46 protein-coding genes and 9 pseudogenes are annotated in these 49,814 nt (G+C 60.7%); 16 read left to right on the top strand and 39 right to left on the bottom strand.

Features of this window, described 5'->3' with window-relative positions:
• Positions 1-491 precede the first annotated feature (491 nt).
• The 7 genes and pseudogenes from ACYP5B_RS50970 to ACYP5B_RS50940 form a co-directional block, all read right to left on the bottom strand.
• Positions 492-1,310: pseudogene (locus ACYP5B_RS50970) on the bottom strand (IS5 family transposase).
• Positions 1,291-1,599: a GNAT family N-acetyltransferase gene (locus ACYP5B_RS50965; RefSeq protein ID WP_459575109.1), complete on the bottom strand. Its 309-nt coding sequence runs from the start codon at positions 1,597-1,599 to the stop codon at positions 1,291-1,293. Before ACYP5B_RS50965 ends, ACYP5B_RS50970 begins: the two are co-directional and overlap by 20 nt.
• Before the next feature lie 531 nt (positions 1,600-2,130).
• Positions 2,131-2,401, bottom strand: a pseudogene (locus ACYP5B_RS50960) (DUF1259 domain-containing protein); the annotation flags it as partial.
• 2 nt (positions 2,402-2,403) lie between these two features.
• Positions 2,404-2,530 (bottom strand): annotated as a pseudogene (locus ACYP5B_RS50955) (DnaJ domain-containing protein); the annotation flags it as partial.
• An 89-nt stretch (positions 2,531-2,619) separates the two neighbouring features.
• Entirely contained in the window at positions 2,620-4,164 is a 1,545-nt protein-coding gene (locus ACYP5B_RS50950) for an FAD-dependent oxidoreductase (RefSeq protein ID WP_459575106.1), read from the bottom strand.
• 75 nt (positions 4,165-4,239) lie between these two features.
• Positions 4,240-4,455, bottom strand: a complete 216-nt coding sequence (locus ACYP5B_RS50945; RefSeq protein WP_459575104.1) for a DUF2231 domain-containing protein — start codon at positions 4,453-4,455, stop codon at positions 4,240-4,242.
• A gap of 455 nt (positions 4,456-4,910) precedes the next feature.
• Positions 4,911-5,126 (bottom strand): hypervirulence associated TUDOR domain-containing protein, encoded by a 216-nt coding sequence (locus tag ACYP5B_RS50940; RefSeq protein ID WP_459575103.1) that lies wholly within the window; start codon positions 5,124-5,126, stop codon positions 4,911-4,913.
• Between the two features lie 324 nt (positions 5,127-5,450).
• On the opposite strand from ACYP5B_RS50940, the gene ACYP5B_RS50935 reads away from it, so the two are divergent.
• Positions 5,451-5,816, top strand: a complete 366-nt coding sequence (locus ACYP5B_RS50935; protein WP_459575102.1) for a carboxymuconolactone decarboxylase family protein — start codon at positions 5,451-5,453, stop codon at positions 5,814-5,816.
• Positions 5,817-6,052: 236 nt separating this feature from the next.
• Here ACYP5B_RS50935 and ACYP5B_RS50930 read toward each other — a convergent pair whose 3' ends face one another.
• A complete protein-coding gene (locus ACYP5B_RS50930; protein ID WP_459575100.1) occupies positions 6,053-6,301 on the bottom strand; it encodes a hypothetical protein in 249 nt (82 codons plus the stop codon).
• Positions 6,302-6,899: 598 nt separating this feature from the next.
• Positions 6,900-7,343 (bottom strand): annotated as a pseudogene (locus ACYP5B_RS50925) (transposase); the annotation flags it as partial.
• 36 nt (positions 7,344-7,379) lie between these two features.
• Here ACYP5B_RS50925 and ACYP5B_RS50920 point away from each other — a divergent pair.
• A pseudogene (locus ACYP5B_RS50920) lies at positions 7,380-7,643 on the top strand (carboxymuconolactone decarboxylase family protein); the annotation flags it as partial.
• A 168-nt stretch (positions 7,644-7,811) separates the two neighbouring features.
• On the opposite strand, the gene ACYP5B_RS50915 reads toward ACYP5B_RS50920, so the two are convergent.
• From ACYP5B_RS50915 to ACYP5B_RS50895, 5 genes are read right to left on the bottom strand one after another with little or no spacing between them, the layout of a single operon-like run.
• Entirely contained in the window at positions 7,812-8,537 is a 726-nt protein-coding gene (locus ACYP5B_RS50915; protein ID WP_459575099.1) for an ABC transporter ATP-binding protein, read from the bottom strand.
• Positions 8,534-9,265: an ABC transporter ATP-binding protein gene (locus ACYP5B_RS50910; protein ID WP_459575097.1), complete on the bottom strand. Its 732-nt coding sequence runs from the start codon at positions 9,263-9,265 to the stop codon at positions 8,534-8,536. Before ACYP5B_RS50910 ends, ACYP5B_RS50915 begins: the two co-directional genes overlap by 4 nt.
• On the bottom strand, positions 9,262-10,209 hold the full coding sequence (locus tag ACYP5B_RS50905) for a branched-chain amino acid ABC transporter permease (RefSeq protein ID WP_459575096.1): 948 nt from the start codon (positions 10,207-10,209) through the stop codon (positions 9,262-9,264). The genes ACYP5B_RS50910 and ACYP5B_RS50905 overlap by 4 nt, the downstream gene beginning before the upstream one ends.
• A complete protein-coding gene (locus tag ACYP5B_RS50900; RefSeq protein ID WP_459575094.1) occupies positions 10,206-11,069 on the bottom strand; it encodes a branched-chain amino acid ABC transporter permease in 864 nt (287 codons plus the stop codon). The genes ACYP5B_RS50905 and ACYP5B_RS50900 overlap by 4 nt, the downstream gene beginning before the upstream one ends.
• Positions 11,070-11,093: 24 nt before the next feature.
• On the bottom strand, positions 11,094-12,248 hold the full coding sequence (locus ACYP5B_RS50895) for an amino acid ABC transporter substrate-binding protein (protein WP_459575107.1): 1,155 nt from the start codon (positions 12,246-12,248) through the stop codon (positions 11,094-11,096).
• Between the two features lie 355 nt (positions 12,249-12,603).
• Here ACYP5B_RS50895 and ACYP5B_RS50890 point away from each other — a divergent pair.
• Positions 12,604-13,271 (top strand): annotated as a pseudogene (locus ACYP5B_RS50890) (cytochrome c oxidase subunit 3).
• Positions 13,272-13,398: 127 nt separating this feature from the next.
• Here ACYP5B_RS50890 and ACYP5B_RS50885 read toward each other — a convergent pair.
• The 3 genes from ACYP5B_RS50885 to ACYP5B_RS50875 all read right to left on the bottom strand — a co-directional run bounded on the left by ACYP5B_RS50885 (position 13,399) and on the right by ACYP5B_RS50875 (position 14,813).
• Positions 13,399-13,638 carry a hypothetical protein gene (locus ACYP5B_RS50885; RefSeq protein WP_459575092.1) on the bottom strand — a complete coding sequence of 80 codons (240 nt, stop codon included), beginning with the start codon at positions 13,636-13,638 and terminating at the stop codon, positions 13,399-13,401.
• A gap of 82 nt (positions 13,639-13,720) precedes the next feature.
• Complete coding sequence (locus ACYP5B_RS50880; RefSeq protein WP_459575091.1) at positions 13,721-14,233, bottom strand: universal stress protein; 513 nt, start codon at positions 14,231-14,233, stop codon at positions 13,721-13,723.
• 166 nt (positions 14,234-14,399) lie between these two features.
• Positions 14,400-14,813, bottom strand: a complete 414-nt coding sequence (locus tag ACYP5B_RS50875; protein ID WP_459575090.1) for a MarR family winged helix-turn-helix transcriptional regulator — start codon at positions 14,811-14,813, stop codon at positions 14,400-14,402.
• Positions 14,814-15,127: 314 nt separating this feature from the next.
• On the opposite strand from ACYP5B_RS50875, the pseudogene ACYP5B_RS50870 reads away from it, so the two are divergent.
• Positions 15,128-15,355: pseudogene (locus ACYP5B_RS50870) on the top strand (poly-beta-hydroxybutyrate polymerase N-terminal domain-containing protein); the annotation flags it as partial.
• A 292-nt stretch (positions 15,356-15,647) separates the two neighbouring features.
• On the opposite strand, the gene ACYP5B_RS50865 reads toward ACYP5B_RS50870, so the two are convergent.
• The 12 genes and pseudogenes from ACYP5B_RS50865 to ACYP5B_RS50810 form a co-directional block, all read right to left on the bottom strand.
• A complete protein-coding gene (locus tag ACYP5B_RS50865; protein WP_459575089.1) occupies positions 15,648-16,229 on the bottom strand; it encodes a DUF488 domain-containing protein in 582 nt (193 codons plus the stop codon).
• A 169-nt stretch (positions 16,230-16,398) separates the two neighbouring features.
• Positions 16,399-16,716: pseudogene (locus ACYP5B_RS50860) on the bottom strand (ferritin-like domain-containing protein); the annotation flags it as partial.
• 56 nt (positions 16,717-16,772) lie between these two features.
• On the bottom strand, positions 16,773-17,465 hold the full coding sequence (locus ACYP5B_RS50855) for an RNA polymerase sigma factor (RefSeq protein WP_459575088.1): 693 nt from the start codon (positions 17,463-17,465) through the stop codon (positions 16,773-16,775).
• 315 nt (positions 17,466-17,780) lie between these two features.
• Entirely contained in the window at positions 17,781-18,215 is a 435-nt protein-coding gene (locus ACYP5B_RS50850) for a universal stress protein (RefSeq protein WP_459575085.1), read from the bottom strand.
• Positions 18,216-19,218: 1,003 nt separating this feature from the next.
• Positions 19,219-19,647: a MarR family winged helix-turn-helix transcriptional regulator gene (locus ACYP5B_RS50845; RefSeq protein WP_459575082.1), complete on the bottom strand. Its 429-nt coding sequence runs from the start codon at positions 19,645-19,647 to the stop codon at positions 19,219-19,221.
• A 104-nt stretch (positions 19,648-19,751) separates the two neighbouring features.
• A complete protein-coding gene (locus tag ACYP5B_RS50840) occupies positions 19,752-20,276 on the bottom strand; it encodes a hypothetical protein (RefSeq protein WP_459575079.1) in 525 nt (174 codons plus the stop codon).
• Positions 20,277-20,554: 278 nt separating this feature from the next.
• Positions 20,555-20,872 carry a carboxypeptidase regulatory-like domain-containing protein gene (locus tag ACYP5B_RS50835; protein ID WP_459575077.1) on the bottom strand — a complete coding sequence of 106 codons (318 nt, stop codon included), beginning with the start codon at positions 20,870-20,872 and terminating at the stop codon, positions 20,555-20,557.
• 530 nt (positions 20,873-21,402) lie between these two features.
• Positions 21,403-22,518: a patatin-like phospholipase family protein gene (locus tag ACYP5B_RS50830; protein WP_459575075.1), complete on the bottom strand. Its 1,116-nt coding sequence runs from the start codon at positions 22,516-22,518 to the stop codon at positions 21,403-21,405.
• 447 nt (positions 22,519-22,965) lie between these two features.
• Entirely contained in the window at positions 22,966-23,709 is a 744-nt protein-coding gene (gene phbB / locus ACYP5B_RS50825) for an acetoacetyl-CoA reductase (protein WP_459575074.1), read from the bottom strand.
• Positions 23,710-24,097: 388 nt separating this feature from the next.
• On the bottom strand, positions 24,098-24,664 hold the full coding sequence (locus ACYP5B_RS50820) for a phasin family protein (RefSeq protein WP_459575071.1): 567 nt from the start codon (positions 24,662-24,664) through the stop codon (positions 24,098-24,100).
• Positions 24,665-24,884: 220 nt separating this feature from the next.
• A complete protein-coding gene (locus ACYP5B_RS50815; protein ID WP_459575070.1) occupies positions 24,885-25,052 on the bottom strand; it encodes a hypothetical protein in 168 nt (55 codons plus the stop codon).
• Positions 25,053-25,147: 95 nt separating this feature from the next.
• Positions 25,148-25,627, bottom strand: a complete 480-nt coding sequence (locus ACYP5B_RS50810) for an RrF2 family transcriptional regulator (RefSeq protein WP_459575069.1) — start codon at positions 25,625-25,627, stop codon at positions 25,148-25,150.
• 391 nt (positions 25,628-26,018) lie between these two features.
• Here ACYP5B_RS50810 and ACYP5B_RS50805 point away from each other — a divergent pair, with 391 nt between their 5' ends.
• Both ACYP5B_RS50805 and ACYP5B_RS50800 read left to right on the top strand, forming a co-directional pair.
• Positions 26,019-26,378: a hypothetical protein gene (locus ACYP5B_RS50805; RefSeq protein ID WP_459575067.1), complete on the top strand. Its 360-nt coding sequence runs from the start codon at positions 26,019-26,021 to the stop codon at positions 26,376-26,378.
• Positions 26,379-26,415: 37 nt separating this feature from the next.
• Positions 26,416-28,221 (top strand): PHA/PHB synthase family protein, encoded by a 1,806-nt coding sequence (locus ACYP5B_RS50800; protein ID WP_459575065.1) that lies wholly within the window; start codon positions 26,416-26,418, stop codon positions 28,219-28,221.
• A gap of 53 nt (positions 28,222-28,274) precedes the next feature.
• Here the strand turns inward: ACYP5B_RS50800 and ACYP5B_RS50795 are convergent.
• Both ACYP5B_RS50795 and phaP read right to left on the bottom strand, forming a co-directional pair.
• A pseudogene (locus tag ACYP5B_RS50795) lies at positions 28,275-28,997 on the bottom strand (SDR family NAD(P)-dependent oxidoreductase).
• 115 nt (positions 28,998-29,112) lie between these two features.
• Positions 29,113-29,679, bottom strand: a complete 567-nt coding sequence (phaP, locus tag ACYP5B_RS50790; protein ID WP_459575064.1) for a TIGR01841 family phasin — start codon at positions 29,677-29,679, stop codon at positions 29,113-29,115.
• Between the two features lie 1,939 nt (positions 29,680-31,618).
• Here phaP and ACYP5B_RS50785 point away from each other — a divergent pair.
• The 4 genes from ACYP5B_RS50785 to ACYP5B_RS50770 all read left to right on the top strand — a co-directional run bounded on the left by ACYP5B_RS50785 (position 31,619) and on the right by ACYP5B_RS50770 (position 35,371).
• The gene (locus ACYP5B_RS50785; RefSeq protein ID WP_459575062.1) at positions 31,619-32,200 is read left to right on the top strand and encodes a ferritin-like domain-containing protein; all 582 of its coding nucleotides are present in this window, start codon (positions 31,619-31,621) and stop codon (positions 32,198-32,200) included.
• On the top strand, positions 32,201-32,596 hold the full coding sequence (locus tag ACYP5B_RS50780) for a c-type cytochrome (RefSeq protein ID WP_459575061.1): 396 nt from the start codon (positions 32,201-32,203) through the stop codon (positions 32,594-32,596).
• Positions 32,597-33,093: 497 nt separating this feature from the next.
• Positions 33,094-35,028 carry an aconitate hydratase gene (locus ACYP5B_RS50775; protein WP_459575060.1) on the top strand — a complete coding sequence of 645 codons (1,935 nt, stop codon included), beginning with the start codon at positions 33,094-33,096 and terminating at the stop codon, positions 35,026-35,028.
• Between the two features lie 163 nt (positions 35,029-35,191).
• The gene (locus ACYP5B_RS50770; protein ID WP_459575059.1) at positions 35,192-35,371 is read left to right on the top strand and encodes a hypothetical protein; all 180 of its coding nucleotides are present in this window, start codon (positions 35,192-35,194) and stop codon (positions 35,369-35,371) included.
• Positions 35,372-35,772: 401 nt separating this feature from the next.
• Here ACYP5B_RS50770 and ACYP5B_RS50765 read toward each other — a convergent pair whose 3' ends face one another.
• Positions 35,773-36,183 carry an MFS transporter gene (locus ACYP5B_RS50765; protein ID WP_459575058.1) on the bottom strand — a complete coding sequence of 137 codons (411 nt, stop codon included), beginning with the start codon at positions 36,181-36,183 and terminating at the stop codon, positions 35,773-35,775.
• 1,204 nt (positions 36,184-37,387) lie between these two features.
• Here ACYP5B_RS50765 and ACYP5B_RS50760 point away from each other — a divergent pair.
• Entirely contained in the window at positions 37,388-38,854 is a 1,467-nt protein-coding gene (locus ACYP5B_RS50760; RefSeq protein WP_459575056.1) for an ATP-binding protein, read from the top strand.
• 723 nt (positions 38,855-39,577) lie between these two features.
• Here ACYP5B_RS50760 and ACYP5B_RS50755 read toward each other — a convergent pair.
• The 3 genes from ACYP5B_RS50755 to ACYP5B_RS50745 form a co-directional block, all read right to left on the bottom strand.
• Positions 39,578-39,961: a hypothetical protein gene (locus tag ACYP5B_RS50755; RefSeq protein ID WP_459575055.1), complete on the bottom strand. Its 384-nt coding sequence runs from the start codon at positions 39,959-39,961 to the stop codon at positions 39,578-39,580.
• Between the two features lie 747 nt (positions 39,962-40,708).
• The gene (locus ACYP5B_RS50750) at positions 40,709-40,978 is read right to left on the bottom strand and encodes a histidine kinase dimerization/phospho-acceptor domain-containing protein (protein WP_459575053.1); all 270 of its coding nucleotides are present in this window, start codon (positions 40,976-40,978) and stop codon (positions 40,709-40,711) included.
• Between the two features lie 294 nt (positions 40,979-41,272).
• Positions 41,273-41,560, bottom strand: a complete 288-nt coding sequence (locus ACYP5B_RS50745) for a helix-turn-helix domain-containing protein (protein ID WP_459575051.1) — start codon at positions 41,558-41,560, stop codon at positions 41,273-41,275.
• Positions 41,561-42,012: 452 nt separating this feature from the next.
• Between ACYP5B_RS50745 and ACYP5B_RS50740 the strand changes: the two genes are divergently transcribed.
• From ACYP5B_RS50740 to ACYP5B_RS50725, 4 genes are all read left to right on the top strand, one after another.
• The gene (locus tag ACYP5B_RS50740; protein ID WP_459575049.1) at positions 42,013-42,771 is read left to right on the top strand and encodes a DUF6884 domain-containing protein; all 759 of its coding nucleotides are present in this window, start codon (positions 42,013-42,015) and stop codon (positions 42,769-42,771) included.
• Positions 42,768-43,073, top strand: coding sequence for a hypothetical protein (locus ACYP5B_RS50735; protein WP_459575046.1), 306 nt, complete (start codon positions 42,768-42,770; stop codon positions 43,071-43,073). The genes ACYP5B_RS50740 and ACYP5B_RS50735 overlap by 4 nt, the downstream gene beginning before the upstream one ends.
• 139 nt (positions 43,074-43,212) lie before the next feature.
• On the top strand, positions 43,213-44,136 hold the full coding sequence (locus tag ACYP5B_RS50730; protein WP_459575044.1) for a tyrosine-type recombinase/integrase: 924 nt from the start codon (positions 43,213-43,215) through the stop codon (positions 44,134-44,136).
• A gap of 98 nt (positions 44,137-44,234) precedes the next feature.
• A complete protein-coding gene (locus ACYP5B_RS50725) occupies positions 44,235-44,675 on the top strand; it encodes an HU family DNA-binding protein (RefSeq protein WP_459575042.1) in 441 nt (146 codons plus the stop codon).
• Positions 44,676-44,920: 245 nt separating this feature from the next.
• Here ACYP5B_RS50725 and ACYP5B_RS50720 read toward each other — a convergent pair whose 3' ends face one another.
• On the bottom strand, positions 44,921-45,055 hold the full coding sequence (locus ACYP5B_RS50720) for a hypothetical protein (RefSeq protein WP_459575041.1): 135 nt from the start codon (positions 45,053-45,055) through the stop codon (positions 44,921-44,923).
• 509 nt (positions 45,056-45,564) lie between these two features.
• On the opposite strand from ACYP5B_RS50720, the gene ACYP5B_RS50715 reads away from it, so the two are divergent.
• Positions 45,565-46,623: a hypothetical protein gene (locus ACYP5B_RS50715; RefSeq protein WP_459575040.1), complete on the top strand. Its 1,059-nt coding sequence runs from the start codon at positions 45,565-45,567 to the stop codon at positions 46,621-46,623.
• A gap of 218 nt (positions 46,624-46,841) precedes the next feature.
• Here the strand turns inward: ACYP5B_RS50715 and ACYP5B_RS50710 are convergent, their stop codons facing one another.
• The 3 genes from ACYP5B_RS50710 to ACYP5B_RS50700 all read right to left on the bottom strand — a co-directional run.
• Positions 46,842-48,620 carry a phosphoadenosine phosphosulfate reductase domain-containing protein gene (locus tag ACYP5B_RS50710; RefSeq protein ID WP_459575038.1) on the bottom strand — a complete coding sequence of 593 codons (1,779 nt, stop codon included), beginning with the start codon at positions 48,618-48,620 and terminating at the stop codon, positions 46,842-46,844.
• A gap of 76 nt (positions 48,621-48,696) precedes the next feature.
• Complete coding sequence (locus ACYP5B_RS50705; protein ID WP_459575036.1) at positions 48,697-48,849, bottom strand: hypothetical protein; 153 nt, start codon at positions 48,847-48,849, stop codon at positions 48,697-48,699.
• A 65-nt stretch (positions 48,850-48,914) separates the two neighbouring features.
• Positions 48,915-49,814 (bottom strand): P-loop NTPase family protein (locus ACYP5B_RS50700; protein ID WP_459575035.1); only part of this gene is annotated, 900 nt, incomplete at its 5' end.

Raw genomic sequence — 49,814 nt, 5'->3', positions numbered from 1 at the left:
AACGAAGTGATGTGCAAGCGTTGCGCAACAGACGCCAACGCTTCCCTGTGGATAACTCCGCTGGAATCCCGCTATATACAATATTGGGCAGTAAACCCCCTTGCAACAGCGAACCCCAAGATACCAACTGTGTGCTTGAGGTTTAGGTTTTTTGTTGTCTAGGCTAGATACGCATTATGTAAAATATGCGGATGGTGTAATACTTGAAAGCAGCAGCGATTTCTGGGCGCGAATCGAAACCTTTGGGGAACCACTCGCTCCGGTGCCCCCCAAAGCTCCAACCGGCTAATCAATCTAATCGGCGACACATGTAGTGCGTGCTCGCACCAAAGCGTCGCCGAAACTCCTTTGATAGCTTCATTTGTTTCGGGATCACGTCCGCCTCTGCGAGCGAGAAGCCCATAGCGCGCGAAGGAACTTGGATGTTCTGCCGTAAGCAGAACCGCCTTCGAGCAACCGCTGGCGCGAGCACGCATCAATAAGAGACCATTTCAAAAAGACTGCTCAGCACGCCTGAAGATGTTCCAGCAGACGAGAGAACAGCCAAGTTTTGGGAATGCTTCGTGAATGTCAGCGCGGGCGCTCGAAGCGAATGCGAAGACGACGGAAATTGTGGAGCCATGCATGAGTGCGTTCGACCACCCAGCGAAACTTGCCGAGACGGCTACCGTGTCCGGTTCGGCGTTTGGCGATCACTGGCTTGATGCCGCGCTCGCGTAGCTTCTGACGATGCAGTTCGGAATCGTAGCCGCGATCGGCGTAGATGACTTTGGGCTTCTGAAGTGGTCTGCCACGCACGCCGCGAATCGGTGGAATCGCGTCGATGAGCGGCAGCAGTTGGGTGACGTCGTTTCGGTTCGCGCCGGTCAGGATCGCGCTGACGGGGATTCCGTTGGCGTCGACGAGGATGTGGTGCTTGGAACCTGGTCGCGCGCTATCCGTGGGGTTCGGACCCGTTTTTCGCCCGCCCCAACAGCTCGCACCGACGATGAATCGAAGGCTGCTCGTGAGAAATCGAGTTCGCCCGCCTCGCGTAGCTTCGCGAGCAGCAACTCGTGCAGTCGGCCCCACACGCCCGCTTTCTGCCAGTCGCGCAGACGCCGCCAGCAGGTCGGGCCTGAACCAAAGCCCAACTTGGCCGACAGGTCGCACCAGCGTATTCCGGTCTTGAACACGAACGGAATGCCGTTCAACACAGCCAGGTCCGAAACCGGCAGGCGGCCCGGATACTTTTTGCGAAGCGGCTTCGGCGCTAGAAGCAGCGGTTCGATCAGTGCCCATAACTCGTCGTCAATGATCGGCGCGCCCATCCCTTTGGTCCCAGTTGTTCAGGTGCTCAAAGGTTAACAGCCGAGGAAGCAGCCCCCTTCGGGGTCTTTTTGAAATGGTCTCTAAGGTCCCAACGAGATGTGTCGCAATTTGCTGCTCTCGATAGCCCTGAAGTACGCCGACAGCTCGGACGACAAATGTGGCATCGAATTGCTCACCACACGCACAACCAATCATAGTTTCGCCAAGTGCTGCGACATTCTGCAACGCGACCGGTGGACCACCCAGTGGCGGTCGTCGAGAGGGCGCGGTCACCAATGCAACCACCATCGCCACGCCCTGAGCTTCCTGATCCGGGCGCTGCCCTACGATCCTCACCTTAACCTTAACCTTAACCTTGACGCTCGAGTTCGGAAGTTGCCGCCCGCCCGGAAACGCATCGCGCAGAAAGATCTGCGCCAAACGATATGACGTCACGTTGGCGTACCGACATTGGAGCCAGCTCCACTGGGGACATACGCGTTGCGGCAACACGTGTGCCAGCGGCGAAAGCGGGCGTTTGTCGCTCGAGCAGAAACCGCATGCACTGCAGTACGAGTAAAAACGCGGGCTTCGCAGCCTCGCCCTGCCGAAAGCCGTACGACTTTATGCCATGTCGCGTTCCGCACGCTCGACAGCGCGCCGCAGCGCCGACGAACGGGTCGACCTGCTCATTCAAGACCCCCGCCTGTAAGTGTTGCAGCAGTTCGTGCGTCGCGGATGAGCAAGCCCAGGCCGGATGCGGGTGCAAAATCGGCTTTGCGCTCTATCATTCCGACCGTGATCACCTTGGTGGGCTGCGTTCCCTCCCCTTCAATGCAGCTGATTGAAGAAGAAGTGATTATGCGTGACTTCGAGGCCAGCATCGAGCGCTGCACTCACGGCGGGATTGATTTCGTCTTCCCAAAGGACGGAATCGCCCATCAGCATGACCTTGAAACCGTGCGCCGGGGTGAACGCCGCCCAGGACGTCAAGCCCATGAACGGCGGCATGGGTCCAGCCGTCTGCCACCACCTTGATGTCGGTGCGCGGATTCGAGACCTTGAAGACGTTCTCCTCCTTGGAGAACGTACCCTTAAGGCCGGTGACCCGTCCTCGCCGTCGGCCTGCTGGCTCACGTCCGGATGATACTTGCGCGAGCTTGCGATAGGCGCGTCGGTCCTCGTCCTGCGTTGCGCTGCCTTGCAGCCCGAGGACCCCGTAGTAGTCCCTGTATTTCATTCCAGAGCCCGCCTGATTTCGAATCGTGCAGCCATCGCGTGTCGCGCCCGCCTGTTGCGCTCCCTTCAGCGCACCGTACCCGCGCCTCGTCAGCCTGTAGCGGCGATCGTCTTCTCAAACTCCACTTCCGCACGCAGTCCCTCCAGATCCCGGTGCACGATGGCCACGGCCAGCTTCTTGCCACCGCGCCGATAGGTGACCGTGCAGTCCTGCGTCTCATCATCGAGCTCGCCGTCGATCTCGGCCTGATCCCACCGCTCAGCGTGACCGACATAAGCTAGGCCGAAATCGTACTGCTCGGTCCAGAAGAACGGTACGGCGTCGAACCGCTCGCGCCGACCGAGCATGTTGCGTGCCGCGGTCTGTCCCTGGCGTTCGGCGACCACCCAGTGCTCAACGCGGATGCGCTCGCCGGTGAGCCGGTCCGGCCAGCGTGCAATGTCGCCAGCCGCGAAGATGCCCGGGACGCTCGTCTCGAGGTATTCGTTGACGGTGATGCCGCGGTCGATGGCGAGGCCCGCCTGCTCCGCGAGCGCGATCATCGGCCGTACGCCGATGCCGATAACGACAAGATCGGCAGGAAGATTCTCCCCATTCTTCAGTTGGACTCCCTTCGGGTCTATGGAAATCGCTGTGGTGCCGAGATGGAACGTTACGCCGTGGCGTTCGTGGAGCCCGCGGATGAAGTTTCCGACGTCCGGTCCGAGGATTTTCCCCATGGGAACGGTGTCCGTTGCAAGCACGTGCACCTCGATATTGCGAGCGCGCAGCGATGCTGCCACCTCGAGACCGATGAAGCTCGCGCCGATCACCACTGCTCGCTTTGCAGTGAGCGCACTGGCGACAAGTGCGCGGCTGTCGGCCAGCGAGCGCAAATAATGCACGTGTCCGAGATTTCCGCCCGGCACCTCCAGCCGCACCGGCTCCGCGCCGGTGGCGAGCAGCAGTGCATCGAAGGCAAAGCGACTGCCGTCCACGAGTTGCAGGTGCCGGCTCATCGTGTCGAGCGAGGCGACGGGCGCATCCAGTTTCAGGTCGATGCGATGTGCCTGGTAGAACGCCAGTGGTCGCAGCGGATTCGACGCTGCGGACGTGGTGCCCGCCAGGAAACCTTTCGAGAGGTTGGGTCGATCACACGGTCTCGCTGCATCGGCGCTCAACAGGGTGATGAGGCCGGAATAACCCTCGCGGCGCAGCGTCTCGGCGGCGGCGTTGCCTGCCGCGCCGCCGCCCACGATAGCGATCGATTGAGGCGTGCCAGCCACCCGCGGCAACTGTTTCTGTTCCGCAGGCACGAGCTTTTCGCGAACATACACGCTGCCGTCCCGCTGCTCGACCCGCCAGCAGGAAACCGGATCAAGCGCAGGGGCGCGGAGCGCTTCACCAGTGCGCAGGCTGAAACAGGCATGATGCCAGGGGCAGCGCATCGTGTCGTCGACCAGCAGCCCGTCGGCCAGTGGAGCGCCGTAGTGCGTGCAATAAGCGCCGATCGCGAACAGCTCGCCTGCGCGCCGCAAAAGCAATACCGGCTCGCCGTGAGCGTGCCCCGCCAGCATCGCGCCGTCGGCAACTTCTGCGAGCGCGATGCCCCTGGCGAGGTCGAGTCCGCTGAGTTTTTTCGCTGGTTCGTTCATTCGATTCTCCTGACGTCGACGATTGCCGACAGGTTCCCACTCGCCACTTCGCAGGACGGCCGCGGCAGCGCGCCGCTATTCACGTCCTTCGACACCAACCCCGTAGACATGCATCATCTGGCCGCCAAGCCACCCTGAAACAAAGAGCAGTGCGACACCGGCGATCGAAAGCAGAACCGGAGTGCTCATACCCGGACCCATGCTCGTGGGGTTCCGGGTGCGTAGCCAGGTATTGATCGCATACACCACGACGACGGTGAGCTTGATCGCCATGTCGGTCAGCGCGATCATCCTGATTGGTGGAGCGCCACCTTTGTGACGGGCAGGCCGATAAATCCTGGTACTGCCGCGCAGACCGCGCCGACAAGGCAGCCGACATGCTGAAAGGCGCGACGGTGGACCACGCGTCTCCTGGGGTGCCGGACAGACGGATGACGTCGCAAACGAGGGAAAAAATCCAGAGACCGATCGGTAAGACAATCAACATCGGGGGGATGAGATGCTTGCAGTTCGCAGGAGTACGCATTGGGTATCCTCCGTCGATCGCCGGACAATGCTCGTGACAGGGCGAAACGCGTTACGGCATCTGATGCCCTGTCACAACCAGCGCCTGTTCTGTTGCGCCCGCCCCTTGTACGCACATGTATGCCTGACGGGAGCGATCCTCGAATGGCCAGCGCGCGGCGTGCAGCGACAGGGATTCACACTCGTCAGCGGCTCGTCTGTACGGTAGCAGTCAACGCCGCTCAGGGATGCATCTTCTTCAGCGCGCCACCTTTGTGCATCGCGATATGGTCGGTCTTGTCACTCCTGATCTCGTACTGCGGATCATCCACACTGGCGTGATGAGTGTGCCCCTTGTAATCGGTGTCTTTCGTATGCACCTTGATGATCTTGCCGCTCACATGACCGGCCTCCGAGTTCCAGGTCACGTGATCGCCAACCTTGAATCTTGTTGTCATGATGGAATTCCCTCCGTTCGGTGCTGAGTGTAGTGATGCCGCGGATCGCGCAGACGTGTCACGCATTCAACAGCAAGTCAGGTGCTCCCATGCATTTCACTATATATCATGTTGTGATATAGTTTAATTAAATTGAATTGCAAAGGTTGACCCGGAATGCGGGCGGATGGTTTCAGGTGATCGCTAGCGTGTTATCCCGGCTCGGCAGACAAGGGCTGGACGCCAGTGGCCAGCCGCTTTCCAGCGTCGCCTGCGTTCGGACACGGTGTGTGTTCGGCGTTCACGTAGTGGCGCCGTCATTGAACCAGCGTTAGGAGCAGTGCCATGGACAAAGCAATGTATCCGCCGTCGGCCCCCGGAATCACGGCAAGGCGCAAGGAACTCGCGCCCGGACCGCTCGCGGCGTTCAAGGCATTCAGCGACAGCGTTTTCGCCGACGGCGCGCTGCCCGCGAAGACGAAACAGTTGATCGCCGTGGCAGTCGCCCATGTCACCCAGTGCCCCTATTGCATACGCGGACATACGGCGGCCGCCCTGAAAAGCGGCGCGACCGGGCAGGAAATCATGGAGGCCATCTGGGTTGCGGCCGAGATGCGGGCGGGCGCTGCGTATGCCCATTCGGCGCTGGCGCTCGACACGATGGTGGCGAATCCGAATTCGGACGAGGTGCCCCATGCCCACGGTCATTGACACCCGCTATAAAGTGGTGGCGGGTGCCGTGTATCTCATATCCTTCGCCAATACCGCCCAAATGGTCCGGGCGAGTTTGTCGGCTACCGCAGCCACCACGACATTCGCTTGAGCAATCCGTCGAACCAGATGGTTCGTTCGCCTACGAGGCCCTACCGACCCCATTCGCTACATTCTCCACAAGAAAAGTTCACGTACATGATCGTGCGGCGCCACGCTAATCGCCCGGCGCTCGGTTATTCCCCCGTAGGTGGCGGCGAGCGAATAGCGTCCTGGCTGTAGGAGACCAACAGGAATGGTCCGCGTGCGTCGGTCTCGAGCACGATCTTGCCATGCGCATTGACGATACTGACCGGGACCTCCGCCAGGTACTCGTTTCCAGCCTGGGTGCTGCCGGCGAACTCGAGCACCAGCGGGTACTTTGGCATCTCCGACTTGATCGCCCCTGACTCGTCCGCCCCAACCCCACCGGATAGGTAGGTCACCGGGCCCACGTGCTGCACACGGGGCAGGCTGTCGGGAATGGCTCAGGCGACCTGGCCCACGCCACCGGTCAAGAGCACGGTAGCCATCAGTCTGCCCAGCATATTCTGCTTCATGTTGCACTCCGTCGAAGATGTTGTAAGGACGGCGTATCCGCGAAGACACGTGGTTACGTTCCCCTCGATGGACCGTCTCAATGTCCTGCTGAGAATTCGCCGCGCAAACCATGGAAGCCGCGCTTATTTGGATGCAGGCTTGGCGGTCTCGTCCAGCGCACTCAAATGCACTGACTATTCTCGATATATGGAACTCAACTTTAAATTGGCTTAAAGAAGTCAGCCACAATTGCCCCATTCAATCATTTCCACAGAGCGATGGCCTGTGTGGATCCGGACGATCGCTTCTTTCAGTTTTTCACGTCACCCCAGGACAGCCCGCCGTGCGTGATGCGCGGCATCGGCTCTGGCTTCATCATTCGCCCTGACGGCCGAATCGGGCAGCTTTCGGAACATTTCCATGTGGAAAGGACTGGATGGCGCAAGCCCGGGCGCGTTGCCAGCAGGAATGAATGGACACGTGGTCGAGGATAATGCCAACGGATCAGTGAACATCGTGAGGGGGCGGCGCACGCGGAAGTGCACCCCGCGAGAACGTTTCGATGCATACCATGTGACCCCTGGCGCAGACGGGGCAATCGTGTAGCGACCTCCCGGTGAGGCGTTGGTAACGGTCACGGTAGTCATCCATTACGTTGAAAGTGTCTTCCACAGGGGCAACGACGCCGAGCAGCCGGCGACAGGTGGCAAGCTTGGCTGCGCGGTGGCGATTGGCGAGCAGGCCGTAACTACGGATGTGCTTGAAGCCGCTGGGCGGAGTATGCAGCAGGAATCGACGGATGAACTCGTCGGCCGCGAGCGTCATGGTCCGGCTTGCGGCCCCATGTTTGTAGTCCTTCCAGTGGAAGGTCACCGCGTCGCCGTCGAAGCGCTGCAGCCGGTGGTTGCAGATGGCGACGCGATGGGTGTAGCGGCCCAGATAGTCAAGCTGACATAGCCCCGGGGTCGAGTGGAGTCGCCTCGCGGATATGGCGCCTTGGGCAATGCTGGAGTCAAGACTGGGCGGCAGGACGCCAAGACTCGCGAACTTATCGCTCTTGCCGTAGCTGTTACCCGTCAATGCGATGGCTGCATTGCCGTGCATACTGATACCGCAGCGAAACATGGCGCAACCCAGGAAGAAATCCCGGAGACGCTGGGAGTCGCCATTGCCGTCAATGCGGTAGCCGAGTCGGTCTTCTCGGCAAGAGTCACGGATGCCTATACGGCAAGAATGGCGCAAGGTTGATTGACAAGACTCGTCTTCAAAGCACCGAGGAGTTCCGGCTGGATACCTGGATCATCGCTATTTAAATTGCGCTAATGTGGGTGTCCCGCAGTTGTGTGGAATCATTGACGATGGCGTCCGCAAGGCGTTTCCAGGGTCCCATTTGTGACATACTTTTGCGCCGAAGCACTACCCCAGGTAGGCACGCCGAACTTCCGGGTCGTCGATCAGCACCTTCGCCAGGCCGCTGCGCACGATGCGCCCCGTTTCCAGCACGTAGCCCCGGTCAGCCAACGACAATGCGAGGTGGACGTCCTGCTCCACCAACAGCACCGTCACGCCTTCGCGCCGTATCGCGGCCAGTACGTCGATCAACTGCTCGACCACGAGGGGCGCCAGCCCGAGGCTCATTTCGTCGACCATCATCAGGATCGGCGCGGCCATCAACGCGCGTGCCATGGCACACATCTGCTGTTCACCGCCGGACATGCTCCCGGCCAACTGATGTCGCCGCTCGCCCATCCGGGGAAACAGCGCGTAGACCCGGTCCAGGCCGCGCGCCACGGCCACTTTATCGCGGCGATGATATGCGCCCATCAGCAGATTGTCCTGCACGGTCATGCGGTCGAATAGCTGGCGTCCTTCGGGTACCTGCACCAGGCCCAGGGCAAATGCCTGGTCAGGCGTCATGCCGGCCAGGTCGCGGCCGTCCAGCACGACCTGGCCCGTACAGGGCAGGATGCGCGACAGCGCCCGCAGCAACGTGGTCTTGCCCGCGCCGTTGCTGCCGATCAGTGCGACTATCTCGCCCGCACGGATGGCGAGCGCCACGTCGTGCAGCACCAGCATTTCACCGTAGCCGGCATTGAGTGCTTTGACTTCCAGCAACAAGGCCGCTTCATTTGCATCGTTCACACACGCCTCTTTCCCAGATAGGCCAGGATGACCGCGGGGTCCGACAATACCGCGTCCGGATTGCCATCGGCGATCTTCTCGCCGTGGTGAAGCACGAGCAAGCGGTCCGACAGGCTCCTGATGGCTTTGATCACATGCTCGATTACCAGGATGCTGATGCCCTGGTCGCGTACCTTGCGAATGACGTCGATCACCGCTTCGATCTCCACGAGGTTCAGGCCCGCCATGACTTCATCGCAAAGCAGCACGGTGGGCCGCATGGCAAGCGCCTTGGCCAGCTCAAGGCGCTTGCGGCCGGGCCCGCCCAGTTCATCGGCGCGCTGGCCGACGTCACTGCCAAGTCCGACGAAATCCAGGCAGGCGCGGGCCTGCTCGCGGGCCTGGGCCAGGCTGGCGACGCCGCCGCGGCCAAATAGCGCGCCCACCGTGACGTTGTCCAGCACCGACATCCCAGGAAAAGGCCGCATGACCTGAAAGGTGCGCCCTATCCCCAATCGTGCTCGCCGATAGGCCGGCAGACGGGTAACCGGTTCCCCCCGGAACAGCACCTCGCCGGCGCTCGGTGCCAGGGTGCCGCTGATGAGGCTGACCAGCGTGGTCTTGCCCGCCCCATTGGGGCCGATCAGGCCCAGGATCTCGCCGGGCGCCAGCGTCAGGCTGACATCGTTGACGGCGACCAGGCCGTTAAAGCGGCGGCTTGCATGGTGGACTTCCAGGATCGGACTCATAGCCGGTGCGTCAGTATGTTTTCGATGAAATAGCGCCAGCCTGTCTTGCGGAACCGCCGCAGCAGGTCGGCAAGGCCGCGTGGCATCAGAACCACCGCGCCGATAATGACCACACCAAAGAACAGCCCGGCGACGCTGGTGACTTCGCTGGAAAGCACTTCCGCGATCGCCGATAGCGCGAACGCGCCCACGATCGGGCCCAGCACGGTACCCGGACCGCCGAACACTGCCATGATGATCATCTTGACGTTCAAGCTAATGTCGAACGCACTCTCCGGATCCAGGAAAGTGACCCAATAGGCGTGGATGCCACCGGCCAGCGCGCAGAACGCGCCGGACAACGTAAACGCAAGCACCTTGTACAGCGTCGTGTTCACGCCCATGACGGCAGCGCCCTCCTCGTTCTCGCGGATGGCGATCAGCCCGAAGCCGAAGCGGCTGCGGGTCAGCCAGAACACGGTCAGCGTCGCCAGCACCAACAGGCCCAGGGACAGCTCATAGAACAGCGGGTCGTTGTTCAGCGGCGGCAGTACCAGCCCGATATTCTGTCCGGCTAGCGGCACGTTCGAGACGATGGCCGTCATGACCTGTGCCAGCGCCAGCGTGGCGATGGCGAAGTAGTGGCCCTTGAGCCGCAATACCGGCAAGCCCAGCAAGATGGCAAAGACCACCGCCAGCGCCATGCCGAAGGCCAGGCCCGCGGCAAACGGCCAGCCCCACTGCACCATGCCGATGGCGACGCCATAGCTGCCCAGCCCGTAGAAAACGGAATTGCCGAACGAGGCGTAGCCGGTATAGCCGCCGATGATGTTCCACCCTTGCGCCAGCACGGCCAGCAGCAAGGCGTTGATGCCGAACTGGATCAGGATGTCCGAGCCGTACCACGGCACACCCGCTGCCACGGCCAGCACAAGCAGGATCAGCACCACGCGCCCTATCGTCATGCGGTCTTCCCCAATAGGCCGCCGGGACGCAGGACCAGTACCAGCACCAGGATGCCGAAGCTCGCCACGTTGGCGAAGGTTGGGCCGATGTAGAGCATGGTCAGCGCTTCGATCACGCCGAGGAACAAGCCCCCCACGATGACGCCAAGCGGATTGTCGAGGCCGCCGATGATCGAGATGGCGAACGACTTGGCCGTCAGCGCTGCCCCGATGTATGGATTGATCTGCGAGACCGTGCCATAGAGTCCACCAGCAGCGCCGGCCAGCGCAACACCGAGGCCGAAGGTCACGGCATACAGGTGCCGCGGCTCTACGCCGTACAGGCGCGCGGCGACCAGGTTCTGGGCGGTCGCGCGGATGGCGCGCCCCTGGCGCGTATGCAACAGGAACAGCCACATGCCGACGGTCAGCACGATCGCCACCGCGAACGCCGCCAGGCGTGCCAGCGGCACCACCATGGGCCCGAGTGCCAGGCTGCTGCCCGCGTAAGGCGGATTGATAGTGCGGAAGTCCGCCGAGAAAACCAGTTGCGCCAGATAGGTCAGCACCACCTCAAGCCCGAAGGTAATCAGCAACGTGTTGAACATGGGCGCGCGCACGACCAGGTTGAGCAAGCCACGCTGCAGCGCATAGCCCAGGCAGAACATGCCCGCACCCGTGAGCGGCAGCCCCAGGAACGGATCAACGTGCAGATAGGTGTATAGATACCACGACGCGTAGGCGCCCAGCATGATGAAGGCGCCGTGCGCGAGATTGACGATGTTGAGCACGCCCCACACCAGGGCCAGCCCGAGCGCCATGACGGCGTACAGCCCGCCCAGCAGCACGCCGTTCAAGAGGATCTGAGCGAGCAAGTCCATGCCGCCTCCCGATCGGCGGCCGGATCAGCGCGCGGTCCAGGCAGGCATGGGGTACTTCGGCGGCTTGACGAACCGGTTCGCCTCATAGACCTTCGCAAGCACGTCGCCCTGTACCTGGATCACCACTTGAGGCAGGTCGATCTGGCCCTGCGCATTGAAGGCGATGGGGCCGTACAAGCTGTTGAACCGGAGGCTGGCGAGGGCATCGCGCACCCTTTGCGGATCGGTCGATCCGGCGTTCTCCATCGCTTGCACCAGCGCCTCCACGTCGGCCACGCCAGACGCGGCGTGATAGTCGGGGTCGTAGCCGAACCTGGCCTTGTACTCCTGCGCGAAGCGTTCGGCGTCGCCGAACCAGCGGTCCTTCAGTTGCGCGGACGGCAACCAGGCAGTCATGCCGAAGGCGAAGTCGGCATCCTTACCCAGGGCCTTGCGGAAATCCTCGCTGGGCACGCCCACCGTGAACGAGTACATGGCCGGCGATACGCCCAGGCTCTTGGCCTGCCGCACAAAGTTCAGGATCTCGGTTTCGTGCCCCGCCATCAGCACGGCGTCAACTCCTTTGCTCTTGATCTGCGACAGCAGCGAACTGAAGTCGCTGGCATTGGTGCTGTAGCGCTCGTCCATTGCTACCGGGAACCCCGCCCGCTTCAGCTTCGGGCGGGTTCCTTCGGCAACCGAGACGTCGAATGCGTCATCGGCGTACAGCAGCGCAACGGCCTTCGGCACCGGCTTGAGCGCCTTGAGCATCTCGACGGTGCTCCCGAAGTAGTTGCTGGCGGGTGCCAACGTCCCGAAGATATAGCGGAATCCGCGCGAGAATATCTGATCGGAGGCGCCGCCGCCTTGCACCATGGGTATCTGGTACTTTTCCGCAACGGCGGAATCGGCCAGCGCAAAGTTGCTGGCGAACGGCCCCAGTAGCAGATTGACCTTATCCTGCGTAACCAGCTCCGTATATTGCCGCACGCTCAGATTCACATCGGACTGGTTGTCGTAAAGCTTGAGTGCTAGCTTGTGCGATTGCCCTCCCAGCTTCACGCCGCCTCTGGCGTTGATCTTGTCGACTGCCAATTGGTAGGCGTCGCGGTAATACCTGCCGGTGTTGGCCACAGGTCCGGTCAGTTGGACCGACGCGCCCAGCACAACGTCCTGGGCCACGGCTCTGTGCCAGGGCATCGATACGACAAGCGAGGTGAGCGCTGCCAGCAAGCCTAGATTAAGGCGGGACCAGATCGGCGACATGTTGCGGCCTCCAACTATTATCCTCTACAACCTGATAGTAGTTTCTTCTCAGGGTTTAGCAACTTCTATTGGTTTCAGCCCGCTCGGGAGCCGCTTCGGTCTCGCCAATATATATCACAATGTGATGTATATTGGCAGCGGAGCTTCTCGCGAGATAGAACAGAGTCCGGCTGATGAAGGATCCTGGAGACTTATACTTTCTTCGAGTCGCTGCATATCACCCGAGGATCAGACGGCGCATCGGCAGCGCGATTGACTGTGCCGGGCGGGCACATGAGGAGTCAGGCTCATGTCATCAAGATTGACGCAATCAACGGATGCGACTGCAGGATCGGCTATCGGCTGGCGGGGCCTGGTAGCAGACTGGGCGTCCGACCAGCAGGCGTTCAAGGTATCGTGGGGGAAGCCACATGATGTGGATCTTCCTGGTATCCGACACCTTCATCTTCAGTTGCTTCCGGATTGGCTACATGACGGTACGGATATCGACCACGCGAACTGGCCGAATAACGCTCACGTCTTCGCGCTCCAAATCGGTGGCGCCGAAGTGCCGTTACTGCTGATCGCCATCATGACGTTTGTCGTCGTCACCAGTAGTGGCACCATGGCCATCGCGGTCAACTTCGCGTATCGCCGCGAACGCACGAAATGTGTCATGCCATGTTCATGCTGATGACCGCCCTGCTTGGCATCACCTTCGTCTGCATGCAGGCATTCGAGTGGACGGAGTTGATTGTCGGCGAGGGCGTGCGCCCCTGGGGCAACCCGATGGGAGCGGCCCAGTTCGGCACGACCTTCTTCACGATCACCGGCTTCCACGGGTTGCACGTGACCTGCGGGGTGATCTATCTATCGACGGTGGCCATACGAGCGCTGCGCGGCCGTTATGAAGACAGCGGAAGCTACCAGATCGTCGAAATCGCCGGCCTGTACTGCCACTTCGTCGATCTAGTCTGAATCTTCATCTAAGACACAGCCAGGGCTCATTGGACCGAGGCAGCCGCTGCGCCGGCGCGCAGAAATCCGAACAACGCATGTGTGAGTTTCATGACGCCCGACGAAGTACCTGAACGCGGTAGGCGCGCTACAGCAGGATCTCGTCGACCTTGCGTCTTCCCCATGCGAATCCCACCTGTTCTGCTTCCGCGGTCGAGGCGAACCAACGGTTCGCCTCGCGATGCCGCAGCATTGGCGAACCCCCACTCTTGGCCACATCAACTTGAATAGTCCATCGGCTATCGCCAGGGCCGCCCGAAAGATAGCAACGGACAACGATGTGATGGCCGCGATACTCGATGTACCGCTCATGAAGCCGGGTCGGCATGGTCAGGTTCGTCGCGGCCCTGGCGGCGACGTATCCGGCCAGCCGGTCAATTTCCTCAACGGGACGCAGCCAGCGCTGTCTTTCATTGATGTGCTGCCGGGCCGACGGTGTCAGCTCGCTCGTCCGCCTCGTGTTCCGCCGGTTCGGGAAGAGCCGTCGCGGCCGAATCGATCGTTACCAGAATGCTGCATGACACCCTGTCCAGGAGCAAGCCATGACCTTGGCCCGCCCACCAGCGCGCCAGCAGGCCACACCGTCGGTGCCCCACCACAATCAGGTCGACATTTAGCGCACGTGCGACCCGGGCGATCTGGTCGACCGGGCCGCCGGTCGCAAAGTGGCCGATCGCCGCCACACCGAGTGCTTTGAGTTTGCTCACGCCCTCGCTCAGGATCTCCCTGGCAGACTCTTCTTCAATCGAAGCCGATTCCGCCGCCATGGCATCGAAACCACGGATCCAGTAGGCGTCCTCGAGAACCGCGAGCAAGTGCGTTTCCGCCCGAAGCTCCCGCGCCAGCTCGGCACCATAGCGCAACGCGCTGCGCCCCTCACGCGTTGCGTCGTAGCAAAGCAGAATTCGAGAAAACAGCGCCATCGTTCTTCCCCTCATCCTGAGACAGCCAGGGTGGTATTCGCCGACACCAGCATACGGCGCGCGCGCATCGCGATCCTTAAGTGATTATATATCATATTGTGATATATATCATGGATGTTGTACATTGAGGAACTGGCCAACGCGAACCCGATCTACCTGAAGCAAGCTACGGCTCCGACAGCTTGGAAACGTTAAAGGCCGAACCCAGTGTCTTGAGTTCCGCCTTGTGCAGCGTTGCCAGATGCGCCAGGCAACGCTCGCCTCGCTGGCGCAGATGCACCTCCACTTGCCGGCGATCGGTATCGCTCGGCAAGCGCTTCACCAGTCCCGCTGTCTCGCAACGGGACACCAGCGCAACGACGCCGTTTGGGGCCGCTTGCAGGCGCTCCGCCAGTTCGCCTACCGTTGCCCAATCGCGGCCGGGGACTCCCTTGATGTGTAACAGCAGAAGATACTGCAGAGGCGTGATGCCCTCCGCCTGCGCGGCCTCTTCGGAGAATCGCAGGAAGCGACGCAGTTGATAGCGGAACTCTGACAGGGCTTCGATGTTCTGCTTCGTTATATGTTTGGCAGCCTTCATGGTCTGAAAGGAATCCTTCGATCGAGCATTCGGTTTATATAGCATAGCGTGATATATAACGAATTGAGTCCCAGCTCGATCGTCCGAGTTCAGCCAATCGCTTGGCTACCCACGCAAGAACCGCATGTGTCCATGTTTGTGTCCCATGCAACACCTAAACCGAAGCACGACAGGTAACAGCGATGCAATACCTCATTTCCAACTCCAGCGGAATATAGGCATCTCCAGCGAACGAAGCCACCATCGCACCGTCGGACGAACTCGCTGTCCAATCCTGACATGCGCCAGGGCAATCACCGCTTTGGGGAACTGCGATGACCGAGACTGCATTGGAACCTTCCGACAATCCGCGATCGGTGGTTTTTGCCGGTGATGCCTTCGCTGGTCCCCATTGTTCGCCGGCGCCGGCCGACCGGTTGCTCAGCGCGCCAGCCGAGCGCATCGATCGACTCATGCATGCCGCACTGGCTCAGGTCACGCGCGGCGTCTCGCCCGCCGCGTTGGGACTGGCGTGGCTGGACTGGGCATGGCACCTGGCCAGCTCACCTGGCAAGCAGGTGACGCTGGCACAACAGATGATGCAACCAATGGCTCGCCGACCGTTCCAGCGAGAAGACGGCGCCGCCCGCCTTGGGTGCGGGTACCGTACTGGCCGAGGCCCCCGGATCCTGTGTACTCGAACCCTGAGCGCGCGCCGCAGGCGCACCCGAATCGAGTGCCCCCGAAAGCTACGGGCGCGGTTGCCTGTTCGGGCCGCTCTGAAGTCGGCCGAACCCATGCCGGCGTGGCCTGGTGGACGCGATCATGCCAATGCGTCACCGCTTCGCCCGGCAGTTAATTACTTGGCGCTGGATAGGCCAGCATCGAGGAGGACATGCGCCGCGCTGCGCTGGTTAGCTGGGCAGCGTCAACGTGGCCCCGCCCGACGATGTGGAAGACACGCTCTCCCGCATTGAGCAAGTAATCCGCGATGATTCGCCGGTGGCAACGCCACCACACGGCTTCCGCGCACATGATCGCGCAGCGCCGCCGGCACCCAAGCTCGCGAAGGCGTATCAGCCCCCGTTGAAACGGCTCTGTCATCGCGTAGTCGGCGTAGTTGTGAAAACTATCATTGGTCCAGAAGCCGTTCACCTCGGTGGCGATATCGCGTTGCCTTCCCCGCAGCCCTCCGAGCTCAGTCATGTGCACGTAATCCATTCGAAATCCGGACAACGTCGCAGGTAGGGTATCCTGGTTGAATTGCGGATTGGTGCGCGATCGGGGAACCGTTCTGACGTCGACGACAATGTCGACATCGGCGGCCGCGAGCAGGCCGACGAACTCAGTGACAGGCCGCGTTGAGTGGCCGATAGTAAGAAACGGTAAGCAGCCCAGTGGGGCCTGCACTGAATCGCGTGCGTGGGTAATAGCCATCTCGGTCCGTGGTCTCACGAGAGCGCTCACTCGACTACTGTTTGCACTCCGGGGCCCCGCTCTTCTGCTTCAGGTAAGCGATCAGGTCGGCGCGCTCTTGATCGTCTTTCACTCCAGCGTATCCCATGCTGGTACCCGGGGCCACCTTCAGAGGATCGGCCAGAAAACGGCCCAGCTTTGTAATGGTTTGAGAGAGTATGGTCGCATGCTCCTTGTGGTGGCCTTGAAACGTCACAGCGACATCAAGTATCGGCTTTTTCAGTAATCCGCTTTGCGCCCCGACCTGGTAGGCTGCAATGGCTTCAAATTCCGCACCAAGCGCAGTATTTAGAACGCGGACGTCGTTCTCCTGTGAGCCTTCCGCTGCGGCTGCAAGTGCTTCCCTGCCTGACAACATCGCGATCGCTGTGCCTGACAGCAAGAGGCCAGATTGGCTCAGGAACGATCGACGCGTACCTTGCACATAAGGAGGGTTCCAACGCTGAATCGATGACGTGACTGCCTCCTTGACAGGTCTCTTGCCTAGCTTAAAAGCTACACGCCCTACCACTGCACGCGGGCCAGAACGGCTTCCACGATGCGGTCACAGCGTTCTCCTGCAAATGAGAATGCCTCTTCAAGCGCGACATCCATTTCCGCGCTCAGCGCTTCGCGCAATAGACTGCGCGCTCGGAAGAAGCGGGTACGCACCGTAGCCTCGGGAATGCCGAGACATTGGGCAACCTCTTCGACGCTCGGTTCATCAAGCGCCCGCAACACGAATACAATGCGGAACGCTTCCGGCAACTGGTCGACCTTCGCCTCGATCAGGCGCCGGCACTCGGCACGCATGGCGGCGTGCTCCGGCCGTTCCGCGGAAGTGTCGTCCATCAGTTCTCCGCTCCTGTAACCTTTTGGCGCGACGTCACTCGTAATCGAGATCACCGAAGCGCTTCGCCGACGCTTGCGGATGCGGCCGAGGGCCACATTGACCACAATACGGGTCAGCCAAGTCGACAGCTTCGCGTCACTACGGAAGCCCGTCATGCCACGGTAGGCCAGCAGATAGGCATCCTGAACCGCATCCTCGGCCTCCGCGTCATCCTTGAGAGTGGCGCGTGCTGCCCGATACAGCGTCTGATTGCAACGCCGCATCACTAGCCTGAACGCGTCCGGATCGCCGGCGGCAACGAGCTGAGCCAGCGCCGCGTCTGGCGTCCCGGCAAAATCGGGTCGAACATCCTTCTTCCGCTGCATCGTCGGCCTCCCCTGTCTTCTTGACTTGCGCGCATTAGATGTCGCCCGCTGCCGCGGCGTTCCGAGACGACCAGTCTTTCTGCAATCGGCCCATACCGGGATGGCGATGCTAGGCTTGTGCAGGAACCTGGTACTTGTCGAGGACGCCCTGGTCGAGGGTTCTCCCTATTGAGGCTGGCGTACTGTTCAAGCGAACCGTACGCCAGCCTCGCATTGGCCGCACCGCCGGCACGCATACCGGGAGGAGGCGGGCCATAGAGTTGACCGGTGAACTGCCGAATTGCGGCAACGCCAAGGATGTGCCGCGGAAAAGCCCTAGCGGTAGACGAGGATCGGAATCGTGCAATGCGTGAGGACCTTCTGCGTTTCACTTCCGACCAGCAGGCCGGCGAGGCCGCGACGACCGTGGGATGCCATGAAAATCACGTCGCAACCGTGTCGGGTGGCAGCCTCCACGATGTCCTTGTACGGTGCGGACGAGGTCGTCATATCTGTGCCACAAGCGACACCCTCCGCCTCTGCCGCCGCGACGATCTGGTTCAGGCGAGCACGCGCGTCCGCCTCTGCGTGCTCCTTGAATGTCTTGCGTGTCTGGTGACCCGCATCGCTCGATTGCAGGAAGGGATACTCATCCATGCAAGTGAAGGCCGTGATCTTCGCGTCGATTGACTTCGCAAACTCGATGGCAGCGACGGTAGCCCTCCTGGAGAGATCGGAACCGTCGGTGGGTAGCAGGACGTGCTTGAACATATTTTGCCTCCTTTTTCGAATGGCGCGAGTGGCCTTCCCTAAGGATAGACCTCTTTCTCGACTCCAAGAATGGAGCGCATCCGCGTCGTTCACGATTTCGATCGCCAGTCGTGCTGCATCTCGTGCGCCACGGGAAACGGATCACCGAACAGGAACTGCGATCGATCGGGACACGCTGCAAGAAGACTCGCTGCAGATATCGCCGCCGCGGGCAAAACCAAGCAAGCCTTTGCTGGCCGTGTCATCTGGTGGAACCCATCACGCCAAGTGGTCGGCTTCGGACATCCTTCGGGTGTCGGCAGACAGCCTCGCTGCATCTCCAGCGGGAGCAATCGCCACGGCGACATCCCCATTCTGTACGTTATATCATTTCGTGACATATTCAAGCATCAACCGCGTCAATCTTGGCTGTTTCCATGATCATCTTGATCCCAAACATCTCATGACGTGATGAACTTCACGGAATAATCTCCAGTCCAATTTCATGTCTATTGAATGGGCGTTCCGCTGGCAACACTGCCGGAAATGAAGCAATGGACGAACCACAGATTGCCGGCATGAAGACCGCGCGCGGGCGCTGGCCGATAGCGACCTTGGATTGCCGGCGGGGCCTGTGGTGCGCCCCACACGCTGGCGCTTTTGGGCGGGCGTGACCCCGGCTGAAACGCGCCATCGACATTCTTGTGGACAGTCTCTCTGTAGTGATTTGCACTTCGACAATCGCAACGTCATACCTTCGGCCAGCAAATCCTCGGTTCTCCTTCCGCGCATCGCGCGGTGAGAGGTCGCATAGCCGTTCAGCGTGATTGTCTTCGGAGGGCGGGAGCCCTCGGCAAGTCGCGGGATGATCGCAACGTGGTCAGCGAGGACTTGTTCGGGCCAACGTTTGCGGTGGCCGGTGTGGGTGTCAGTGCCGCATACCGACCACGTTTGCCAATTCGGCGGATGGCCGGACATACGCGCTGGTATCTCGGCATCGCCCGAGCACCGTTGGCAAATGCCCTCATCCGGGCCGAAACAAAGCTAGGGTTTCTATCTTGAAGATTGAACCCAATGACTTGAGTTCGATCTTGTGAAGCGTTGCCAGATACATCAGGCGGCGCTCTCCCGGCGCTCGCAGATGCACTTCCACCTGACGGTGATCCGCGTCACTCTGCAGACGCGCAACCAACCCCGCGGCCTCACAACGCGACACCAGTGCGACGACACCGTTTGGGGCGGCTTGCAAGCGTTCCGCCAACTCACCAATCGTGGCCCAATCGCGATCCCGGAAACCCTTGATATGCAGCAACAGCAGGTATTGCATGAGCGTGATGCCCTCCGCGCGCGCAGCTATTTCGGAGAATCGAAGGTAGCGGCGCAACTCATAGCGGAACTCCGACAGAGCTTCGAAGTTCTGCTTTGTTACGTCATATCGCGTGTCAGGATTCATGTTCTGCTCCCTGCACCTCGCCATCGATACCTGGCCGGTCAAGCACTGGCCCACTATTGGAGCGAAGCAGGCATCTTGACCAACCCGGTCCCGGCGGAGCTGCGTCACGTGCCAATAGGCTTCGCACGAAGGCTGCCCTGTTTACGCTCGAGCTTCATATAGGTAATGGCAACGACTAGCCCGAATACAAGGTGTGTGACGAGGCTAACAGCATTGCGCGCATCTCCGAACCACGGAAACGCGCGAGTCATGCCATAGAAGTCCAGCCCATACACAACCAGACCGAAGATGACACCCGCTAGCGAGGCCATACCGACACTCGAGTCAAGACTAAATGACGCCATGATCGCCGCCAGGATCAGTCCAAAAATGACGGACAGCGCAAAGTGAACCACCAAAGCCAACAGCGTGACGCTCGGGTCAAAGGCTGCCGATTGCGAAACAACACTGTGCCCCAACACGATGCCCGCCGTCATCCGCAACGGTGCCCAGGGGCTGGTACCCAGGATCCACGTCGCCAGCACCTCCAGTATCAGAAAGATCAACCCCGCCGCGAGTCCGGCGATGGCGGCGACACGCCAGTCTGGCGTTCTGCGCGCGAAGTGATGCGATTGCATGTGAAGTTCCATGATGTCCTCCTGCGGTTAGCGGGGGCCTGGTGACACCGTCTCCGACAAACTTGGCGGGAAGCACGGCAAAACCAGCCTAGGCAGACAGTTTCGGCCGGGCCAAGTATGGACGCGAACGGCGCGTTTCCCTGCCCCGGCGGAGCGTGTCCTCAAACTGTAATTTATATCATGTTGTGATATATTCAAGCAGACATGACGTGACGAACCACGCAGGACATCTGGTGGTTAAAGCGGGGCGCCGAAGTGTGAGGACATGAGGCCGCACCGGCCCCATATCCTCACGTCGGCCATAGAATGAGTTCGCGGACGTGGCCGCTTGGCAACAAGCTAACCGAACGATGCTCTGTCTTCTCGCCATAGCTGGCGGCGACTGCATAGCGCCCTGCCGGAAGGGAAACCAGTAGGAATGGCCCCTGCGCGCTGGTATCGAGCACAGTCTTCCCGTGCGCATCGACGATCCGGCACCCCCGCCAAGCACTCGTTTCCTTTCCATAAGAGGTTCTGCCGGCAAACTCAAGCACCAGCGGGTAGTTGGGCATCGCTTCCTTGATCGGCTGCGACTCGTCCGACCCCACGCCCCCGGATACGTAGGTCACGGGCCCGGCGTGCTGCGCTGCTGGCAACGCCGTCATGCCGGCCCATGCAAGCTGAGTGCACCGAGCTGCTGCGATCGCCGCTGACCATTCATGTTGCGCTCCATTTCAGAACTTGCAATGGCGGCGCTATCCGCAACGGTACGCAGAAATACCTGACCCGGCGTCGCCCATGCTCGACGATCTGCGTGAGCGCATCTACTCGCACTACCAACTGCCTTTGTTCGAGTTGCTCCGCGAAGATCGTCAGGTAGACGCTGACCCAGACAGCGGAACTGAACCGTTCTGACGTTGAACACAAGGAGCCCCATGGGCTCCTTGTTCAATGAGAACTCCCACGCCGGCGGGCACAGCATTGACGCGTGCACCCGCCTCAGGGGCACGCCCATCGCCACCGCAAGACCGTCGCCGCCACGATGGACGGTGCCCCCGGAGGCCGTACTGGCACGATCATTTACCTTGCTCGCCTCTCCATCAAATCACACGCTCATGCTCAGTCGTGCACACTGCCGCGCCAGGAACGGAGCGGGTCTTCACCCTACCGAGCTGTCGGAAGCGTTGTGGCCGACGCTGCCGTCCTGGTTGCGGGCGAACTCATGGACCACAATGCCCGTATTGGGCGGCAAGGGCTTGAGCCAGGCCTTGTGGCTGAGCGCTGCGAGCATGTCCTCGTAGCCGGCCTGCCAGCGTCGCTCGACCGTGTTCGCCGAGAAATCGATGTCCCTGGTAGGTTGCGGCTGGTCGTCGGCCGGGGCTACAAGATGCACGATGTTGATGGTACGGCCGGTGCCTTGGGCGATCAGGCGCTGAAACTCCGGGTCCGCTTTCGCTGCAGGCGGCAGCTGTTCGGCGAGCGCCCGCACCGCGTGGCGCAGGTCGTGAATGGTCTTGTGCGTTCTGATCCAACGCTTGGTACGGCTGGCGTATTGAATCTCCTTGAGACGCGCGGCCGCCGCCAGGATGGTGCTGGGGACGGCGCCGGTCGCATTCCATAGGTCGACGGCAAAACAGACCTTGGTCTGGTGCGTAGTGTCGTCGACCACATACTCAAGCGGCGTATTCGAATACACGCCGCCATCCCAGTACTCGGCCCTGTCGATCGGTACCGGTGGGAAGCCAGGGGGCAAAGCGCCGCTTGCCATGATGTGCTCGGCGCTCAGCACCTGCGCGGCACTGTCGAAATAGCGCAACTCGCCGCTCGTCACGTCGACCGCGCCGATGCTAAGCCGGGTAGGGCCATGCCGCAGGAATTCGAAATCAACCAGGCGCGCAAGTGTCCGACGCAACGGGGCGGTGTCGTAAAAGCTGACGCCCGCCTGATTCCAATTCAACGCGAACGGGATCTCCCACGGTGCCTTGAGCGCAAAAAATCCCGGCACGCCCGCCACCAGGCTGCTGGCCATGCCCCAGAGCGATGCGGCCGCCTGCAGCTGGGGCGGCAGGCAAGGCGAGGAACCGGCCACGAGGTGCCAGAAGGCACGCAATTGCGTCAGTCGGCGTTCCGGCGGATTGCCGGCGATGAGCGCGCCATTGATGGCGCCAATCGACGTGCCAACGATCCACCGGGGCAACACCCCGGCTTCCTCCATCGCCTGGTAGGTGCCTGCCTGGTAGGCACCGAGGGCACCGCCACCCTGCAGGACCAACACGTGGAGCGGAGACGGGGGCAGTCCAGCGGATGGCGCATCGACCGTAACTGCGGACGTTAGATTGATCATATATGTCGACGATAAGATGACCACCACCCTCTATCGTCCGCCCGCACACGGCTGGCCGCCCGGCGGGTCGATACGATAGGACCATGCTCGACAAGGGGCGGCAAACTGTTCAATAGAAAACCGGCGCCAATATTCGTGCCAAACTTCGTTCTTGCACGAAACGCGCTTGATACGCAACGCCCCCATGTATTGTATGCGTGGGTCCAATAGGTGATGGTCCCCGTTGCCGCCACGGGGAATCCCGGTCCGGCGATGTGAATGCGAGACCAACCGTAGACGATGGCGAACAGCGACCAGATCCATCGGTCGGCCGACTCGTAGTCGAGCAGCGATGCGACAGGCGGTAATGCCGGTCATATCGCCGCGGACCGGATGCGTTTACTGCAGGTACTGACCGCCGTTGATGGCAAGGTTCGCCCCAGTCATGAAGGCGGCCTCGCGGGAACACAGGTATACGACCAGTGCTGCGACTTCCTCGGGTTGCCCCAGACGCCCCACTGGGATCTGCGGAATGATCTTGGTATCCAGAATCTCCTGGGGCACGGCCGTGACCATTTTGGTGGCGATATACCCGGGCGAGATGGTATTGACAGTCACCCCCCGCTTTGCCACTTCCAGAGCTAACGATTTGGTAAAGCCATGCATACCAGCCTTGGCGGCCGCGTAATTGGTCTGGCCGAACCCACCTTTGGACCCAATGATGGACGATATGTTGATGATGCGCCCCCAACCCCGCTCAACCATGCCGTCGCACACCGGCTTCGTCATATTGAACATGGAGTCCAGGTTGGTGCGGATGACTACATCCCAATTGACCTTGTCCAGCTTCTTGAAGCTGGCATCCCGCGTGATGCCAGCGTTGTTGACCAGGATGTCGACCGGGCCGACTTCGGACTGAATCTTGCCTAGACATGCTTGACAAGAGTCGTAGTCGGCGACATCGGCCGCATAGGCCTGAAATCGGCGTCCCCCCGCCTCCATCCGGGTCAGCCAACTCGCCACGCCAGCATTGCCAGGGGAATGGGTAACCACCACTGTATATCCCGCGTCATGTAACCTGACGCTGATGGCTTCGCCCAGCCCACCCATGCCTCCGGTCACCACCGCAATCTGCTTTGTCACGTTCAACTCCTCTTCATCATGAAGTTAGGCCGCCGCGCATGCTTAGTGGCGCGTGCCGGTCAGTTCTTGCCGGCCGATCGCTGGCGCTTATTCAGTCTCGCCAATCAGCCCCTGTTTGATACCCAGGCGAGGGGCGCCTCGTCTTGGCATCTCGAACCGCGCCGAGGCGGGGACGCAACCACCCGGATAAGCAGGGAGGCGACCAGTCTGGTCCCCATGCGGGAGCCGGCCCCCTCCCCCGCATCGCCGTTTCAGTGGTGAGCCTGTTCCTCGCCAGCCATCGGTGGCGGATCGCCCAGCACCGATGGCTGGCGGGCGGCGACGCCGACAGGACGGCTTGCCCGCCGCACCGCATTGGGAGCGCGGGCACTATGGCGTACTCCTACCGTTACGTCCGGGCAGTGCGCGACGCCTGCTCGGCGGCCTGCTTAGCCGCCGTCGACGCCGGGGTGCTTGCCCTGTTGAAATTGCTCTCGGCGACTTCCACCGCTTGTTTCGCGGTCTGGTACATGCTTTCACACAGGTTGTTGGTGGCAGAAATCACCGAGGTCAGTGCGCTCACGGCGCCTTCAGAACCCGCCGGCGCGCTGCTCGCCAGGTTGTCGACAAGCCCTTGCATCCTGCGGTTGTGCGCTTGGAATTGCGCCTCTGCGATCTTGGCAAATTCGGCTTGGGCAGCCGACCCGATGTCGTACAGATGACGGTTGTACGACTGTACCCGCTCGCCGAGCTGTTGCATCCGACTGGCTTGGAGCACGAGAAGCTCTTGCGGGCTTTTGACCACTAATGCCTTCTGCGTGTTTGCCTGGGCGTCCGTCAGCGTCGACTTCACTACCTGCAAATTCAACTCGACCAGCTTCTCGAAGCCTGCGAAGGCGTGGTTCGCCAATCCGAACAGGATGGCGAGGTTGGCTTGTTGAGCGGCTGCAATTTGCTCGGGGGCAAACGGATTCATCGTGAATCTCCTGAAATTTCAACCCGACCCGGGTCCGGGGGATACCGGACGTCTATGGTCGTGCGACAGGTTGTGTTGATGGACTACGACGGGCATCACCTAGGCAATGCAAACTCGCGCGGATTGCCGGCGCCTAGGCACCCACCGGCAATAGCGCTCAAGTGAACTACTCGCTTGCCGCGTCATCATGGGGGACGCTTGCGCCTTCGGCCTTCGGCCTTCAGCGGATGCGCGCGATGGCGTTGAGGACGGCGTTACCCCTGGCTGTGATACGGGGACGTCGGTGACCACAGACGAACTCCTCCAGGTTGACAAGCTGGTGTTCGAGGAGAGTGTCAACATCCGCGCGATCCAGTTCGGTGCGACGTAGGTCGTCCTGGATCAGCATGAGGGTTGCCACTTCATGAGGACTCAGCATTTTTGTTTCCTAGGTTTTAAATGTTAGGTCTGCTGGGCAGCGTCAATGACAGTCGTCACTAGGGCTCAGTGGGTCTGCGCCTCGCGCCTTTCGATCGTGGCCGGGAGCATGCTGGCGCCGGACAACGCACGCTGAAGCGCCTCAGGCCGCTTGACCAGGTCTTTCAGCGTGTACGAATCCAGGACGGCAAGGTAGGCAGCTAGCGCCGAAGCCAGGACATGGCGCAAGCCACAGGCACCGGTGATGATGCACCGGTTCCCTTCCGACGCGAAGCATTCAACCAGCCGGAAATCGGGCTCGGTGGCGCGGATCACCTTGCCGAGATTGATTTTCTGCGGTGCCATACCAAGCGTAATGCCGCCAGATCGTCCTCGCACGGTTTTGAGAAATCCGAGCTGGCCCAGGTGCGCCACAATCTTTGTCAGATGATTCTTGGGGATGCCGAAAGTTTCGGCAATGCAATGTACCGTCACCAATTCATCCGGATGCACGGCAACATAGAGAAGCACGCGAAGGCTGTAGTCAGTGTACTCGGTCAGTCTCATCTGCGGCTCCACTAGCTTGTCGTCACGTCTGCAAGGCCTCGGCTGCAATATGAGATTTGCCAATCTGGCAGCCAGGGCATAACATGCATCCAGAATACTCGTTTTGTGGGAGATTTCAAAATTTGTTTCACTGCGTCCTTTACGGCTTTTCCCCTATTGCCAGTGGAACTGGAAGCCAGGATGGAATTTCTAGCACTTCGTGGATGATGGTCTCGGAGAAACGGGTACGGAGCAAGCGATGGATAGTCCCGTGAGTCTCCCGCGTTGGAAATTTGAGCGCTGGTTCGCCAAGATGCATGTTGGCATGCATCGGGTATTGTGTCGCGCGTGCTCGGAACGAGCCAGTACTCGATCAGCTAGCAGTCCTCGCCAGGGGAGCCTGGCAGGCACCGTGGCCACCGTGACTAAGGTCTCCGGCGAATGGGAATTCAGATTTCCCTCAAGCGGTCGCCTCGCCTATCATTTCAATTGGTTGTACGGCATCCAGACTATCACCGAACTGGCGCGTAGGTCGCCGCACGAACCGCGATTCATCGAGATGGCAGAGCGATATGACTATGTGTACCTCGAGGAGCCCGCGTCCGCGAAACCTGACCCGACTGACCGAGCACTGCGCCGCTGGTGGAATCGATCCTTCGCTTCGCGGATCGAGACAGCACGGGACAGCGATCACCCAAACTGGCACCACATCGGTTCGCGACTGCAAGTGACCGCGGCCAACGTCGCATCGCGGGACGAATCCGCTGCCTAATGTTGAAATCCGCCACGTAATCGTTTGAGGAATTGCGATGACCGAGACTGTGGTAGAACCTATCGACAAACCGCGATGGGTAGCGAATGCCATCGATTCCCCCACTGGCCCCGATTGTCCGCCGGCGCCTGCCGACGGGTCGCTCAACGCGCCAGTCGAGCGCGTCGATCGACTCATGCATGCGGCACTGGCGCAGGTAACGCGCGGCGTCTCGCCTGCCGCGTTGGGGCTGGCATGGCTGGACTGGGGGTGGCATCTGATCAGTTCGCCTGGCAAGCAGTTGGCGCTGGCACAACAGATGATGCAACCATGGCGGGACCGGTCGTCAGACTTGCCTAGCCCTCGCACGGAAATCGGCGACCCGCGCTTTGCCGATCCGGACTGGGAGCGCTGGCCATATGGCCTCCTGCGTGACATGTTTCTGCACACAGAGGCCTGCTGGCAAACCGCCACCACCGGCCTGCGTGGGGTTTCTCCACATCATGAGCAGGTGATCAGTTTTGCGGCACGACAATGGACAGACTTGCTCTCGCCGAGCAACTGTTGGTGGCTGAACCCTGAGGTGCTTCGGGTGACGTTAAAGACGGGCGGGCGAAACTTTCTCGCCGGCGGAGCCCATTGGCTGGAGCACCAGCAAGAGATCTTGTCCGGGTACGTTCCCGGCGCTTCGCGTCGGCGTTGTGCCCCATCTTGTGTCGGCCAGAATGTCGCAATCACACCCGGCAAGGTGGTCTATCGCAATGCATTGATGGAGTTGATCCAGTACGCGCCGCAAACGCCGGCGGTCTGGCAGGAGCCGGTGCTGGTCGTGCCCTCCTGGATCTTGAAGTATTACATCCTGGATCTGTCGCCGCACAACTCGCTCGTGCAGTATCTGGTGGAACGCGGGCACACCGTCTTCATGATTTCCTGGAGGAACCCGCGTCAGGAGGCACGCGACCTGGGTCTGAACGACTACCTTGAGTCTGGCCTATTCGAGGCACTCGTGCAGGTGCATAACATTACCGGTCCGAGTCCGGTCCATGCTGCCGGCTATTGCCTCGGCGGCACGTTGCTGGCGATTGGTGCCGCTGCGCTAGAACGCGACGCCCGGCCTTGGCCGGCCTCAATCCAATCAGTCACCTTGTTCGCGGCACAGACCGATTTCAGCGAACCGGGCGAACTTGGCCTGTTCATCGATGCGAGCGAACTCAGCTATCTCGATGCCTTGATGTGGGAACAAGGGTATCTGGATGGCGCACAGATGGCCGGCGCCTTCCAGTTGCTACATTCGCGCGATCTGGTCTGGTCTCGACTGATGCGAGAGTACTTACTTGGCGAGCACCCAGAACCGACCGATCTGATGGCGTGGAACGCCGACACCACGCGCCTACCCTACCGTATGCATAGCGAAAATCTGCATCGTCTGTACCTGCGTAACGATCTGGCCGAGGGCCGATATTGCGTCCAGGGTCGGCCGGTCGCCCTGGCCGATCTCAAGTTGCCCATGTTTGTGGTCGGCACTGAACGCGACCACGTGTCGCCCTGGCGTTCCGTCTATAAGCTTCACCTGCTAACCAGCACCGAGATTAGCTTCCTGCTCACCTCGGGCGGGCACAATGCAGGCATCGTCTCGGAGCCAGGCCATGCCGGGCGGCACTATCGTTTCGGCACGCGGCCCAAGGACGATCCCTATCTCAGTCCGAACGAATGGTTCGCCCGCACACCGGAATGTGAAGGATCGTGGTGGCCGCGGTGGCAACGATGGCTCGCCGACCATTCCAGCAAGAAGACGATGCCACCCGCCTTGGGTGCTGGTGCCGTACTGGCAAATGCCCCTGGATCATATGTACTCGAACCCTGAGCGCGGGCCGGTGGCGCACCCGGATCGAGTCCTCGGGGAATGACCGGCCGCATTCACTGCAGATGCTGGCTGTCATTGATGGCAATGTCCGCACCGGTGACAAAGGCTGCGCCCTCGGATCCCAAGACCAGGGCCACCTCCTCCTCCGGCTTGCCCGGGTGCCCCACCGGGGTCCGCGGGATGATCTTGGCGTTCAGGATCTCCTGGGGCACCGTCGTAACCATCTGGTCGCGATGCACCTCGGCGAGATTGTGCTAACGGTCACGTCGTCAAGCGCCAGCGATGTTGTGGAACCATCCTTCTCAACCTTCGTGGTCGTGTAGTTGGTCTGCCCGAACCCACCGTTGGAGCCAATGATGGAGGACGAGGGGTGATGCGTCCGCATCTCCGCTCGAGCATGCCATCGCACCGCGGCGTCGTCATGTTGAACACCGATTTGAGATTGGTCCGGATGACCACGTCCCAGTTGACCTGTCCAGTGTTTTGCAGTACCGCCCCGCGTAATGCCTGCATTGTTCACCTGAATATCGAAGGGGCCGACCTTGGCTTGGAATTTCTCGACGCCATGGTGGCGCACATCAAGTCGGCCGCATCCACAGGATAGGGTCATAGCAGGTATCCGTTCGCGGTTATCCGAGCCAAACAATCCGTTTAACTCTAGTGTTTGCGGGCGAATGGGTCACGACCGACGTATCGCTAGCGTCATGGCGGTTGATGCTCATTTCTTCGCCCAATCCGCCCATGCCACCGGCCGCCACTGTAATTTGCCTGGTCATGACGTCGATCTCAATCTAAGAAACGTTGTGACCGCTCATTGTCGGTACCGGGCTTCACTCCGTGTCCGCGGCCGCTTCGCTGCGCCGCAACAAGGGGCGCAGCATCCGTTCATCGTTACTTCTTAGCCGGGCGCGACGCTTGCTCCACGACTTGCTTTGTCGCCTTCGACGCCACGGCGCTCGCCGCTTTGAAGTTATTATCGGTGAAATCGACGGCCTGCTTCGCAGCTTGTTGCAACGTTTCGTATAGCGCATTGGTGGCGCTGACCACCGACTTGAGTGCGGCAACAGGGGCTTCCGCGCCCCCCGGCGCGCTGTTGGCGAGATTGTCGACCATCTCTTCCACCCTGCGGCATTGCTCCGCGTACAGCGTCTCGGTGACCTTCGCGAGTTCGGCTTGCGTCGCCGAGACGATTTCGTACGTCTGACACTCGTACGAGAGGACCTTCTCCGCAATCGCCGGCAACAGGTTGGCTTGCAGCGCGAGCACTTCCTGGGGATCATTGGCCAAGAGCGCCTTCTTCGTCTGCGCTTGCGTTTCCGCAAGCGTCGCCTTAAACACCCGCAAATTCAACTCACCAAGCTTTACAAAGCCTTCGGCGGCCTTGCTCGCCAGTCCGAGCCAGATTTCAAGGCTGGCTTTCTGAGCGGCTGCGAGCTGCTCCACGGTCAGCGGATTCATGATGAGGCTCCAAGAAGTTGGCCTGAAACGCCGCCGCCGATTGAGCGGCAACGTCGGTGCGGCCGGAACACGTGAAAGGACGACTGGACCGTAACGATAATCCATCGTCACCTAGGTTGCCGACCGGCATGACGTGATGAGCATCTGCGGGCCGGCAACGCGCTTGTCCGCCTAATGTTGCTGGCGATACGCCCGCGCATTCCAGAGTCCCTTGTGGCAGGATGGTCTCAAGTAGGGCATCGAGGTGGACCTCGTCCTTCAGTGGATCGTGCAATGAATTTTAGCGGGAAATAGCCCTCGCTGGTGATGCGAGGGCGTTAGTGTCCGGGTGCGAACTGTTCCAGCTGACCTATTTGACGCTCCACGAGAGCACCAAGATTGGCGGGATCGAATTCAACTTCATCGGGCACGTCGGCTGCCAGCATGAGGGCTGCGAATCTATGAGGACTCAACATCCTTGTCTCCAATGTTTTGAATGTTAGGTCTGCTGGGAGGCGTCCAGTAACGTCGTCGCACCGGGCGCTCAGCCCGTGCAGCGAAGACTGCGACCTCCTCCGCAAGGTTCTTGACCACCAGACGCCTACCGTGCGCGCCCGGAACGTTCATTCAATACCCCCCTACGCGAATTATCAAGATGTGACATGTTTCTTTAAGATCGCCTTCGCCAGATCGACGTCCACACAACGTGTCGCGCGGTGGATTGCGTTGCGTCTCCCAGACTGCTCGGCAATGGATGATTAACCCTCGCCGAGCAACTGTTTGTAACTGAACCCTGAGGTGCTAAGGGTGACGTTAAAGACAGGGGGACGAAACTTACTCGCTGGCGGAACCTGCGTGAGGAGACCCACCGTCGGTCGATTTCGTTGGCCGATCCCAAGTTGCCCATCTTTGTGGTCGGCAAAGAACGCGACCCCGTGTCGCCCTGGCGTTCGGTCAACAAACTTCACCTGCAGACACTTAGGGCAGCTTCCCGCTCACGTCTGGAGGGCGGGCATCGTCTCGGAGCTAGGCGATGCCGGGCGGCACTATCGTCTTGGCCTGCAGGCCAAGAACAATCCCCTATCTCAGCCCGAACGAATGGTTTCGCCAGCACGCCGGTATGTGAAGGATCGTGGTGGCCGCGGTGGCAACGATGGCTCGCACATCATTCCAGCGAGAAGACGATGACGCCTGCCTTGGGTGCTTGTGTCATATTGGCCAATGTGCCTGGCTCTTACGTACTCGTAGCCTAAGCGCGCGCCGGTGGCACACTCAAATCGAGTGGGTTGGGGAAAGCCCGTCCGCAGTCGTAACCATCGCGGACGCACTCACTGCAGGTGCTGATCGCCATTGATGGCAATGGTTCGCACGCGTCTGCAACGCCTCGACTGCAATATGCGTTGCCAATCTCGCAGTTACGGCATAACATGCATCTAAGATGCTTGTTTCGCAACCAACACCGAGCTCAGCAAACTTTGCGAATCGAATCAGCGCGGCACGATGCAATGGTGCACTAACGACGGCGAACGTGTGACGAGCTCCGTGCGGAGCCAAACTGAAGCCGTATGGCTTTTAAAGTTGAAACGCCCTCGCTAGTCCCCGATTTCTTCGCATGCATTGGGCCCCTGCTTCATAAGTTCTTCTTTTTGTGGCCCACATGGATAGGGCTGCCAATTCACACTACTACACCCGACGAACCTCAAGGGTGGTCGGAGTGCCTCGGCAATCCCGATTCCTGTGACGCCGGGCCGGAAGACAGGACTGTCGAGGGACGTCGAATGTCTTGGCATTCAGGAGGTGACGGTGCGTACGTGCTTCTAACGGACGCGAAGTCTCTTGCGCGAAGTGCGCGGAAGATTTTCCACGTGAAGTTGCTTTTTTGCGGGAAAGCGCTCCGACCGCATCGTCGAAGTCCTTGCTCCGCTTGCAGTGCAGTAAGACACCTGTCAAGGAGGCAGCCATGTCATCGATTCAACGTCTAACGACTCCTTTTGCGCAAGCCGACACACGCCGCGCTTTCCTCCACCAGTCCGGTCTCTTGCTCTCAGGCACGGCGATCGCGTTGCTAACAGGTAGGAAAGCGCTTGCAGCCGCCGGGGAAGGTTCGCCGGAGAACGACGTCCGCGTTCTGAATACCGCGCTCGGAGCGGAATTTGAAGCCATCGCGGCTTACCAGGTCGGGGCGCAAAGCGGACTACTGAAGAAGCCAATACTTGATGTCGCTGTGTCGTTTCAGGGCCACCACAAAGAGCATGCGAACGTGCTTTCTCAAGCCATCGCGAAACTGGGCGGCAAGCCAGTTTCAGCGAAGGAAAAGTACACGTTCCCGACCGACTCGCTCAAGACCCAGAACGACGTCCTCCGCTTTGCGGCATCCCTGGAGAAGGGAGCGGCCAGTGCCTATCTTGGAGCGGTGCCGATCTTCCACGACCGTGACCTCGCCAAAGCGGCCGCCAGTATCCTTGGCGATGAGGCCATGCACTGGGCCGTACTGCGCCATGTATTGGGCGAAACGCCCGTGCCGTCGGCGTTCGTCTCGTAGATGTACAGAAGCCTCCTGGCGAGTTTCGGCCTCATCACGGCCTTGGCCGGGGGGCCCGCGTCCGGCGGCGGCGTCTTGCGCGGTAACCCGGCGGCCGGCGCAGCAATCTATGATCGCTGTGTGGCCTGCCACACGTTCACCTACGACCGCACAGGGCCCAAGCATTGCGGTCTCCTTGGACGACGTGCGGGTAGCGAGCCCGGCTTCGCATACTCCGATGCGATGAAGCAATCGAAGCTAGTATGGGATGAACGCACGCTGAATCGCTTTCTGGCCGATCCGCTGAAGGTGATCCCGGGTACAAGCATGGGGTACGCGGGAGTGAAGGACGACCAAGAGCGCGCAGATCTGATCGCTTACCTGACGCAGAGGAGCGAGGCACCCGAGTGCAAGTAATTGTCGATTGCCTCTGTCGGAGACCTGTTCCGCTACCGGCGGCGGCTCATACCTATTGGATGGCAGCGGTGCGTGAGCCGTAATTGCATGCAGATGCTCCACACTTCGAGCCAGCATACGGGCACGATCGGCCTGTATCGCACTCATGGCCGGGGCAGCATCAGTGGCAACCACGGGGTCAACTCGCGGTGCTAATCGACACTTGTCCCGCTTCATTGAAGCGCTTGAGGAACGCAGAGAGGACCTTGGCCAAGCCGGCTTCAGGCGGATTCTGTCCGGAGATATTCCAACTTTTCATTTGTACGTTGAAGGCCTTTTAGTTGCTACATACAGCGGAGTTGGCGCGGGGACGGCGGGCGGAAGCGCAATTGCTGGCGGTTCTCGACAATGCCGAGATGAGGTACTTGCAGTGAAGTCTGCCGCCCATCCTTATCCAGGAGTGGACTCCCAGTTGCGAGGCGTCGTCCCTCACACCGCTCACCGAATAGAGGCAAATCATGGGAAAAAGTGTCGCCCAGAAGCTGATTGAAACACACCTGCTCAGTGGTCGTACGCACCCTGGCGAAGAGATTGCGCTGCGCATCGACCAGACGCTGACCCAGGATGCCACCGGTACGATGGTCATGCTCGAGCTTGAGGCGATGCAGCTGGACCGCGTCAAGACTGAGCTTTCCGCCCAGTACGTGGACCACAATCTGCTGCAGGAGGACTTCAGAAATCCGGACGATCACCTGTTCCTGCTCAGCGCCTGCAAGCGCTTCGGCGTCTGGTACAGCCGGGCTGGCAACGGCGTCAGCCACCCCACACACATGCAGCGATTCGGTTGTCCGGGCAAGACGCTTCTCGGCTCGGACAGCCATACCTGCGCGGCCGGCTCACTAGGCATGCTGGCGATCGGAGCGGGCGGAGTGGAGGTTGCCATGGCGATGGCCGGTGAGCCGTTCTACCTGAACATGCCGGAAATCTGGGGCATCAAGTTGACCGGCGAGTTGCCGGACTGGGTTAGCGCCAAGGATGTGATTTTGGAAATGTTGCGCCGATACGGGGTCGATGGCGGCATCGGCCGCATCATCGAGTACCACGGGCCGGGCCTGGACAAGCTGTCGGCGATGGATCGACATGTGATCGCCAACATGGGTGCCGAGCTCGGCGCGACGACCAGTGTATTTCCCGCCGATGAAGCAGTGCGACGTTTTCTCGCGTCCGAGGGTCGCGAGGATGCTTTCACCAGCCTGCTGGCCGATGCTGACTGCCGCTATGACATGGAGGCCGAAATTGACCTGTCGCTGCTCGAACCATTGATTGCCAAACCGTCCAGTCCAGGCAATGTCGTCCCGGTGCGAGAGGTGGCCGGCGAAGATATTTATCAGGCCTATATCGGATCCTCCGCCAATCCGGGCTACCGTGACTTTGCAGTGGCGGCCCAGATCGTCCGGAACGGCACGGTGGCGTCACATGTCTCGTTCGACGTGAATCCGACCTCTCGCAGTATGCTGGAAACCTTGATGCGCGACGGGCACGTGATTCACCTGCTACACGCCGGTGCGCGCCTGCATCAGGCCGGCTGCAACGGCTGCATCGGTATGGGCCAGGCCCCAGCCACCGGGAAGAACAGCCTGCGCACCGTGCCGCGCAACTTCGCGGGCCGCTCCGGCACGCGCGAGGATCACGTCTGGTTGTGCAGTCCGGAGACAGCTGCGGCCTCGGCCATGACTGGGAGAATCACGGATCCGCGCGGGTTAGGAATGGACTATCCGCGTATCGTCGAGCCGGAGGATCCCATAATTGACACGCAGAATCTCATGGCGCCGCTGACATACGAGCAGGCTCGTGCGCAGACTTTGCTGAAGGGCCCAAACATCCATTCACTGCCGGACTTCGATCCGCTACCGAACAAGCTCAGGCTGCCGCTGCTGCTCAAAGTCGGCGATAACATCTCTACCGACGACATCATGCCGGCCGGTGCCCGCGTGCTGCCCTACCGCAGCAACATTCCCGCTATCAGCGAGTTCGTCTACGAGCAACTCGACGAGCACTATGTGCAGCGCGCAAGAGCCGCTGGCGCCCACGCCATCGCGGGTGGGATGAACTATGGGCAGGGCTCGAGCCGCGAACACGCGGCCATCGTGCCGCGGTATCTGGGCCTGCGCGTCGTCATCGCCAAAGGCTTCGCCCGTATTCACTGGCAGAACCTGATCAATTTCGGGGTGCTCCCGCTGACGTTCAAGCACGGCAGTGACTATGACAAGCTCGCACAGGGTGACGTGCTGGTGCTCGAGCATTTCGACGTTGCCCTGGCCGCAGGATCCGAGATTGAGGCCAGCATCGACGGCCGCGGCGACCGCCTGATACTGACCCACCAATTCTCGCCGCGTCAGGTCGCGGTGCTGTGTGCCGGCGGCCTGATCAATTGGATGCGTGAGCGGAACTGATCACGGGTCGAATGGTCCGCCCGCCACCAGGCTTCTCCCACGGGAGATGATGACAGTCACATGGCGTGGCGTGCCGGTGTTCATTGCTAAAGAAGCTCGCAAAACATGCCCTGCTGAATGCGCTATTGAAGAACTCGAGAGATGTGTCGAAAGAGCGAGCACCGTGAAATCCGATCTGGATCCGTGCGCGCCCGCATCCTCGGCATCTCGTGATATTGGTGTCTATGGCGAGCTGATCAAGCCATCGCAGGCAACACTCGTGGGTGCAAACAAGCTTGCCCGCCAGCCAAATGCGTTAGGAAAATTGCATTGTCAGGACATCCCGGGGCCTGCTCATTGCTAGCAGCTGCTTCGTGTACTCGCAAGAGCCTGGAAAAGCAGCATGAACCCATTGAAGATTCCATTCAAGGAGCGTCTCGATCTGGGCAATGTTCTTTTCCACGAGGCCGAGCATATCTGACACTCCCCGAAGGATTTCAAGATTGGTTTGCTGTGCCAAGGAAACTTGAGCTACCGGTAGAGAATTCATTATCACGCTCCTGCGAGCATACGCCTTCGTTCTCAGGCTGTGGACCGCTCACCAAAAAGACTCCGATTGAGGCGGTGTCGAGAAGGCCTTGCATGATCACTGGAAGCAATATTCAACCCGCATGCCTGGCATTCGATTGAGAAAGCGCTCCTTTTTCTCCCACCAGCACAGATCGCTAATGGCTTCAAAAAGAGGGAGCAATCCCGATAAAATGACTAAAGCGGGAAAAAGTTTGCGATGTGAGAGAGCTGGGTAAACGAGAGCGCGGCAAACACGGCATGCACCAGCACGAAGCCGACGATGGTGAAGCGCAGCGCCGGGTTGCCGCCAACTACGCCCAGCACCGCGCGCACCTGCTGCAGGAACGGCTGGCCGCGTTCCTGCGCCGCGGCCGGGCCGCGGTCTTCCTTCAGAAATGCCAGTGCCACGGCGATGGCGACGCCGATTCCGCCCAGGACATAGAAGCTGGTGCGCCAGCCGTGCGAGGCGCCAAAGGTGCCCGCGAGCAAGAAGCTGCAGCCGATGCCCAGCGAAATGCCCATGAAGAGTACGCCCATCGCCGTGCCGCGGCGTTTCTTCTCTAGGCAATAGCCGACGACTGGCATAGTGATGGGTCTTACATCCACGCCGGAGTTGCAAAGTCGCCGTACGTGCATCGGGTAAACGCTTGGCCCGTGGCTCCATGTCATGCTCTACGGGCTTTCAAGAGGTCGAGCGTACCCGTTTCTGCGAGCCACGGAGCAGGGAATCTACCGCAGATGCAAGCCATCCATGGGCCGGGGTGCAAAAAAAAGCTCTCAACCGGTAGAAGAGAGCCGTAGAACGTCCAAGAAGAAATCAGGTAACCGTTGCGAGTCGCCCGCGCTCAGTATTCTCCAGGCCGCCTGGGAAAGGCAATCGCCCCGCGCACCTGCGTCGCGAGGACGCGAACTCCAGAAAAAGAACCCTCGCTCACCGCGGACGGCGAGGCGGGCGGTAGCAAGACTGCACAGACAGGATACGGCGATTTAAGCGCTGTCTTGCCGCCTCGGTCTGGACGTAACGCTTCGCGGTATGCGGCGAGGCATGGACGGCGTTCTGCTGCAGCCGTCCAACGGCGCGCCCTTGGCGAGCGCGTGCGAAATGTGGGTGTGCCGCAGCCAGTGGGTGCTGGCGGCGGCCAGCCGTCGGCGCATTGCGCGAAGAACGCCCTGAGTTGCTGGCCAAGGTGCCAGGTAGGATGCCAGCCGCCGCATCGGTCGCGCGGCCAGGTCCTGCGCTTGGCCGACGCTCGCCTCCGCCGGAAATCCGCGGCTGCGCGGTTACCTGGCCAATTTCTCCAGCTCCGTCGGCGCCATGAGCACGCGGCGCAGCTTGTTGCCCCGCCGACCACCTCCAGCCACCAGCCCTCGATGCGGGTGCGGGTGCCGGGCTGCGTGAGGCTTTCCCAGGTGAGGTAGTTGGTCGTGGCGGACACCGCTTCGGCCAGCCGGATGCCTGTGGTGTAGAGCCGCGGCGGGGCGCATTGCAGGCGCGCGTTGGTTGACGTCGGCGGCAGGGCAGCGAGCTGTTTCCGCATGAGGCCGCGGCCGATGTCCAGCGCGGGCCGGGTTTCGCGCAGGACCGAAAGGGCCCATGAATTCGACCGGGAAACCGTTCAGCAAGTCGGCAATGCCGTGACCGCACTGGATGCAGGACTCGCGGAGCTTCGTTAAGCAGCGAGTGCCGCCCTTCGGGTTAGTTATCCAGCTGGGTCCATACTGTATCCTCGGCAGCGCTGACCATCAGGTCGAGTAAAATTGTGTGTCGCTCAGCAACCGCTGCATAAATCACTCCCGCCGTCGATCCAGTATGAATCTATCCACGTCACAGGAAAAGCTTGCGAGCTTGGTCCGTGAGTTGTGCAAGTTGCCAACGGAAACCGAATGGCTGGAGTTCAAGCGCAATCGCGCGGATCCTGAGCAGATTGGGGAGTATCTATCTGCGTTGTCGAATTCCGCGGCGTTGACCAACCGTGCTCATGGTTACCTTATCTGGGGTGTCGACGACGTCAGCCATGAAATCGTCGGAACAACGTTTGATCCCAAGGCGGCAAAAGTCGGGAATGAAGAGTTGGAGAACTGGCTGCTGCGTCTGCTCAGCCCGAAGATTCTATTCGCATTCGATGCGGTGGAAATGGACGGCAAGCGTGTGGTCATCCTCGAAATCGGTAGGGCGTATCGGCACCCGGTGCAGTTCAAGCACAACGAGTTCATCCGGATTGGCTCGCTGACGAAGAAGCTCAAGGAGTTTCCTGAAAAGGAGCGCGAACTCTGGAGAATCTTTGACGAAACGCCGTTCGAAGCGATAATTGCTCGCCGGGACCTGGCAGACGAGGAGGTTGTTTCCCTGCTGGACTATCCGGCGTACTTTGACCTGGCGGGGATCCCGCTTCCCGAAAGCCGGTCGCAGATCCTTGAACGCCTTGCGGCAGAAAGCCTGATTCGCCGCAGTAGCAGTGGCAGTTGGGACATCACTAGTCTGGGCGCCATTCTGTTCGCGAAGCGCCTGGAGGACTTCGGCGGCCTGCGGCGCAAAGCTGTCAGGGTGATTGCATATGAGGGCGTGGACCGGATTTCTACTTTGCGCGAGCAGGTTGGTGCAAAGGGCTACGCGGCAGGCTTCGAGGGCTTGATTGGCTATATCAATGCCTTGCTGCCGGCCAACGAGGTTATCGGTAAAGCCATTCGCAAGGATGTACCAATGTATCCTGAGTTGGCTGTCCGCGAACTTGCAGCCAATGCGCTCATCCACCAGGACTTCACTTTAGGCGGCGCTGGACCGATGATTGAGATCTTCAGAGATCGAATGGAGGTGACCAATCCCGGTAGCCCTCTTATCAATGTCGAGCGATTCCTGGACACGCCCCCTCGGTCCCGTAACGAAGGACTCGCCTCACTCATGCGTCGCTTCGGCATTTGCGAGGAACGCGGGAGTGGCGTGGATAAGGTAGTATCGCTGACGGAGGCGTATCAGTTGCCGGCGCCAGAGTTTGCGATCGTTTCTGACCATACTAGGGCAACCCTGTTCGCCCACAAGGAATTGACGAAGATGGACAAGACCGACCGCGTCCGGGCCTGCTATCTGCATGCCTGCCTCCGGTACGTCCAGCGTGACTACATGACAAACGCGACGCTTCGGGAGCGTTTCGGCATCACGGTCCAGAACAGTGCGATCGCGTCTCGCCTGATCAAGGAAGCGGTAGAGGCAGGGATGTTGCGGGCCCACGATGAAAGCGCCGGCCGCAAGTACATGAAATATGTGCCGTACTGGGCATAGTTTATTTGATGACTTACTTCGCTGGTCCGAGACCGCCGGGTCATCAACAACAGAAATGCTAATAAATTCAGTAGGTTAGAAGAAGCGCTTCTATTTGATGGTCATTTGATATCAACCTGATTTAAGTGCAGTATAGGCATCTTGGCAGGGGTGTAGCAGAGGAGGCCTTGCCCATGCTGTGCGCCATCATGCCGCGCAAACCGCGCGTTCTGGCAGGATCTGGCCAGGTGCACGCGAGTGACCATCGAGCACCCAGAGACACTGGGCTAGGCAAGAACCCGAATAGCTGGCGCACTCGGCTAACGATCCGACTTCAGCGGTCCGACCCGCCGGCCGCCAACGCGCTGGCGGTTTGGCGCGTTGATGCCAGCGCAACGAGCGTCGCGGAATACCTCCACCTAACTAGCGACCGATTGCACATCTTCGTTCTTGACCCACACGCCGCCCGCCCCAAGCCGCTTCAAGGTCATTCAGGCAACGGACGCAAAGGTCATCCAGTGCGGCCGCTTGGAGGTCGGTAAAGCGCATTGGGTGTAATCGAGAGCCTCTTGAATTCTGACGGACTGCGAGGCCAAACCCTCGCACCGCGAGCAGAAGAGCATTCCCGACTGTTCGGCGAGGCGGGTGCTTTCCCGCTTGCACCAAGATTTGGGCGTCCCGTATGTCAAATCAAGGCCCGCGGCGGAGCCCAGAAGTTGGGAATGGCCTTACCCGCCTCCGCCTTCAGCGTGGGGGCAGCATGTCCCAATCAATCGCCAATCCGCTGTCCGATGCACCTTTCGAACACCGCTTGCAGCGGGCGATAGTCGCAGACGACCGCCGCGACATTGGCGTCGATCCACTCGAACGCTTCGACGGGCCCACCAACTGATTTCGAAGCCGACATTGACGATGATGTGCTCGAACAGGATGCGCTGGGCGCGCCCGTTCCCTGAAGGGGTAGATCATGTTGAGATCACCGAAATGCTCAGCCATGGCGCAGACCAGCTGAAGGCGTTCCCAATCCTCGAACCATGCTCGCTGCGCCATGGCGCGGAAGATCTTGTCGGCCTCAGGCTCGATTCGGCTGACGTTGCCAAAACCGCGGCTGGCGCTGAAATTTTCCATCGTCCCCCCGTGTTGATTTGCCTTTTGCAACGAGTCCGGTATGGCGCCGCACCCGTTCCCGCCCTGTCCCTGCGCGTTGCGATTGCACATCGCCACGGGCTATAGCGCTGGGCGCCCGGGGATCGCTGCTGTGGGAATCTAGTCGGCGGGCGGACGCGGTCGCCCTCTGCCTAAAATTTAGTCAATTCGGCGGCTACCGTTGGGCGCCCACCCCGCCTCGCGGCTTGTCACCAGGCTTATCCCCTCGCGCGGTGGACAATGTCGCAGCAGCACTCCGGCACCCCTTGTGCCGGCTCACAGGGGCGCTCCAGGTCCGTCGAGAATTGGGTACACACAACTCCCGCAACTGCCACTGGAGCGCCTCGAACTGGTGCCGGCCTCCTGACGCGCCTGCGCGGCAGCGTGGGGCGCGCTGCCAGATCGGTCGCGAACATCTTGTCACGCAGGAATCAGGCCGACCGCCACGGGCTAGTACGCAAGGGCAGCATGGACACGCCGACGAGGTGCTGCTGCAGTTCTTGCAAGACCGCATCGCGCCCAGCGAGCTGCAAGACGCACTCTTTCCATCGCCGCGAATGCCGTGCAATCCTGTGTGGCTCGCCTCCCACCGCATGTAAATTGCCTTCGCCTCGCCTATATCAAGGTGCTGCCATAGCGCCTTTAGGGTAGTCCAACGCTTCTGCTGGTGCCGCTACCACGCTGAGATCGGCACCAAAGCCCACTGCCCCCGCGGGGCAGGCAGTGTGGCTAAGCCGCAAGGACTTGCGGCGTGATGCCGCGCAGGTCCACCTGCGAAGCGGAAAAAGTGAGCTTGCCCGTGCGCCGCCGCGACAAGTCGAGCAGGTCGTCGATGATACGGGCCTTGGTGCCGACCGCCCGCACAATCGCGCTCGCGCCTTTCAGGATGCCGGGTGCTTCCTGCGCTTCCTTGAGGCGCAGCAAGGTCTCGGCCTTGGGCTGGATCACGTTTAGCGGGTTCTTCAGCTCATGGCTGACCAAGGCAAGGACTGCGCCCACCGGCGCAACGCGCTGCGCTCGCGCGACGTGCGTGCCGCCGCGACACCCTCATCCGTTTGTAGTTCCTCGAGCTTGAGTCCAACTGCTCGATCTGACGGTCGAGCTTCTCCGGCGACCAGCTGCCACCGGTGGGTGGCAGCCTTTGACGGTTGGCATTTAATTCTGGCGGTTAATTGCAAGAATTTCGTTGTCACGCTGAAAGACCATATAGCGAGGCTGACGATTCCCTCAAATCCCTCTCGCGATTGCGTCGAACAGGCTCTTTACGTGCGAGCTGACGTGCGTGGACGGCGATTAATCCCACTCCCGATCCCTGCCCCGCCCTTGTTCGTACGCCTTCGCCTCTTGTGCCGCATGAGATGCCGCCTGCTCGAGGAGAGGCACGTGCTCCTTAGGAACGACCAGCATCGTCAAACCCAAGCCGTCTAGAGCGCGGAGAACATAGTCAAGGTGAACACCCTTCCCGTTCTCTAGCTTCGACAGCATACCCACGGAAACCCCACACGTTCGGGCGGCCTGATCGATTGGTAGGCCCTGGGCAGCGCGAGTCGCGCGCACTCTATCCCCAAGATGGGAGCTCATCTTGATCGCGGCGCGGGATGGCAAGGCTGAATCTGGCAATGGTCGTGCCATATGGAGTTCAAGAAGATCAGAGCCATGAGACAAACAGCCCTATCGTTGTTTCACGAAAGTGAAATTATATCGGAGAGCGTCCGCTCTCGCGCCAGTGCGAACGAATGCGAGAGCTTGATGCTGCGACGCCGTCGCTCCCCCCCGAACAAGCGTTACCGCGAGAGAAGCGCACACGACTGGTTGAGGAGCCGCAACGCTCATCCAGCGGGGTCCGCCAGGGCGATATGCGTGGCCACCCGAAATATGATGCAGGTACCGAGCACGAAGTCGGCGACTCGAGTAGCAAGGCCTCGCCTGTCGGTGCGCGGAACCGCAAGCAGGCTGGCCTCGCCGGGAACCGCGACCTTGACTTCCGGCAGGCCCCTGTAGGTTGGATCTACGTTCACCACTTGGGTCACCTGATGTCAGCGCATCCCACCCAGCTCAACCTCTTTGATGAAATTGTCCGTGCGGCCGTCGCTCGCCCGTTGGTCCTCATGGCGTGCTCTGCCACGAAGCTCGATCGCCCTGCTCCGGCCATGGACCTGTACCGCGGCGTCATGTATGAGACCTTCCGAGCTCACGTGCAGGCGGATGCGCAGCCCGATGTGATCATTCTCTCCGCGCAACACGGCTTCATTCGGCCAGACGCGGAGATTGCCCCCTACGATGTCCGCATGACTGCGGAACGCTCGGCAGCCATGATTTCCGATCTGCCCACGGCGATGGCCGGTGCGGCTTGGCCTGACCAGGTTGGCCCCGTGTTCCTCGCCGGCGGCGCGCACTACCGTCGTGTGATGCGTGCTGCGGTCGGACGGCTTGCAAACATGGGGAGCCAGCGCTTGCCAACGATCATGGAAACCAGCGGCGGCATCGGCATGCAGCGCTCGCAGTTGGGCCGGTATCTGGATAGCCTCGCCGTACAGCTTTCCGAGGAGATCGGGCGTCATCCCAACGGCCAACCCTACTTTCGCCGCGCCGGCCAATTCGCCGTGAACGATCGCGTTATACATTCCTATCGGCACCTGCCAGGTATCCCGCCCAGATGGGCGACCATCAAGGGCCTGTTTCAAGGGCCCTGCGGTATCACTGCCGAGGTCGACGTCGAGGAAGTAACAGGAAACCGCTCTCATATCGTTTCCCGTTGGGTCGGCCTGCAGAATCTCCAGCCAAACCTATGACAGTCATTAACCTGCAGTTGGAAGCTAACACCCTCGCTGCCACGCTCGATGGCACACCAGGCGCCCTCCTCGCCCTCACACATGCTGGCTACCATTACTGGGCCAAAGCCAGGCGCCTGCACTTCCCGCAGCCGCGGCGCGATGAGTTACTGCTGGAGATCATGAACTTCTGCGCGGACACAAACCTGCTCGAATGCGCCCCCGCCCCTGAGGATGGAGACCGTCGGCAGGCGATAGAAGAAATGCTCGACGGGCGATATCCGCGATATGCACGGCTCAAGCGGAACCCGCATCGCGCATGAGCGCGTCGGCAGTTCCATCTGCCCCCTGCCATCCCAAAGGCGGGCATCACACCGCCGAGACGCGCGCCCCCTTCTCCTGAAGGCTATGACCGTCTCGTAGAGGCGGCAGGGTGCGGGGAAAGCGCATTTCCGTATGTAAATGCGTCATGGCACCCGTCGACACACTCTGGCTCAGCAAACCCACCCTCACCTACGCAGACTGGCAGCGCCGCGAGGCCGCCGGCGCGGACCGGCGCCCTTTCGCGGCCCGCTCGATCATCCAGCATCAGGCCATGTCGAGCACTTTCGGCGTCATCTGCTCGACGCAGACACCACCCTGGCCACGTTCGGCCCGGACCATATCGATACCTTCTGGCAGGCGCCCGACGCGCGCAGCTACAGTACCGCCACGCGCATGCGCTATCTGAAACCACTGGACAGGTTGTGTCGCCACTTGGTTGCCATCGGCGTGCGCAAGAGCAATCCAGCCGGTCAATTGGTCCGCGACGGTCATTGGCCGAAGGCCGAGCCGGACCCCATCTACCTGCCAGAGGACGCGGACGCCCGGCTGCAAGCTTGGGTGCAGCCGCACGCTGGGGATGATCCGGCGGCCTTGCGCAACCGCGCCATCGTGGCGCTCTTCCTCGGCACCGGCGTCACGGCATTGGAAGGCCGCACGGCCCGCCGGGAGGACCTGCAGCCCGATGCTGCCCCGCCCTACCTGCGCGTGCCAGCGCACGGCGCGCGTGAGACCCGCACGATCCCCCTCGCCGCGTTCGCGGTGCCGATCCTGACCGAGTGGTGCGTTCGCCGGCAGACCCTTCCGGTCGTTGGCGACCTCGTGTTCTCACTCCAGGCCAGCGGCGAGCCGATCACTGATATGAGCCTTGGCAAGATCGTGCGAGCGGCGCTCCTCGCGATCGACTTCGAAGCCCAAGACATGAGCCCGCGGGTGCTGCGCAACACCTACTGCCGGCGGCTGCTACTTGCCGGGCGCAACCGCGATGAAGTCGGCAAGCTGCTTGGGCTGGCCAGCACGCGAACCTGTGACCGGATCAGAGCCACCATTGACGCTCAGTTGTAAGTGTTGGTAGCCTCAATTCCCACACACCGCATAGAGTTTGCTATTCTCGCAGACGCCTCTACGGCGACATATCAACGAGTAACCAGACGAAAGAATCCATGGCAACCAAAGCAAAAGCTGTCGTAAAGACCCCGGCGAAGCCTGCCGCCACGAAGGCAGCAGCGCCCGCCAAGAAGGCGGCGGCCGCACCGGCGAAGAAAGCCACAGCTGCACCGGTAGCGAAGCCGCTGAAGGAAACCTTCACCAAGGCGAGCTTGCTGGCCCATCTGGTCGCCCAGACCGAGCTGGACGCCAAGACCGTCAAGACTGTGCTGGCCCACCTGGAAAACACGGTCCTGAGCGCGGTGCACAAGAAGGGTGCGGGCGAGTTCACGCTCCCCGGCCTGCTCAAGGTCACTGCCCTGCAAGTGGCGGCAACCAAGAAGCGCTTCGGCAAGAACCCGTTCACCGGCGAAGATCAGTGGTTCGCAGCAAAGCCCGCTACCGTCAAGGTGAAGGTCCGCCCGCTGAAGAAACTGAAGGACGCCGCCGCGCTGTAAGGCGTACGGACCTGCTGAATGAATGGAGCCCACGAGGCTCCATTTTTTTCGATCCCGGCTGGCGAAAGAATCGGCCCCTACATGGCGGTCCAAAGGAAGGGCGCAGGGTGGATATGGCCGCAGGCAGACGGCTGAGATCGGCCAGGACGGCCAGGACGGCCATTTAACGAGTTTGCAAGATGGCCGCTTTCTGCAGGCCCGGCGTGTCACCCGCTGGGGGTAGAACGATGGCGCCAGGTGGGGCGTCAAAGGTTGAAGTACTGCCGGTTGCCTTCGATGCGCGCCCGATGGTGCGCAGAAAACCGTGCCTCGGCCACCAGCCGCGCCAGGGCCAGCCTGCCCTGTTCGATCGCACCGACGTGGTTTAGGCGCTCACGCAAGTTCGTCCAGCGCGCGCCATGCGTAGACCGATTCGTCCACGAACAGTGCGTCCGCTGGCCTCGTCAGCGCTGCTGCCTGCTGGGCAAACAAGTGCGCAAGGGCAAATTCGTTGCGCAGCCGGTGATAACGGGCAAGCTCGCACAATGGTTCGTGCCCGGGTCGGGCGCGCCTGATAGGCGATCAGATACGCCTCGCGTACGGCAGCAGGCGCATCGCCGCGACGCTCCCCCAGTGCCGCGATCTGGAAGCGGGCGAACCAGACTTCCTCGTCCCAGCCCCCCATTTCGGCGCGTTCGCCATAAACGCGAATGCTCTCGTCAAACTTGCCGGCATCGCAATAGCTCTGTCCAGATCCGGTCATTTGCGAGCGGATCAGTGCTACTGGAGACTGTACAAGCGTGCAGCCCTTAACGTCTCGGTCAATCCACTGGGGACCAAGTAGATCTTCTCAGCGAATGACGATGCTGCCATGGTATATGCTGTCAGGCTCACTTGACGTATTTTACTTATGGCTACAAAGGTATCACCGAGGCTAGCAAAGAAGATCGAACGCAGCGGATTGTTACGTGTCGTTCGGCGTGTTCTGTTCACGGCGGTCGACCCGTCTGCTACCGCCGGTCCATTTGATTTGTCCCACTTCTATCAGTTTGGCTCCGGCGTCGTGCTTGTAAGTCAAGGTACCGTTTACGTACTGACGCCTAGCCACGTCGTCCGGAATGCCACGAGAAATCGCTACGACAACGACTCCCCTCTATGGGTCCCTATTAGGCACGAGCAGCCGACAGATATTCAAGACTTCCTAATGCCTATGCGCTATTTCGACTGCTCTCCCGATGGCGAAGAGCGATTGGACGTGGGCCTAGTTGAGATGAACCCGATGATTTTTGGATTGGGCGATTGTTTGAATTGGGATGAAGGTGCCGTGTTCGTAACGGACCCCGTTGCCGCGCACGGGACCACAGCGGTCGTCGCAGGTTACCCTGAAGAGGTGAATCCCTACGAGTTTCTTGAAACCGAGGCTGGCATCCAACAAGTGGCAAGAGTCAAGCAAGAACGATTTCGCGGCGTCATAACGGTCGATGATGACGGAATGTGGCTCGAGAACCCCAATCATTCGCCCGGCTACGAGTATGCGGGGCTGAGTGGCGGTGTAGTGGTTTGCGCTATCGATGAGTCGCCCATGTACCTTGGCATTGCAATTAGTCACGCGGGTGGCGGAAAGCGGTTCAAAGTGCAGTCCTTCGCAGAAATTCGTGCCAGCTTGGGTGACTTTGCCAGACTTGGCTGGGAGGTTCTGGACGAAGCGTTCTTCCTTGCCAGCATGACACACGAGAGGATGAATTACAGCGCTTTTAGCCGCTTTTTCGAAATGAAAATTAGAGAGGATTTTCTCCCTAAGCGAACAAACGTCTATTTAGAACAACTTGAAAGAAGTAGGGATCACGGCGGAAGGGATCACTGGATCATTGATCTAAACCAAGCACAACTCGAACTGAGTATGAGATTGCGTGATGAGCTCGTTTCTACAATCAAGCAAGTAGCACGGGGCAGACAGAGCAGAGACTGAAGCATCCAGCAATGTCACTCTATGCTGACGCTTAGTCCTCACCGATAGTGCTATCAGCTCATTGAGTCCATTGGCACGAAAGACGGCTTTGAGTCGAACTCCGCCATCAGCCGGCACCTGCCTTAGCATCTTGACCCTACCCATTCCGAAGTCTGGCGGCCAACAAAACAAAAAAGACCCCGCCACTAAGTGACGGGGTCTTTGCGTTGCAGGGTTGGTCAGGCGGCAAACGGCAGTTCCTCCTGATCTGTTGCCGCGTGGCTCCACGCAATGCGGGCCTCTGGCGGCATCGCGTGGAAGTCGACAGCTAGCGATTTCAGCCGCTCAGTATCGTACTCCAGCGTCAGGCCCAAGCGGTCCTTGTACGCCGTGCGGCGGCACACCTCGTCGTGCTCGGTCTGCTGTGCGCGCGACAGCGTGAGGCAGCCGTACTGCAGGTACCAGCGGTACCCCGCAGTGATCTGGCCGGGCTGGACACCCATATCATGGGTCTCCAGCATACGGTCCAGCTCAAAGTCCTGGAGCATGCAGGCAGCTTCGAAATCCACGGAGAACGACTGTTCCGTTGGCAGTCTCCATAGAGTCCGTCCCCCTGCCGTCACCATGATCTCCGGCTCACACGGCGATCCCGCGGTCATCGCTTCAAAGAACGGATCACGCATGCCGGTCCATTCTGCGGCCGGCGCGAGATCATCCCATTCGCTCCCAACGTAAAGGAAGCGAGGGGTTGGCACCGTGGTTTGTGCGGCAGACGGAGCCTCCGGAATGTCGAATCGGATACCGCGTTGATGGATATCGCGCCAATCCGCCCACATCGCAAAAGGCCTGGCCACGCCATTCAAAGATTGGAGCGCGTCGACGGCGACCATCATGTCGAGTGGCAACAACTCGAAGCGAGGCGCCTCCCCTGCTCGGCTCGCACGCTGCTGTTCGTCATAGTCGAGCTGCAACATGTACCGGCTCAGTTCCCGCAACATGGTCGGATGGTAAGTATCTGGCTGAATTTTGAGGAAGTTGCCGCGGATCGTGCGACCGACCCAATGCCGCCGGCGCCAGTCAAAGCGTGTGTTCCGGATAAACCGATTCAGTCGCTGCAGGCCTTCGGCGTACGCATAGCGCTCGTCGTAAGCGATCATGTTGGCGAGGCTCTTGTCCTCAGCCATTTGGCAGACATGGCAGCCCAGGCGGGCGCCACACTTTCCCTGCTTGTGCCCTGAGGTACCCTCAAGGATTGCATCGGCGACGACGGCGCACGAAGTACCAACCGAATGCGCGTACAGCCGCCTGGTCTCCTCGAAGTCCGAGTAACCCGGGCGGCTCCCCCCGCCATACAGCGCGATGGCCTCCCATACATCATCGGAATTCCAGTGGGCAATCGGGCTAAGCACGAGTTCGCCATCCTTGTTGCTGGCCGGTTTGTCCGCAGACTCACGACGTTGGCGCATGTTGCTTGCGCGGCGTGCACCCTCATCAAAGCGGGTACCGAGGCAGGTGACAGGTGCGGCGGCGCCGCGCTCAGCCAGACTGCGGAATAGCTGCTTGCGGAAGGCGCGTTGTGGGCCAATTTTTAGGTCAAAACTGCAGTCCCCATGCAAGCCGGGGAAGCTTGGCAGCGCCCGCCCGGTCAGCACTTTTACCTGAAAGGTAGACGCCAGTTGCGGCTCGACGACTTTTGCAATGACCGTGAAGCCGTGCTGTTCTCCGAATGCGCACATCTGCTTCAGTTCAGCCCGGTAATGTAGATTAACTTCCGGGCTTTCGACCTTTGTATCGCTTGTGGTGACGATCACCAGCGGCTTGCCCCCGGCGGCACGGTGAAGCGACGCCGCGTGTAGCACCAACGCCGCCACGACGCTACTGTCCTTGCCCCCACTATAGGCGATGACCACCGGATGCGCAGCTTGGAACAGACGAAGGATCGCACCGATGGCACGGTCTATCTTCTGCTCGATGGGGTCGTGCGCGCCCTGTGGAAACAGCTCAATGGTCTGGCTCATGGTAGAGACCTCTCGTGGAAAGAAAACGGCGCTCCCGAGGGAGCGCCGAAGGTTAAGAATGGCCCGTGGGCCGGGGTCAGCCGAGTGCGGCCGAGACGATGGGACTGCCAATGGCATAGACGACGGGGCGCCGCATTGGCTCCTTGCTTACCGGCCGCGTGTGATGGTCACAAGCGGCCAGCACGCGCAGGACGAGGTAGAGCAGGAAAAGATATTTCGCGAGTTTCATGGGATGCCCTGTACGGGGACGGGGCAGCCCCGATGGGGCGCGCCCCATCGGGTTAAAGACAAAAGCTAGGCAGCGAGCGCCACCAGGTCAATCACTGCGTCGGCCTCATCCACCGACTCAGGCGTGTGAGAAATGAAGAATTCCCGCTCATAGCCGCCCTGACGGAGCACCTCGCGCTTCATTTGCATGAAGGCGCGCTTGCGCTCCGGGTCGAGCGGTCCGTCGGCCTCATCCGTGAACAGCGTCTGGAAGGGCTGACCCGAGTCCTGCGCCCTGTAGAGCGCAATACCACGGGTCAAACACTCATTGATCCAGATTTTCTGCCCGCCTGACAGCAAAGCGAAGTTCTTCACGCTGTCCCGGTCGGCATCGTTCACCTCGATCTCGAAGCCCTCACGCTTCTCGCCATTGGCCAGCGTCGTCTGCGTCTGAATCGCGATGGTGAATCGCGCTCCGTAGCAGGCGAGCAGCAGGTCGTTGACGATCCGCGTGAGCGCCGGACCGGCGTCGTCGATGGACAGCGCGATCACGCCGTCATTGCCCAACGCCTTCGCGAGCAATTTCCACTGTGCGATTTCGTCTGAGAGCCGGTCCGCCTTGCCCTGTACCGCAGGCAGGCCGGACAGCACCAACTCCACGCGCTCGCGCTCGGTCGCAAGGCCAGTTTGCTGGCGAATCAATGTCTCGATCCGGGCATCCAGCGCAACCACTGCCTCGCGGCTCTGCCGCAGGCGGGTGTCCAGGGCGTCGATGAGGCCGGTGACGTCCTCAGTTGCCAGCCCGGACAACTCGCGCTGCACCACCGACAACTGCGACTCGGCTTCGGCAACGTCCCGGTCATACCGGGTCGTGCTGGTGGCTTCCTCGTCAGTCAGAGCCGTCACGTCGCGTTCGGCCTGCGCCAACCCTTCCTGCGCCACATCCAACATCGGTTTCTTGGCAGCGAGAGCGGTCAGCCGTTGCAG

This window comes from Cupriavidus sp. 8B, assembly GCF_054589115.1.
This window is presented reverse-complemented; position numbering and strand designations above follow the sequence as displayed.

Coding starts and splice junctions, on each gene's coding strand:
- ACYP5B_RS50910 (WP_459575097.1), bottom strand. CDS start 9,265: ATGAGTCCGATCCTGGAAGTCCACCATGCAAGCCGCCGCTTTAACGGC.
- ACYP5B_RS50885 (WP_459575092.1), bottom strand. CDS start 13,638: ATGCCGACCCGGCTTCATGAGCGGTACATCGAGTATCGCGGCCATCAC.
- ACYP5B_RS50735 (WP_459575046.1), top strand. CDS start 42,768: ATGACAGTCATTAACCTGCAGTTGGAAGCTAACACCCTCGCTGCCACG.
- ACYP5B_RS50730 (WP_459575044.1), top strand. CDS start 43,213: ATGCGTCATGGCACCCGTCGACACACTCTGGCTCAGCAAACCCACCCT.
- ACYP5B_RS50760 (WP_459575056.1), top strand. CDS start 37,388: ATGAATCTATCCACGTCACAGGAAAAGCTTGCGAGCTTGGTCCGTGAG.
- ACYP5B_RS50935 (WP_459575102.1), top strand. CDS start 5,451: ATGGACAAAGCAATGTATCCGCCGTCGGCCCCCGGAATCACGGCAAGG.
- ACYP5B_RS50710 (WP_459575038.1), bottom strand. CDS start 48,620: ATGAGCCAGACCATTGAGCTGTTTCCACAGGGCGCGCACGACCCCATC.
- ACYP5B_RS50900 (WP_459575094.1), bottom strand. CDS start 11,069: ATGGACTTGCTCGCTCAGATCCTCTTGAACGGCGTGCTGCTGGGCGGG.
- ACYP5B_RS50965 (WP_459575109.1), bottom strand. CDS start 1,599: ATGGTGGTTGCATTGGTGACCGCGCCCTCTCGACGACCGCCACTGGGT.
- ACYP5B_RS50845 (WP_459575082.1), bottom strand. CDS start 19,647: ATGAATCCTGACACGCGATATGACGTAACAAAGCAGAACTTCGAAGCT.
- ACYP5B_RS50775 (WP_459575060.1), top strand. CDS start 33,094: ATGGGAAAAAGTGTCGCCCAGAAGCTGATTGAAACACACCTGCTCAGT.
- ACYP5B_RS50715 (WP_459575040.1), top strand. CDS start 45,565: ATGGCTACAAAGGTATCACCGAGGCTAGCAAAGAAGATCGAACGCAGC.
- ACYP5B_RS50905 (WP_459575096.1), bottom strand. CDS start 10,209: ATGACGATAGGGCGCGTGGTGCTGATCCTGCTTGTGCTGGCCGTGGCA.
- ACYP5B_RS50780 (WP_459575061.1), top strand. CDS start 32,201: ATGTACAGAAGCCTCCTGGCGAGTTTCGGCCTCATCACGGCCTTGGCC.
- ACYP5B_RS50705 (WP_459575036.1), bottom strand. CDS start 48,849: ATGAAACTCGCGAAATATCTTTTCCTGCTCTACCTCGTCCTGCGCGTG.
- ACYP5B_RS50725 (WP_459575042.1), top strand. CDS start 44,235: ATGGCAACCAAAGCAAAAGCTGTCGTAAAGACCCCGGCGAAGCCTGCC.
- ACYP5B_RS50815 (WP_459575070.1), bottom strand. CDS start 25,052: ATGCTGATCCAGGACGACCTACGTCGCACCGAACTGGATCGCGCGGAT.
- ACYP5B_RS50800 (WP_459575065.1), top strand. CDS start 26,416: ATGACCGAGACTGTGGTAGAACCTATCGACAAACCGCGATGGGTAGCG.
- ACYP5B_RS50855 (WP_459575088.1), bottom strand. CDS start 17,465: ATGCAGCGGAAGAAGGATGTTCGACCCGATTTTGCCGGGACGCCAGAC.
- ACYP5B_RS50940 (WP_459575103.1), bottom strand. CDS start 5,126: ATGACAACAAGATTCAAGGTTGGCGATCACGTGACCTGGAACTCGGAG.
- ACYP5B_RS50745 (WP_459575051.1), bottom strand. CDS start 41,560: ATGAGCTCCCATCTTGGGGATAGAGTGCGCGCGACTCGCGCTGCCCAG.
- ACYP5B_RS50865 (WP_459575089.1), bottom strand. CDS start 16,229: ATGGCTATTACCCACGCACGCGATTCAGTGCAGGCCCCACTGGGCTGC.
- ACYP5B_RS50895 (WP_459575107.1), bottom strand. CDS start 12,248: ATGCCCTGGCACAGAGCCGTGGCCCAGGACGTTGTGCTGGGCGCGTCG.
- ACYP5B_RS50785 (WP_459575062.1), top strand. CDS start 31,619: ATGTCATCGATTCAACGTCTAACGACTCCTTTTGCGCAAGCCGACACA.
- ACYP5B_RS50740 (WP_459575049.1), top strand. CDS start 42,013: ATGTCAGCGCATCCCACCCAGCTCAACCTCTTTGATGAAATTGTCCGT.
- ACYP5B_RS50755 (WP_459575055.1), bottom strand. CDS start 39,961: ATGGAAAATTTCAGCGCCAGCCGCGGTTTTGGCAACGTCAGCCGAATC.
- ACYP5B_RS50810 (WP_459575069.1), bottom strand. CDS start 25,627: ATGAGACTGACCGAGTACACTGACTACAGCCTTCGCGTGCTTCTCTAT.
- ACYP5B_RS50820 (WP_459575071.1), bottom strand. CDS start 24,664: ATGAATCCGTTTGCCCCCGAGCAAATTGCAGCCGCTCAACAAGCCAAC.
- ACYP5B_RS50945 (WP_459575104.1), bottom strand. CDS start 4,455: ATGATCGCGCTGACCGACATGGCGATCAAGCTCACCGTCGTCGTGGTG.
- ACYP5B_RS50840 (WP_459575079.1), bottom strand. CDS start 20,276: ATGGAACTTCACATGCAATCGCATCACTTCGCGCGCAGAACGCCAGAC.
- ACYP5B_RS50850 (WP_459575085.1), bottom strand. CDS start 18,215: ATGTTCAAGCACGTCCTGCTACCCACCGACGGTTCCGATCTCTCCAGG.
- ACYP5B_RS50950 (WP_459575106.1), bottom strand. CDS start 4,164: ATGAACGAACCAGCGAAAAAACTCAGCGGACTCGACCTCGCCAGGGGC.
- ACYP5B_RS50875 (WP_459575090.1), bottom strand. CDS start 14,813: ATGAAGGCTGCCAAACATATAACGAAGCAGAACATCGAAGCCCTGTCA.
- phaP (WP_459575064.1), bottom strand. CDS start 29,679: ATGAATCCGCTGACCGTGGAGCAGCTCGCAGCCGCTCAGAAAGCCAGC.
- ACYP5B_RS50880 (WP_459575091.1), bottom strand. CDS start 14,233: ATGGCGCTGTTTTCTCGAATTCTGCTTTGCTACGACGCAACGCGTGAG.